This window comes from Brevundimonas sp., from assembly GCF_046295595.1.
In the GTDB taxonomy this organism is placed as follows: domain Bacteria; phylum Pseudomonadota; class Alphaproteobacteria; order Caulobacterales; family Caulobacteraceae; genus Brevundimonas.
In genome coordinates this window covers 1-57671 of record NZ_JBKBMX010000018.1, presented here as the reverse complement: position 1 = coordinate 57671, position 57671 = coordinate 1, and the positions used below count along the sequence as shown (strand labels likewise).

The following is a 57671-nucleotide window of genomic DNA, read 5'->3' as shown; positions in this document are numbered from 1 at the left end:
GCGGGTGTCAGGATCGCGGCTGGTCAGGTCGGCGGCGCCGCGGCGGCGCACCGTTTCCCGCGCCGCCGCCTGTCCCAGCCAGCCGCCGCCGAAGACCAGCAGGGCGGCGGGCGTCGCATCGACCGGCATGGCGAACTCAGGCCGAGCGGGCGTGGGCGGGGCCGACCGGGGCGACGGTGACCGGTTCGGCCTTGACCGCCGCGGCCCGCTTGCTGTTCCACGTCGAGACGCACGGCACCTTGGTCAGGTCGGCGCGATGGGCGTAGCGGCGGGCGATTTCCGTGACGTCCTGCATCAGCCCCTCGGCGAGGGTGATCGGCTTGAGGCCCAGTTCGCGGAACTGATCGTTGGCGACCACCAGTTCGTTCTCGTCGGCTTCCTGACGCGGGTTGGGGACGTTGTGCACCTCCGCGCCGGTCATGCCGGCGATCAGGGCGGCGAGGTCGCGGACCCGGCGGCTCTCGGTCATCTGGTTGAGGATCTTGACCCGTTCGCCCGTCTTCGGCGGGTTTTTCAGCGCCAGTTCGACGCAGCGCACCGTATCCTGAATGTGGATGAAGGCCCGCGTCTGGCCGCCCGTGCCGTGCACGGTCAGCGGATAGCCGACCGCCGCCTGCATCAGGAAGCGGTTCAGCACCGTGCCGTAGTCGCCGTCATAGTCGAAGCGGTTGATCAGACGCTCGTCCTGGCGGGTTTCTTCGGTCTGGGCTCCCCAGACGATGCCCTGGTGCAGGTCGGTGATCCGGACGCCGTCGTTCTTGGCGTAGAACTGGAACAGCAGGGCGTCCTGGGTCTTGGTCATGTGATAGATCGAGCCCGGGTTGGGCGGGAACAGGATCTCCTGCTCGGCCGGGCCGAAGTCGGTGTCGACCGTGACCTTCAGATAGCCCTCGGGAATGCGCAGGCCGGCGGTGGTGTAGCCATAGACGCCCATGGTCCCGAGGTGGGCGAGATGCACATCCAGCCCGCTCTCGACGATCGCGGCGAGCAAGTGATTGGTTGCATTGAGGTTGTTATCGACCGTGTACAGCTTGTGCCGCGCCGACTTCATCGAATAGGGCGCTGCCCGTTGTTCGGCGAAGTGGACAACGCTGTCCGGCTTCCAGTCCTTGAGCAAGGCGACGAGGCGGTCGAATTCCTTGCCGACCGTCATGTTGACGAACTCGATCGTCTTGCCCGAGACCTCGTTCCAGGCGGCGATGCGCTCGCCCATGGTCCTGATCGGGGTGAGGGACTGGACCTCCAGCTCGTTGTCGATATTGCGCCGACTCAGATTGTCGACGACCAGCACGTCCCAGCCTCTCGCCGACAGGTGCAGGGCCGTCGGCCAGCCGCAGAATCCATCGCCGCCAAGAACCAGTACGCGCATCCGTTCATCCCTCGTATGAGTCGCTTCCTGCCTAGCCGATGGCGGCGACGGGTCAAAGCTCAGGCGTCCAACGCGCGAGCGCGTGTTTCGGGCTCAGGTGCGCGGTCGGGCGCGCCACTGGACCCGGCTCTGGCCCCAGCGGTCGACCGGCACGCCGTCGAATGGCGGCGGCAGTTGCGTCGGACCGAGGTTGCGCGAGCCCAAGCGTTCGGCGAGCCGTTGCGACGGCGTATTGTCCGGGTCGATGCAGTGGATGACGTCGGTCCAGCCGAGCGTGTCGAAGGCGTAGTCGATCGTGGCGGTGGCCGCCTCGACGCCATAGCCCTTGCCCTGGGCGTCGGGATGCAGGCCCCAGCCGACCTCGGTCCCCGGCCATCCCAGCGGCGTCCACGGCCCGATCCGGCCCAGCCACAGACCCGTGTCGCGCTCGATCAGGGAGAACATGGCCACGCCGGTCAGGGACCAGGCTCCCGCCATGGTCATGAAGCCGCGCCAGGCGGCCTCGGCCGGCTGCGGCCCGCCGAGGAATTTCGACGCCTCCGGATCGGCCATCATCTCCGCCCAGCGCGGGAAATCCTCCATCGTCTGCGGGCGCAGCGTCAGGCGGGCGGTCTCGATCACCGGTCCGGTCACAGCGGATACTCCTGCTCGAGCTGATAATGGCTGCCGTCCTGGGTCAGGACGCTGGACCACAGGCCGAAGCTGCGGGCGCGGATCGGCGGCGAATGCAGCAGATTGTGCCCGACGATCCAGGCCCCGATCCGGTTCGGATTGGTCTGGGGCTTGAGGTAGGCCAGGGTCACATGCGGGCGGTAGTCGCGCCGCTCCATCACCACCCCCGCCCGCTCGCCGGCGGCGCGGCAGCGGCCGGCCAGCACCGACAGCCGCTCATTGGCCTCGACCCCGGCCCACAGGGTGTGGCTGCGATGGGAATCGCCAAAGGCGCCGACGCCGCGCAGGGTGAAGTCGAACGGCCCGCCGGCGGCGGCGCGGTTGAGTTCGGCGGCCAGGTCGTCGGCCCGGCGCTCCTCGATTTCGCCGTAGAAGGCCAGGGTGAGGTGCAGCTGGTCGCGCGCCCGCCATCTGGCCCCCGGCAGGCCGGATTGACGCCGCTCCAGGGTGTCGGCGACGTCGTCGGGGATCGGCAGGGCGGCGAACAGGCGGATCATGCGACCGTTCGTAGCGGCTGAAACCCGACCGCCCAAGTCCGGTTTTCCTTGCGTCAACGGGACTCGACCCCGATATTTGACCGGACAGCCGGGATCATCCCGGCGAACAAGGAGAACGAACTCGCGATGAGCGACTTCAACAACGGCTATGCCCGGCCGCTTCCCCAGTCAGCCGACATGTCGGTGGACGCGGGTCTGCGCAGCTTCATGCTGGGCGTCTACAACAAGGTGGCGCTGGGTCTGCTGGTGTCGGCGGTCCTCGCCTATGTCACCGGCTCGGTGCCGGCGGTGCGCGATCTGCTGTTCGCGACCCAGGTGTTCCCCGACGGCGTTACCCGCCTGACCGGCTACACAATGCTGGGCATGATCGTGGCCTTCTCGCCGCTGGTCGTGCTGCTGGGGTCCAACTTCGTGATGAAGAACCCGAGCGCGGGCGGCGCGAGCGGCCTGTACTGGTTGATCGTCGCCCTGATCGGCGCCTCGATGGGCACGGTGGTGCTGATTTATACCGGCGCTTCGGTGGTTCAGACCTTCCTGATCACGGCCGCGGCCTTCGGCGGTCTGAGTCTGTTCGGCTACACGACCAAGAAGGACCTGACCGGCATCGGCAGCTTCCTGATCATGGGCGTCATCGGCCTGATCATCGCCTCGGTGGTGAACATGTTCCTGCAGAGCGGCATGATGCAGATGATCATCAGCGTCGCCGGCGTCCTGATCTTCGCCGGGCTGACCGCCTATGACACCCAGCGGCTGAAGATGACCTACTATGCCCTCGGCGGAAACCAGACCGCCATGAGCGTGGCCACCAGCTACGGCGCGCTGAGCCTGTACATCAACTTCATCAACATGTTCCAGTTTCTGCTGATGCTGTTCGGCGGCAGGCGTTAAGCGGGGGCTATCGGGCGGGACGCGGTCCGCCCTGCTTGAGCGCCCCGGCCTCAAGTAGCCCGAAGGGCGACAGGCCAAAAAGAAGGGCCCCGGCGGAGACGCCGGGGCCTTTTTCTATTCGACGATGCTGAACCGGCGGCTGTCGAAGATGCGCAGGACCTGGGGCAGTTCGCGGCCGCGTCGCAGCACCACGCCGCCCTCGCCGATGACCGCCCACTGCCCTTGTTTGAGGCGCAGGGCCGGGCGTTTTTCGATGCGGTAGGCCGGGGCGTCGCCGGATCGGCGGAAGACAGCGAACTCGGCCACTTCGCGATGACCGACCATGGCGTAGTCCCGCCAATCTCCGGCCGCCACCATCCGACCATAGACCCTCAGGATCAGGTCCAGTTCGCGCCGGTCAAAGAAGACCGGACCGGACTGCGGCTGCAAATCGGCGGCGTCGCTCATGCGTCGAAGGTAGGCCGACCGTACGGAAACGCCAGAGTTTTCACCGGCGCGGCACAGCGACCGCCGTGCCCCGAACGCCACTCTTCGAAGAAATCGTCGGGGCCATGAAAACGCCGCCGTTCCGCCCATCGTCCGCCCCCTTGGGGGCCGACACCGGATGGATCGGCCTGTCGGAGTTCGGAGCGGTCCCGGATTCTGAACAGCCCCCCCAGCCCCCCTGGATCATTCCACCAAGGGCTCCGGCGGGTCGATGCTTCCTCCAAGCGAGACGCCCGCTCCGCCACCCTCCCCCCTCCGGCCGAGCGGGCGTTTTGCTGTCCGGCGTCCGGGCGCCGCGATCAGGGCAGGGTGATCTCGACCGGCTCGTCGTCCCGCATCACCGACAGAATGCGCTGACCCGTCCCTTCGAGGGCGGCGGCGAGGGCGTCCAGCCCGGCCACGGGGCTGTCGTCAACCAGACGGATCAGGTCGCCGGCCTGCAGGCCCGCGCCGGCCGCGACCGAGCCGCCCTCGACCGCGAACACCAGCAGGCCGTCGGTCCCGAGCCGGGCGCTCAGGCCGCGCGCGACCACGACCTCGGCGCCCAGCACGACCGCCCTGTCGCCCGGGGCCTCGACGGTCAGGGTCGCCCGGCCTTCGCGACCATCGCGGAGGTAGACGACCTGGACCTCGGCGCCGGGCTGGGCGATGCCGATCGTCGCCGCCACCGTGCCGGCGTTCGACACCGGCCGGTTCTGGATACGGGTGACGATGTCGCCGCGCTTGAGGCCGGCCGCCTCGGCGGACGAGCCGGGGGCGACGCTTTCGACCACCGCGCCGCGCACGATGCCGAGACCGAGGTCGCGCGATCGTTCCGCGTTCAGCGAGCCGAGAATGGCTCCGGTCGAGCCGCGCTTGACCTCGCCCGCGGTGCGCAGCTGATCGACCACATACATCAGGATGCGGCTGGGCACGGCGAAGGCGATGCCGTCGTTGCCGCCGCCGCCGCCGGACAGGATCGAGGTGTTGATCCCGATCAGCCGGCCGCGGCTGTCGAGCAGCGGGCCGCCGGAGTTGCCGGAGTTCACCGCCGCGTCGGTCTGGATATAGTCCTCGATCCGGTCGCCCATCCCGGAGCGACCGAGACCGGAGATCACTCCCATGGTCAGGGTCTGGTCGAGGCCCAGCGGATAGCCGACGGCGAAGGCCAGATCGCCCGTTCGCAGCTGGTCGGAATCGACCACCTCGATCTGGGACAGGCCGCTGGCGTCGAATTTGAGCACGGCCAGGTCGGTGGCCTTGTCGGCGCCCACCAGGACGGCGTCGAAGATGCGGCCGTCGGTCAGGTCGACGGTGAATTTCCGCCCGCCCTCGACCACGTGGTTGTTCGTCACGACGATGCCCTCGCGAGCGTCGATGATGGCGCCGGAGCCGCTGGAGAAGGCGCGGGGCTCGTTCTCGCCCGAGCTGGGGCCTTCCGACTGGCCGAGGGTGGTGACCTGGACTACGGCCGGCAGGGCCGCTTCCAGGCCCTCGGCGAAGCTGAACACGCCCCGGCGGGCGTCGTAGGGAATCGGACCTTGGGGCGTCGACTGGGCCATGGCCCCGGTCGCGCCCAGCAGGGGAGCAGCCATGGCCAGCGCCAGTATCGACAGGCCCTGGGCCCGGTGGGTGGAACGCCGCATAAACAAATCCTCTGTGCTCGTGCGATCCTAGCGCGAGAAGAAGGCCGTGACGACCGCGCCCGGACGACCGTCATCGATGGTCATTGAGGCGCCATGCCGCTTCAGGATCGCCCGCACGAAGGCGAGGCCCATGCCGTGGCTGTCGGGTCCACCACCCAATGCGCCGCCGCGCGGCTGTATCGCGGTGAAGCCGGGACCCTGGTCGGCGACGATCAGGACGGGCCGGCCGTCACGCCGGCCGACCGTCAGGGTCACCACGCCGCCGTCCGGCGAGAATTTGACCGCGTTGTCGACCAGATTGGTCACCGCCCGCTGCAGCAGGGAGTGAACCCCGAGCACCGACACGGCCTCGCCCTCCACCCGGATGGAGACGCCGCGTTCCTCGGCGAGCGGCTGGTAGAGGTCGGCCGCCAGCGCCGCCAGTTCGTCCAGCCGCACACTGTCGAACACCCAGGCCTCGCCGTCGCGCAGGGCCATGGCCTCGTTCATCGAGCGGGTGATCCGCGCCAGATCGGACAGGGCCTCGTCGATCAGGGTGTGCGCCTCGGGCGTGGCCGCCGTCGCGCGAAGCCGCTCGAGGCGGACGGAGGCGCGGGCAAGCGGCGTGCGGAAGTCGTGCGCCAGCTGATCGGCCGAATCCCTGAGCCAGCTGAGAAGCTCGTCGAGCCGGTCGAGGGTGCGGTTCACATGGCCGGTCAGTTCTGTCAGTTCGGGGGCCACCGCGGTCTCGGGCGCGCGCACGGAGAAGTCGCCGACCGCGGCGCGGTCGAGAACCCGGCTGACCCCGGTGACCGCTTCGGTCAGGCGGCGGCGGGACATGGCGGCGGCGGCGAGACCCATGACCAGAAGCAGCAGTCCGGTGGCGACGACGGCGGCGACCGCCCAGCCCCAGGCCTCGCCCGAACGGTCGACGACCCGACCGACGGCGATGTCGAGCGCGCCGAACGGCCGCCGCACCACCACCACCTCGACCGCCCGCGACGGACACAGGACGCCCGGGCCGAGGCGCACGACATGCACGTCCTCGCCCAGCCGCCCGAGGCGTTGCCCCGGCACCGACGCCAGCGCCGCCAGACCGGCCGGCTTGCCGACCGGGGCTCGGATGAAGCGCACCCCGGCCCCGCCGCGGCCGGTGCGGCATGTCTCTTCGAGCGTGCTCGCCTCGCGGGCGGGTCCGCTCTGGAAGGCGCTGAGCCAGGCCGACAGCCAGGCCGCGTCGGCCCCGGTCAGGGCCTCGGCCGATAGACTGGCTTCGGAGCCCAGTTTCGAGACCATGGCGCCGTAGTCGTGCAGCGCCGCCAGCGCCGCCTTTTCGCGCTGGTCCATGCGCACGGCGGCGCCGGTGACCAGCAGGGAGCCGGACAGGGCCAGCGCGGCCAGCACGCCCATGACGGCTGCCAGTTGGCTCGAGCTGCGCCGGGCCAGCCAGCCTCCCGGGCCCGGGCGGGGTCCGGCCATGCGGTTCAGCCCGCCGCCGAAAGGTCGCGGAACACCAGGCTCTGGCTGCGCGCCGGGACGATCAGCGGATGCAGGTCCTCGCCGAGTTCGGGGGTCTGCTCCCTGAGCCGGCGCCGCAGGGCGCTGATCCGCGCGTCGATGACATTGACGAAATTGTCGGGCAGGAATTTCCACTCCACCCAGCAGCGGTCCCACAGCATGGTCTTGGTCACGGGTTGGCCGCGCGCGCCCATCAACTCGGCGACGATGGCGAACTCCAGCGGCGACAGGTCGATCAGTCGGCTTTCGCCCTCGGCCAGGTCCAGTTTCAGGGTGCGGGCGCCGGGCGACAGGCGGAAGGGGCCGTTGACCAGCTCGGCGCCCGCCGGACGGGCCCGGCGCGCGGCGCGGCGCAGCTGGGCGGCGATGCGCGCCAGAAGCTCCTCGTCGCCGACCGGCTTGGCCAGATAGTCGTCGGCGCCGCCCAGCAGGCCCTCGACCTTCTGCCGCTCGCCGCCGAGGGCGGTCAGCATCAGGGCCGGCGCGTCCGAGGATGTCCCTCGTCCGGCGCGCAGCCGCTTCAGCATCTCCAGCCCGTCCATGCCGGCCGTGAGCCGGTCGAGGATCAGGATGTCGTAGGGTGTGTGGCCGGTGGCTTCGAGCGCGGCCTCGCCGGCTTCGAACCGGTCGACGGTTTCGAAGCCCGCGGCGGTCAGCCTTTCCGCTACATGGTCGGCGAGGGCCGGGTCATCCTCGAGCAGCAGGGCTCGCCGGCCGGCGAACACCGGGCCGAGGCGGGCGAAAGGATCGTCGTCCTGGGTCGTCATGTCTACGCCTGCACTCCGCCGTCGCCCCACGTTACGGCGCCGATGCCGGATGACAACGCCGCCGCAGGGCTGCTTTTAGGCTGAAGGAAGAGGGACGGGGGCTGACCGTTCCTGACGGTCAGCCCCGGGTGCTCAGTGGTCGCCGTGGCCGTGCGAGTCGCTGTCGGAGGTCTGGGCCGCCCAGCCTTCGCCACCGGCTCCCGCGAACCAGAACGGCGCCCGCGGTCGCTGGCGCGGCGCGATCTCGTTCATGCCGGAATCGTAAACCCGGCCGTTGAGCACGGTGTAGGCGACCGAGCTGGTGTTGCGGATGTTCTCCAGCGGGTTGGCGTCCAGCACCACCATGTCGGCCAGCTTGCCGACTTCCAGCGAGCCGATGTCGCCATCCATGCCCAGCGCCTTCGCGCCGTTCAGGGTGCCGGCGCGGATCGCCTCCAGCGGCGACATCCCGCCCTGGGCCAGGCTCCACACCTCCCAGTGCGCCGCCAGACCCTCGCGCTGGCCATGGGCGCCGATCTGGACGGTGACGCCCTCGTTCGCCAGACGCGTCGCCTCGCGAGCCACCGAGATGTGGTTCCACTCATTGTCCGGCAGGGTCACGGGCCGGCGGGCGCGGGCGTCGAGGATGCGGCGGGGGACGTACTGGGTCAGGATCGGGTCGTTCCAGACCTCGCTCTCCTGATACCAGTAGTTCTCGCCATAGCTGCCGCCATAGGCCACCGACAGGGTCGGGTTGTAGGCGACGCCGGTCTGGCGCCATAGCTGGTGGACGTCGTCGTACAGCCGGGCCAGCGGGATGGCGTGTTCGATGGTGGTGTGGCCGTCGACGATCATCGACATATTGTGCTGGAACAGCGACCCGCCCTCGGGGACGACCATCATGTTCAGCTGGCGCGCCGCCTCGATGACCTGCTGGCGCTGGTCGCGGCGCGGCTGGTTGTAGCTCTTGACGCTCCAGGCCCCGGCGGCCTGCATCCTACGCAGGGTCGACAGGGCGTCGTCGAGGTCCTCGACCTGGGCCGTGAACGGCGTGGCGGCCCCGTACAGGATGGTGCCGGTCGAGAAGATGCGCGGGGCCACGACGCGGCCGGTCCGGGCCAGTTCGCTGTGGGCGAAGATCTCGCTGGTGTCGGCCGACGGGTTGTGGATCGTCGTCACCCCGAAGGCCAGCGAGGCGTAGTTGACCCAGCTCTGCTGCGGGATGATCTCGTCCGAGCCCATGGCCCCGTGCCAGTGGGTGTCGACGAGACCGGGCATGATGGTCTTGCCGGTCATGTCGAGGGTCGGGATGCCCGCCGGAAGGGTCATGCTGGCGGTCGAGCCGATCGCCTCGATGCGATTGCCGTCGACGACGATGGTCCCGTTCTCGATCACCTCGGCGCCGTTCATGGTGATGAGCCGCGCCCCGACCAGGGCCATGCGGCCCTGCGGACGATCGGCCTCGACGCTGAAGCCGAGATTGATCCCGTGTTCGTCGGGCTTGGGCAGCTCTTCGGGCGCGCCGTCGACGAAGGCGAAGGACTGGTTCAGGTCGCGGGTGAACAACTCCGGGCCCTGCGACCAGTGCAGGCGGCGGGAATCGCCGGACCAGCTGAGCCACTCGCCGGAGTCGCGGGTGACCCGGGCCTGGGGCAGGGATTTGCCGTCGGCAGCGACGGTGATCGGCCGCCCGGCGGCCACGAACGGCGCGACGTAAGCGTTGAACCGCTCGGTCCAGCCGATCCAGTTCCCGTCCGGCGAGACGGCGAATTCGCTGGCCCATTCGGAGGTCAGATGGGTGCGCTCGTCCTCGCCGTTCAGGTCGACCGAGGTCAGGGTGCGTTTGTCGCCGTCGCGGCCGGACAGGAAGATGCGCTGGCCGTCGGGCCCGAACTGGGGCGCCGAGCCCTCGTCGGTGATGAACACCGGCTCTCCGCCGCCGGCGGGGATGCGGTAGATTCCCGGGTCGCGACTCCACAGGGCGGTGGTCAGGAAACCGTCGCTGGCGGTGCGATAGACGATGGTCCCGCCGTCCGGCGAGAAGACGGGCTCCAGATAGTGGCCGGGCTTTTCGGTCACCACGCGGCCGGCGCCGCCCGAGGCCGGGACCACCCGGATCGAGCCCAGGTCCTCGTCGTCCCAGGTCGTGTAGACGATCGAGCGGCCGTCGCGCGACCAGTTGGGATAGAGTTCGAAATGGTCGCCTTGGCGGGTCAGGCGGCGGGCGGTTCCGCTCGGCAGGTCACGGATCCACAGTTGGCCGAGCGCCTCGAACACGACCTTCGACCCGTCCGGCGATGGCCGGGCCCAGCGGACCATCTTCACATCGAATCGATCGGGCGCGACCTCGACGGGGAAGCGGACGGCGTCCTGCACCCGACGGGTGTCGGCGACGTGGAAGGGGATGTCGGTCACGGCCTGCGAGGCCACGTCGACCTTCTGGATGCGGCCGTCGGCCCAGAAGACGATGGAGCGGTTGTCGGGCGTCCAGCTGATCGCCGGATAGACGCCGTGGACGGCCCAGGTCTCCTGCAGGTCGCGGTCGAGGCCCGAGAAGACCGGCGTCTCGCGTCCGGACTCGATGTCCATCACATACAGCACGGACTGGTAGCGGACGCGGCGGATGAAGGCGATCGACCTGCCGTCGGGCGAGGGCGTCGGTCGGATCGAACCGCCCGGGCCGGTGATATAGGGGTCGATCTCGCCGGTCTCGCGATCCAGCCGGCGGATGATGTAGATCTGGCCGTTGACGTCCTTGGAGTATTCGAAGGTGGCGCCCGGCGTGGCGTCATCGCTGAAATACAGATAGCGGCCGTCGGGCGAGAAGGCCGGTTCGCCGGTGTCCTTCTGCTGCGTGCGGCGCTCGGTCATCTGCACGCCGCCGCCGCCCGATCGGTGGTACATCCACAGCTCGCCGGCCCCCAGCGAGCGGGCCGAGGTGAAGTGTTTGCGGGCGACGATGAACTGGCCGTCGGGCGTCCATTCCGGCTGGTTCAAGAGGCGGAAGGTCTCCTTCGACACCTGCACCGGATTGGAGCCATCGGCCTCCATGATCCAGATGTTGTCGCCGCTGGCGCGGTCCGAGGTGAAGGCGATGTGGCGGCCGTCGGGCGACCATTTCGGCTGCATGTCCCAGGCCACGCCGCTGGCGATGGCGCGCGCCTCGCCGCCGGAGACGGGCATGACATAGATGTCGCCCAGCATGTCGAAGGCGAGGGTGCGACCGTCCGGGCTGACGTCGACCGACATCCAGGTGCCGCGGGTCACATCGATCGGTATGTCGCGCGACGGTCCGGGCGGAGCCTGGACATCCCATTTCGGTTCTTCCGCCTCGTCGGCCTCCGGCCCGGGGGCTTCGGCGGAGGCCGCGACGGCGACGGGCGCCGGCTCCGGCGTCTGGGCCCAGGCGGGGGTGGCAAGCGCCAGCAGGGCGGCCGTGGCCAGCAGTTCACGCTTCATGGTTTCATCCCCGAACAGACGGACGTCTTGCGCCGCCCGCCGGCTGTCGCGTCCTCCCGCAAGGACTAGAGGAGGATCGGTCGCGACGGCAAGTCCGGCCGGAAGGCGCGGGTCGATCCGTGGGCGCGGCCGGACCGACATGACGGGCTGACCTCGGGCGTCTCAGCCTCTATCTAGCGTGCCGGGCCGCTCTCTTCCGCGGCCTGCGCCCCTGTCGAGGACCGGCCATGACCGAGACGATCGAACTGTCCCACTGGATCGATGGCGAGAAGGTCGCCAGCGACCGGCCCTCGGAGAGCCTGAACCCGTCCGATACGCGCGATGTGGTGGCGCGCAGCCCCGACGCCGGCGTGGAGGAGGTCAATGCGGCGGTGGCGGCGGCGAAGGCGGCCTTCCCGGCCTGGTCCGAGGCCTCGCCCGAGGTGCGCTCGGATATCCTCGACAGGGCGGGGACCCTGATCATGGAACGGCGCGAACCGCTGGGTCGCCTGCTGTCGCGGGAGGAGGGCAAGACTCTGCCCGAGGGCATCGGCGAGACCGTTCGCGCCGGCCGCATCCTGAAATATTTCGCCGGCGAGGCACTGCGCGTCCATGGCCAGAACCTCGCCTCGGTGCGGCCGGGGGTGGAGATCCAGACCTATCGCCAGGCGGTCGGGGTGTATGGCCTGATCACGCCGTGGAATTTCCCGGTGGCGATCCCGGCGTGGAAGGCGGCCCCGGCCCTGGCCTTCGGCAATACGGTGGTGATGAAGCCGGCCGGCCCGACCCCGGCGACGGCCGAGGCCATGGTCGCAATCCTGCATGAGGCCGGCCTGCCCAAGGGGGTGCTGAATCTGGTCATCGGCCGCGGCGGCGTCGGCCAGGCCATCGTCGACCACAAGGACGTGGACGGCGTCTCCTTCACCGGCTCGCAGGGCGTCGGCGCCGGGGTGGCCGCGGGCGCGGTCAGGCGTCAGGCCCGGGTGCAACTGGAAATGGGCGGCAAGAACCCGCTGATCGTGCTGGACGACGCCGATCTGGACCGCGCCGTGATGATCGCCCTCGACGGCTCCTTCTACGCCACGGGCCAGCGGTGCACCGCCTCCAGCCGGCTGATCGTCCAGGACGGCATCCATGACCGCTTCGTCGCCGCCCTCGCCGAGAAGGTCTCCGCCCTGCGCGTCGGACCGGCGCTGGACCCGAACACCCAGATCGGCCCGGCGGTCAGCGAGGACCAGCGCGAGACCTCCTACCGCTATATCGAGATCGCGCGCGGCGAGGGCGGCCGCATCGTCGCCGGCGGCGACCGGATGCAGCTCGAGACGCCCGGCTGGTATGTGCAGCCGACGCTGATCGTCGACACCGATCCGGATGGCCGGATCAACAACGAAGAGGTCTTCGGCCCGGTCGCCTCGACCATCCGCGTCAAGGACTATGAGGAGGCCCTGGCCATCGCCAATGGCGTCGAGTTCGGCCTGTCGGCGGGCATCGTCACCAGCTCGCTGAAGCACGCCCGGGACTTCCAGCGGCGGGCGAAAGCGGGCATGACGATGGTCAACCTCCCGACGGCGGGGGTCGACTACCACGTGCCGTTCGGGGGTTCGAAATCCTCCAGCTACGGCGCCCGCGAACAGGGCTTCGCGGCGGTCGAATTCTTCACCCAGACCAAGACCTCCTATTCGGCGAGCTGATCGATGAACGGAACCGTGGACCTCATCTGGGACGTGAAGGCCGAGCTGGGCGAGGGCCCGGTCTGGGACGCGGCCCGCGCCTGTCTGTGGTTCGTCGACATCAAGGGCCGCAAGCTGCACCGCTATGAGCCGGCCAGCGACGGCAGGACCTCGTGGGACACGCCGGACCAGACCGGTTTCGCCCTGCCGGCCGAGGACGGCTCGCTGGTCTGCGGCGTGCGCGGCGGCCTGCACCGGTTCGACCCCGAAAGCGGCGCCTTCACCCTGATCCAGCGGGTCGAGGCGGACAGGCCGCAGAACCGGCTGAACGACGGCTTCGTGGCTCCCGACGGAACCCTGTGGTTCGGCTCGATGGACGACAGCGAGGAGACTATATCTGGCGCCCTCTACCGCTGGCGGGGCGGCGAACTGACCCGTCACGACGACGGCTATCGCGTCACCAACGGTCCGGCGCTGAGCCCCGACGGGCGGATCATGTACCACCACGACACCACCGAGCGACGCATCTACGCCTTCGATCACGCCGACGGCTTCCTGACCAACAAGCGGCTGTTCGCCATCACCGAGGACGGTTTCGCCGACGGCCCGAGCGTGGACGTGGACGGGGTGCTGCAGGTCGGGCTGTTCAACGGCTGGGGCGTGGCCCGCTTCTCGCCCTCGGGCCAGCGGATCGGCACCATCCGCCTGCCGGTGCAGACGGTGACCAAGGCGGCCTTCGGCGGCGCCGACCGGCGCGACCTGTATTGCACCACCGCCTGGCTGGGCAATGCCGACAAACGGGCGGAGCAGCCGACCCTCGGCGGGCTGTACCGTGTCCGGGTCGAAACCCCCGGTCTGCCGCAGGCCCTGATCCGCTCGTGATCGTGCTCGAGCAGGGCGGCTGGCGACTGGCCGTCCGGCCGGAGCTGGGCTGTTCGATCGCCAGCCTGACCTGCGGCGGGCGCGATGTTCTGCGGCCGACGCCCGAGGGGGCGATGGACATTCTGCAGACCGCCTTCTTCCCGCTGGTCCCCTATGCCAACCGCATCGCCGGAGGCCGGTTCAGCTTTGGCGGACAGGCCGTCGCCCTGCCGGTGCACGACCGGTTCGCTCCTCACGCCCTGCACGGCGACGGCTGGCTGGCCTCGTGGGCGTTGCTGGAGCGGTCGGCGACCTCGGCCAGCTTCGTCTATCGCCATGACGCCGACGGCTGGCCGTGGCCGTATGAGGCGGTGCAGACCTTCACCCTGAGCGCCTCGGGACTGCGCATCGACCTGTCGGTTCTGAACGTCGCCGGCACGCCGGCCCCGGCCGGGCTGGGGCTGCATCCCTATTTTCCGGTGGGCGATCAGACCCGTCTGCAACTGAGGGCCGAGGCCGTCTGCTCGGTCGATGCCGGTCTGATCCCGACCGCGCCGGTTTCTCCGGCGCACGTCTTCGACTGGTCCGCCGGTCCGCGCGTCGCGGACGCGCCCTTCGTGGATAGTTGCTACATCGGCTGGGGCGGGACGGCGCGGCTGATCGAGCCCGACCGGACGATAACGGTCACCGGATCGCCCAACGCCGGATGGGCCCATATCTATGCGCCGGGGCTGGGCTATTGCTGCGTCGAGCCCGTCACCCACCGGCCCGACGCCGTTCATGCGCCGGAGGGCGAGGCCAGCGGCCTGGTCGTGCTGGAGCCCGGCCGCGCCCTGTCGATGTGGATGGAGATCGCCGTCGCCGACGCCTGAGAGAGGCTAGTGGTTGTCCCGCGCCTCGCCGAACCGGTCGATGATGCGGTGGTATTTGACCGCCGGCTCCAGCACCGCGCCGGTGTCCAGCTGGCTGACCATGCCGCGCTGGATCTCCTGCCACGGCGTCTGCGAGGCGGGATAGGCGTAGCCGCCGGCCGCCTCCAGCGCGGCGCGCCGCTCGGCCAGTTCGGCGTCGGAGATCAGGATGTCGGCCCGGCCGGTGTTGAGGTCGATCCGCACCCGGTCGCCGGTCTTCAGCAGGGCGATATTGCCGCCCGCCGCCGCCTCTGGCGAGGCGTTCAGGATCGAGGCCGAGCCCGAGGTGCCGGACTGCCGCCCGTCGCCGATGCAGGCGAGGGCGTGGACGCCGCGTTTGATCAGATAGTCGGGCGGCCGCATGTTCACGACCTCCGCCGCGCCGGGATAGCCGATCGGCCCGGCCCCGCGCATGAACAGCAGGGTCTGTTCGGTGATCGCCAGGCTCTCGTCGTCGATGCGACGGTGATAGTCCTCGGGCCCGTCGAACACGACGGCGGGGCCTTCGAAGGCGTTGAGGTCGTCGGGGTTGGACAGGTAGCGCTCGCGGAACTCGGGGCTGATCACGCTCAGCTTCATGACCGCGGCGTCGAACAGATTGCCGCTGAATACGACGAAACCGGCGTCTGTCTTCATCGGCGCGTCGAACGGCTTGATGACATCGGGCAGGATGACCTCGCTGCCGCGGCAGTTGTCGCCGATGGTGCGGCCGGTGACGGTCAGGGCGTTCTCGTGGATCAGGCCCTGTTTCATCAGTTCATTGACCACGGCCGGCACGCCGCCGGCATGGAAATAGTCCTCGCCCAGATACTCGCCGGCGGGCTGCAGGTTGACCAGCAGCGGCACATGCAGGCCGTGCGTCTGCCAGTCCTTCAGCGGCACGTCGACATGGGCGTGGCGGGCCAGGGCGGTCAGGTGGATCGGCGCGTTGGTCGAGCCGCCGATGGCCGAGTTGACGACGATGGCGTTGTGGAAGGCCTCGCGCGTCAGGATGTCCGACGGCTTGAGGTCCTCGCGCACCATGTCGACGATGCGCAGGCCGGTCTCATAGGCGACCTGGGCGCGCTCGCGGTAGGGGGCCGGGATGGCGGCCGAGCCGGGCAGGGACATGCCCAGGGCCTCGGCCAGCGAGTTCATCGTCGTCGCCGTGCCCATGGTGTTGCAATAGCCGACCGAGGGCGCCGACGATGCGACCAGCTCGATGAAGCCGTCGTAGTCGATCTCGCCGGCGGCCATCATCTGCCGCGCCTTCCAGATGATGGTGCCCGAGCCGGTGCGTTCGCCCTTGTGCCAGCCGTTCAGCATCGGCCCGACCGACAGGGCGATGGCCGGAATGTCGACCGTCGCCGCCGCCATCAGACAGGCCGGGGTGGTCTTGTCGCAGCCGATCGTCAGCACGACGCCGTCCAGCGGATAGCCGTACAGGCTCTCGACGAGGCCGAGGTAGGCGAGGTTGCGGTCCAGTCCGGCGGTGGGGCGCTTGCCGGTCTCTTGGATCGGATGGACCGGGAATTCCATGGCGATGCCGCCGGCCTCGCGGATGCCCTCGCGGAGCCGTTCGGCCAGCACCAGATGGTGGCGGTTGCAGGGGCTGAGGTCCGAGCCGGTCTGGGCGATGCCGATGATCGGCCGGTCCGACTGCAGCTCCTTCCGCGTCAGGCCATAGTTCAGATACCGCTCCAGATAGAGGGCGGTCATGTCCGGGTTGTCGGGGTTGTTGAACCAGGCGCGCGAACGGAGCGGCTTCTTCGGGCGGTCTGTCATGCGCGTCAGTTCCAGCCGCCGTCGACGATATAGTGCTGATTGGTGATGGCCCCGGCCTCGTCGGAAGCCATGAAGACGATGACCCGGGCGATGTCGTCGGGGACCAGCCGGCGCTTGAGGCACTGCCGCTCGTAGATCTCCTTCTCGCTCTCGGGCGTGACCCACAGTTCGAGCTGGCGTTCGGTCATGATCCAGCCCGGGGCGACCGCGTTGACCCGGATACCGAACTCGCCGAAGTCGCGGGCCAGCGAGCGGGTCAGGCCCAGCACCGCCGACTTGGACGCCGTATAGGCCGCCATGCCGCCCTGGCCGATGACCCAGGACGTCGAGCCCAGATTGACGATGGCGCCCTTGCCCGCGGCCTGCATGTCAGGGAGGACGGCCTGGGCGGCGAAGAACTGGTGTTTCAGATTCACCGCGATGCGGCCGTCCCAATAGGCCTCGGTGACCTCCAGGGTGGCGTGGCGCTCGTCATGGGCGGCGTTGTTGATCAGCACCCCGATCGGACCGAAACGGTCGCGGACCGTCTGCACCGCCGCCTTGAGGGCGGGGATGTCGGTCAGGTCGCAGGGGACGAACAGCAGGCTGTCGCCGAACTCCGTCTCCAGCTTCGCGCCGCGGGCGGCGTCGATGTCGAGAACGCCGACGCGTGCGCCCTGGGCGATGAAGGCGCGGGTGATCGCCTCGCCAATGCCGCCGGCGCCCCCGGTGACGATGACGACAGCCCCTGCGAGGTCGGAATAGATGGCGGCCATACGCTCCCCAACGGTTGTCCGGCGGGTCCTCGCGCCCGCGTCGACCCGAAGGACGACCTTTCATTCATGAAAGCGATATTCGTCGGCGAAAATGCTCGCGCGGCTGGATGAAGTCAACGCGAGCGTGCGCGCGGGCCTGAATTTTCAGCGTGACGGGGCGTCAGGCCTGGGAAACGGCGCTCATCTCTGACGAGAGGGACGCGGCGGCGCGACGCAGATGGCTGACGACGACGTCGATGTCCGACGTCGGCGGGGTGCGTTCGATATAGGGGGTGATCAGGGTGGCGATCACGCCGTCAGCGCCGATGATCGGGGCGACCAGATCGGTGACCCCCTTCACGAAGTCGCTGGGGCGCTCGACGTGGCCCAGCGCGCCCGCCTCCTCGGCCGCCTTGATGAAGCGGTTGGTGCGCGCCGCGCCGAAGCGGGCGACCAGCCGATCGCGCAGCTCGGCCTTTTCGGCGGCCGGAGCGCAGCCGTAGAACATCAGGCCGGAGGTCGCGTCGATGATGTTGCGGCGGTAGCCGACGCGGACCGAGAAGCCGAGATCGCCCGGGCCCTCGATGCGGGCGATGACCACGATCTGCTCGCCGGACAGCACCACCAGATGGCAGGACTGCACCGTCGCCTCGGCCAGTTCGCGCATCACCGGCAGGGCGGTCTCGACCAGCGACCGCACCGGCGCCTGGGCCATGCCGAGGGTGAACAGCCGGTTCGTGAGTCGATATCCCTGGGGCGACTGCTCGATATAGCCCCGGAACTCCAGCACTTGGATCATGCGGAACAGCTCGCTGACCGAGCGGCCGAGGACGGCCGACATCTGCGACGGCGTCATCGGCTCGCCGTGCGACGACAGCAGTTCGAGGACGTCGAGCCCCTTCTCCAGCGCCGGCGCGCGGTATTTGCGGTCGTCCGTCTCGTCCTGAAGCGTCATGGGCGCCGGGGTTCCTTGTGGGCGGCGGAAACTAGCGAGCGGGGCGGCTTTGGCAAATCGCCGGAAGAGCGGTCACCTATGAAGCATCACGTCAGATATGAAAACGGGCTTGCCCGCCGTCGTCGCCTCACCTAGCGTTGCGCAGAGCCCGAACGGGCCGGCCCCGGGGAGGCACTCATGACGCTTTCGACCATCGACCTTGTCATTCTGGCGATCTACGCCGTGGCGATCTTCGGTCTGGCGCAGTGGGTCTCGCGCGACAAGGCCGGGGTGACCAAGACCTCGACCGACTATTTCCTCGCCTCGAAGAACCTGCCCTGGTGGGCCATCGGGGCGTCGCTGATCGCGGCCAATATCTCGGCCGAGCAGATCATCGGCATGAGCGGCTCGGGCTATGTCATCGGCCTCGGCATCGCCTCCTACGAATGGATGGCGGCGCTGACGCTGCTGATCGTCGGCAAGTATTTCCTGCCGATCTTCCTGCGCAACGACATCATGACCATGCCGCAGTTCCTGCAGCAGCGGTACGGTCCGACCATCCGCAACGTCATGGCCGTGTTCTGGCTGCTGCTCTACGTCTTCGTCAATGTGACCTCGATCCTGTGGCTGGGGTCCATCGCCGTCTCGACCGTTACCGGTCTGGACCAGATGTACGCCATCGTCGCCATCGGCGCCTTCGCCCTGCTGTACCAGCTGTGGGGCGGCCTCAAGGCCGTGGCCCTGACCGACATTGTGCAGGTCACCCTGCTGGTCGCCGGCGGCCTGATCATCGGCTTTGTGGCGCTGGACCAGATCGGCGGGGCCGGCGGTCCGGTCGCCGGCTTCCAGACCCTGCTGACCGAATTCCCCGACAAGTTCGACATGATCCTGTCGCCCGACAATCCGAACTTCAAGGAACTGCCGGGCATCGCCGTCCTGCTGGGCGGATTGTGGATCATGAACATCAGCTACTGGGGCTTCAACCAGTACATCATCCAGCGGGCGCTGGCCGCCAAGTCCATCGCCGAGGCCCAGAAGGGCATCGCCTTCGCCGCCTATCTGAAGCTGCTGATGCCGGTGATCGTGGTGCTGCCGGGCATGGCGGCGCTGGTGCTGGCGCCGACGCTGATCGCGCCGGACCAGGCCTATCCGACGATGATGAACCTGCTGCCCGCCGGTCTTAAGGGGCTGGTGTTCGCGGCCCTGATCGCCGCCATCATCGCCTCGCTGGCGTCCAAGGTGAACTCGATCGCGACCATCTTCACCCTCGACCTCTATATGAAGGTCAACAAGACCGCGTCGGAGCGGCATCAGGTCATGGTCGGGCGCATCGCCGCCGTGACCGCCATGGTCATCGGCATCCTGGTGGCGCGTCCGCTTCTCGGTGGCTTCTCGCAGGCCTTCCAGTTCATCCAGGATTTCACCGGCTTCTTCACGCCGTCGATCGTGGTGATCTTCATCCTTGGCCTGTTCTGGAAGCGCGCCTCGGAAGCCGGCGCCCTGACCGCGGCCATCGGCGGCGTCGCCCTGTCCGGCGTCATGTGGTGGCTGGATCGCGAGGGGATCTTCACCCTGCCGTTCATGAACCGCGTCGGCGTGGTCTTCCTCGTGGCCCTGGCGGCGGCGATCATCGTCTCGCTGCTGTCCCCGCCCAAGGAAGGCACGATGCAGATCCGGCTGGACGGCGTCAGCTACAAGACCTCGCTGGGCTTCAATCTCGCCGGGGTGGGGGTGATTCTGTTCCTCATCGCCGTCTACGCCATCTGGTGGTGACCGCCGCGACGGCTCTGATCGGCGTAGACTGGGGCTCCAGCAATCTGCGGGTCCTGCGGATCGCCGCCGGCGGCGCGGTGGTGGAGCGCCGCGCCGATCCGCGTGGTGCGGCGGGACTCGCGTCCGGCGATTTCCCCGGCGTGCTGGAGGCGGTCGCCGGGGACTGGCTGGCCGATGGGGCGCCGGTGCTGGTCTGCGGCATGGCGGGCGCGCGGCAGGGCTGGGTCGAGGTTCCCTATTGTCCGTGTCCCGCGGGGGTCGCCGACATCGCCGCCGGGCTGGTTCGCCCCGATCCGGCGCGTCCCCTGGCCATCGTACCCGGCGTCGCCTTCAACCCCGGCGGCGTCCTGACCGACGTCATGCGGGGCGAGGAGACCCAGGCGCTCGGTCTCGCCGTGGACGGTCTGGTCGTGGCCCCCGGCACCCACAGCAAATGGATCGCCCTCGACGCCGGCCGCATCGTCGCGGTCCAGACCTGCATGACCGGCGAATTGTTCTCGGCCCTGCGCAAGGCGACCATGCTGGGCGTCGGCATGGGGGATCCGGGGGGCGACACGGACGCCTTCCGCCGGGGGGTCGGGCGCGGTCTGGAGGACCGCAATCTGGGCGCCGCCCTGTTCTCGGTGCGGGTCGAGGGTCTCGCCGGCCGGCTGGGACCGACGGGGGCGGCCGACTATCTGTCCGGCCTGCTGATCGGCGCCGAGATCGCCGGGCAGGACCCGGACCGGCTCTCCGGCCCCCTGACCCTGATCGGAGACGCGGCCCTGTCGGCGCGATACAGGGAAGCGCTGGAGATGGCCGGCGGGCGCGACGTGCGCGTCGCCGATGTCGAGCAGGCCACGGCGGCCGGTCTGTGGCGCATATGGGAGGCGGGTCAATGACGGCGGACATCATCGCGAGGCTGGACGCCCTGCCCCTGGTCGCCATCCTGCGCGGCCTCAAGCCGGACGAGGCGGTCGAGGTCGGGGAGGCGCTCCTGGCGGCCGGCCTGACCTGTCTCGAGGTGCCGCTGAACTCGCCGCAGCCGCTGGAGAGCATCCGCCGCCTGCGTACTGCGCTGGGCGACCGCGCCGTCGTCGGCGCCGGCACGGTGCTAACGCCGGCGGCGGTGCATGAGGTCGCCGCGGCGGGCGGCCAGATCGTCATCGCGCCCAACACCGACCCGGCGGTGATCCAGGCCACCCGGGCGGCCGGCCTGCTGTCCATGCCCGGCTTCTTCACCCCGTCGGAGGCCTTCTCCGCGATCGGCGCCGGGGCCCAGGTGCTGAAGCTGTTTCCCGCCGAGGTCGCCGGCGCAGCCGGTCTCAAGGCGGTGCGCGCCGTGCTTCCCGCGGACCAGCGGGTCTATGCCGTCGGCGGGGTCGAGCCGGACAGCGTCGCGGCCTGGCGCTCGGCGGGCGCTTCGGGCTTCGGCATCGGCTCCGCCATCTATCGCGCGGGCCGATCCGCCCGTGAGACCGGCGACCGCGCGGCGGCCTTTGTCGCGGCCTGGAAGGCGTCCGACGCCGGCTCCTAGATAGGGGCGGCCCGCCCCCACGCGCGCAGCGGTGGCGGACGACATGGATGCTGCAGGCGCGAACGGCAGGGCGCCACAATCAGACACGTTTGGCGGATAATATGCCCTTTGTCACATGATTGTTGCGCATCTGCGACCCTTCCTTGCCCAGTCTGGAAGAATCTTCCACCAAACACTGTCCGCCCACTTGCCTATTTCGCAAATGCGGTAAACATTTCGCAAATGCGTAATGCTGTTCAGGGGGATCAGAACCATGCGACTTTGTATTGGAATTGCGGGGACTCTCATCCTCGCTTCGATCGGACTGGCGACGACCGCTTCCGCGGCCGTGGCGCCCGAGGCGCCGGCCTTCGTGGGTCTGGCGCACCAGACGACCCTCGCGCTTGATGGCGCGGCCTCGAGCTGGATCCTGACCTCGACGGCGCTGGTCCTGCTCATGACCCTCCCGGGCCTGGCCCTGTTCTACGGCGGCATGGTCCGACGCAAGAACGTCATCGCCACCATAACCCAGTCACTCGGCGTGGCGGCGGTCGTCACCCTGGCCTGGTTCATCGCCGGCTACTCCCTGTCCTTTGGCGTCGGCCAGCCGATGGCCGGCTACTCCGGCGAGACCGTCAACGCCTACATCGGCAGTCTCGAGGCCCTGTTCCTGAACGGGGTGACGCCAACCACGGCCCACAGCCTGACGCCCGGCCTGCCGGAATATCTGTGGATCGCCTATCAGCTGACCTTCGCCATCATCACCCCGGCCCTGATCGCCGGCGCCTTCGCTGAGCGGATCAAATACTCGGGCCTGCTGCTGTTCACCGGCCTCTGGACCCTGCTCGTCTATGCCCCGATCTGCCACTGGGTCTGGGGCGGCGGCTTCCTCGGAGCGGCGGGCGTGCTCGACTTCGCGGGCGGAGCGGTGGTGCACGTCAACGCCGGCGTGGCCGGCCTCGTCTGCGCCGTCTTCCTCGGGGCCCGGAAGGGCTACGGCCAGACGCCCATCGTCGCGCACAATCCGGTGCTGACCATGATCGGCGCCTGTCTGCTGCTGGTCGGCTGGATCGGCTTCAACGCCGGCTCGGCCTGGACGCCGGACTCGATCGCCTCCGTGGCCCTGCTGAACACCCTGCTCGCCGCCATGGCCGGGTCGCTGACCTGGAAGATCGTCGAGGTCATGGAGAAGCGGAAGCCCTCCCTGATCGGCGCGCTGTCCGGCCTGATCGCCGGCCTCGTCGCCATCACCCCGGCGGCCGGTCTGGTCGATCCCAAGGGGGCGGCGATCATCGGCCTCGCCTCCGGCCCGGTCTGCTATGCGGCCTCGGTCTGGATCAAGAAGCTGCTGCGTTACGACGACAGCCTCGACGCCTTCGGCATCCATGGAGCCGGCGGCATCCTCGGCGCCCTGCTGACCGGGGTGTTCGCCTCGGCCGCCGTCAACAGCGTGGGGGAGGGCGCCACCCTCGTCAAACAGGCCTGGGGCCTGGGCGTGACCATCGGCTGGAGCGCCCTGGCCACCTTCGTCATCCTGATCGTGTGCAAATTCACCACCGGCCTGCGCGTCAGCGCGGAGCAGGAATCGGAGGGCCTCGACGGCCATCTTCACGGCGAGGTGCTGGAGCCCGCCTGAGGGCCGGATCGGCACAAGAGCGGCGCGGAGCCTCCCCTCCGCGCCGCTGTCAGTAAGCGTGATTGCGTCTCGACTGCCATTGAAAAACAAGGGGATACAATGATGAGAACCGCTCTCGCCTGCGCCGCAACGGCGGCCGCCCTGCTGGCCGCGTCCAGCGCCTCCGCCCAGGACGGGCCCCAGATCGCCTGGAACGTCGGCCTGTTCAGCGACTATGTGTTCCGCGGTTTCAGCCAGACCGACGAAGAAGCCGCCATCCAGGGCGGGGTGGATCTGACGGCGGGGTCGTTCTACGCCGGCGCCTGGGCCTCCAATGTCGATTTCGGCGACGACACCGAGGCCGAGGTGGACCTGTACGGCGGCTTCCGCACGGAAACGGGCGGCTTCGCCGTCGACGTGGGGGTCGTCGCCTATCTGTATGTCGAAGCCCCCGACGGCGCCGACTATGACTACGTTGAGTTCAAGGCCGCGGCCTCGCGGGCCATCGGCCCGGTGACCGCGGGCGCCGTGGTCTTCTACTCGCCCGACTTTTTCGGTCTGGACGAGGAGGCGACCTATGTCGAAGGCAATCTGGCCTTCACCCCGGCCGACAAATGGACCGTGTCGGGGGCGGTCGGTTACCAGGCGCTCGACGTGAACGACGACTACACGACCTGGAACGCCGGCGTGGCCTACGCCCTGACCGAAAATGTCGCCATCGACGTGCGGTACCACGACACGGACGTCGACGGCCCCCTGTCCGAGGACCGGTTCGTCGGGGCGCTGAAGTTCTTCTTCTAGCGCTGCGCTGCCCAATCGGACCGGCAAGACCTTGCGCATTCAAGGTCTTTGCCGGTCCATTTTCGTTCCGTGCACCGCCCTTCCCGCATAAGCCGCACGGAAGTTGCGCAAATGGCCTTGGCCTCCTAGACCTGTGTGCAGGTGCGAAGGAGTAGCCGTGGCGTCCGCCAACCAGACATTCGTTGTGACTCCCAGGGTCGGGCCCGCGAAAACCCCGGCGGGCGAACGCGTGCGCGATTTCGACGAAATCCTCGCCCGCTTCACCCCGCCGGCCGGCGCGGTCCAGTCCAGCCGCTGCGCCCAGTGCGGCGTGCCGTTCTGCCAGAGCGGCTGCCCGCTGGAGAACAACATTCCCGACTGGCTGCGACTGGCCGCCGAGGGCCGGTTCGAGGAGGCGTGGCGCCAGTCCGAGGCGACCTCGACCCTGCCCGAGATCTGCGGCCGCATCTGTCCGCAGGACCGGCTGTGCGAGGGCGCCTGCACCCTCGAACAGTCGGGCTGGGAGACGGTCACGATCGGCTCGGTCGAACGCTTTCTCGGCGACATGGCGTTCGAGAACGGATGGGTCGCGCCGGTCGCCCCGCTGACCGAGCGGGGTCGCTCGGTGGGGATCGTCGGCGCCGGGCCGGCGGGCCTTGCGGCCGCCGACCGGCTGCGCAGCGCCGGCTATGCCGTGACGATCTACGACCGGCACGACCGCGCCGGCGGCCTGCTGACCTATGGCATCCCCGGCTTCAAGCTGGAGAAGCCGGTGGTCCAGCGCCGGCTTGACCGCCTCGTCGACGGCGGCGTGACCTTCCGCCTCGGCGTCGATGTCGGCGACGATCTGCCCTTCGCCGAAGTCCGGGCCGCGCATGACGCCGTGCTGATCGCCACCGGCGTCTACCAGGCGCGGCGGCTGACCGCCCCCGGGTGCGGCTCGGACGGCGTGGTTGCGGCGCTGGACTATCTGATCGCCTCCAACCGCAAGAGCTTCGGCGACGCCGTGCCCGCCTACGACAGCGGCGCCCTGAACGCCGAGGGCAAGCGCGTCGTCGTCATCGGCGGCGGCGACACGGCCATGGACTGCGTCCGCACCGCGGTGCGACAGGGCGCCAGTTCCGTGACCTGCCTCTACCGCCGCGACCGCGACAACATGCCGGGCAGCGCCCGCGAAGTCGCCAACGCCGAGGAAGAAGGCGTGGTGTTCGAATGGCTGGCCGCCCCGCGCGCCGTGCTCGGCGAGGCCGGCCGCGCCAGCGGCGTGAGGGCCCAGCGCATGGCCCTGTCGGCGCGGTCGGCGGAGGGCCGCTGGAGCGTCGAGCCCGTGCCCGGCGGCGAGTTCGACCTGCCCGCCGATCTGGTCATCGAGGCGCTCGGCTTCGAGCCCGAGGACATGCCGGGGCTGTTCGCCGAGCCGGACCTGGCCCTGACCGACTGGCGCACCATCCGCACGGCCGGCCACACCAAGGCGACGACGCTGGAGGGGGTGTTCGCGGCCGGCGACATCGTCCGCGGCGCCTCCCTCGTCGTCTGGGCCGTGCGGGACGGCCAGGACGCGGCGGCCGAGATCGACGCCTGGCTGACCGCGCGCGAACAGGTGGCGGCATGAATTTCGATCCCCTCCAGTATGAATCCGACCGCCAGGCGCTGGTCGACGGCCACGCCTACGACCCCGCCTCGGAGCGGGACGCCTGCGGCGTCGGCCTGATCGCCGCCATCGACGGCCGACCCCGGCGAGAGGTGGTCGACCTGGCGCTGAAATCGCTGAAGGCCATCTGGCACCGCGGCGCCGTCGACGCCGACGGCAAGTCGGGCGACGGCGCGGGCCTGCTGATCGGTCTGCCGCGCGCCTTCTTCGAGGCCCAGGTTCGTGACGCGGGGCATGAGCCCGGCGCCGGGCCGCTCGCCGTCGGCATGATCTTCCTGCCGCGCGCCGACCTCGGAGCCCAGGAACGGGCCCGCACCATCGTCGAACGCGAGGTGCTGGCCGCCGGCTTCTGGCTGTACGGCTGGCGTCAGGTGCCGACCCGGGTCGAGGTTCTGGGGCAGCGCGCCGCCGCCACCCGGCCCGAGATCGAGCAGATCATGCTCAGCGTGCCCGAGGGCCTGACGGGCGAGGAACTGGAACGCGCCCTCTATCTGCTGCGCCGGCGCATCGAGGCGCGGGCCACGGCGGCGGGGCTGCAGCATTTCTACATCTGCTCCCTGTCGGCCCGGTCGGTGATCTACAAGGGGATGATGCTGGCCGAGGCCCTGGCCGACTTCTATCCGGACCTCAACGACCCGCGGGTCGAAGCCAATGTCGCCCTGTTCCACCAGCGCTATTCGACCAACACCTTCCCCGAGTGGCGGCTCGCCCAGCCGTTCCGGATGCTGGCCCACAACGGCGAGATCAACACCCTGCGCGGCAACGCCAACTGGATGCGCAGCCACGAGATCCGCATGACCGCCGAGGCCTTCGGCACCGACGACGCCACGGTCAAGCCGGTGATCCAGCCCGGCGCGTCGGATTCGGCGGCGCTGGACAATGTCTTCGAGGTGCTGGTTCACGCCGGCCGGCCGGCGCCCATGGTCAAGGCGCTGCTGATGCCCGAAGCCCCGATCGAGGGGCTGATCTCCGACGATCACCGGGCGCTCTATGCCTACTGCAACGCGGTGATGGAGCCGTGGGACGGCCCCGCCGCCGTCTGCGCCACCGACGGCCGCTGGGTCGTGGCCGGCAAGGATCGCAACGGCCTGCGGCCGCTGCGCGCCGCCGAGACCACCGACGGCCTGCTGATCTGCGGCTCCGAGGCGGGTATGACGGGCGTGCCGGACGAGCGGATCGCGCGGCGGCTGCATATCGGCGGCGGGCGGATGATCTCGGTCGATCTGGAGGCGGGGCAGCTCTACGACGAGGCCGAGACCATCGACCGGCTGGCGGCGAAACACCCGTACCGCGACTGGCTGTCGAACATGATCCAGCTGGATCCGAAGATCGGCCCCGGGCCCGAGCCCCGCCGCCTTTCGGGCGAGGCCCTGACCCGGCATCAGGCCGCCATCGGCTGGACCCAGGAGGATATCGAGGCCCTGCTCGACCCCATGGCCGGCGAGGGCAAGGAGGCGGTCGCCAGCATGGGCGACGACGCCCCGCCGGCGGTGCTGTCGGAGCAGACCCGGCCCTTCGCCCACTATTTCCGTCAGGCCTTCGCACAGGTCACCAACCCGCCGATCGATTCCCTGCGCGAAGCCGGGGCGATGAGCCTGCGCACCCGGTTCAAGAACCTCGGCAACATCCTGGCGCAGGACGAGACCCAGACCCAAGTCTTCGTGCTGGACAGCCCGGTGCTGACCACCGGCATGTACGAGCGGATGCTGGACGTGGTGGGGGCCGGGGCGACAACGGTCATCGACTGCACCTTCCCCGCGCCGGCGCCGGACGCCCGGCCGGGGCAGGCCCTCAAGGCGGCGCTCGATCGCATCCGCGACGAGGCCGTCGCCGCCGCGCGCGGCGGCGCCGCCCTGATCGTGCTGACCGACGAACAGGCGGCCGCGGACCGGCCGCTGATCCCGATGATCCTGGCCACCGCCGCCGTGCACGGCCGGCTGGTCGACGAGGGTCTGCGCACCTTCTGTTCGCTGGTGGTGCGCTCGGCCGAGGCCATCGACGCCCACGCCTTCGCCGTGCTGGTCGGCTGCGGCGCCACGGCGGTCAACGCCTGGCTGGCGCAGGAGAGCTTCCTCGAACGCCTCGACAACGGCCGCTATCCGGGCCTGAGCCTGCGCGACGCCTGCCTGAACCACAAGGCGGCGGTCGAGGCGGGCCTCATGAAGATCCTCGCCAAGAAGGGCATCTCGGTTATCTCGGCCTATCGCGGCGCCTGTGAATTCGAGGCCCTCGGTCTCAGCCGCGCCCTGACGGCGGAGTTCTTCCCCGGCATGACTTCGCGCATCTCGGGCATCGGCCTGGCCGGCCTCGAGGCCGGGGCGGTGGCCCGCGTGGCCCGCGGTTTCGCCGCGCCCCGGCCGGGCCTGCGCATCGGCGGCGCCCACCGCATCCGCGCCGGCGAGGAGACCCACGCCTGGGACGCCGAGATGATCCATCGGCTGCAGGACGCCACCACGCGCGGCGATTACAAACGCTTCAAGGCCTACAGCCGCCGCGCCCGCGAACTGCCGGCCGTGGCTCTGCGCGACCTGCTCGATTTCCGCGAGGCGATCCCGATCCCGGTCGAGGAGGTCGAGAGCGTCAACGAGATCCGCAAGCGGTTCGTCACCCCCGGCATGTCGCTGGGGGCCCTGTCGCCCGAGGCGCACGAGACGCTGAACATCGCCATGAACCGCATCGGCGCCCGCTCCGTGTCGGGCGAAGGCGGCGAGGATCCCGAGCGCTACCAGCCGCGCGCCAACGGCGACAATCCGAACAGCGCGGTCAAGCAGATCGCCTCCGGCCGGTTCGGCGTGACGGCCGAATACCTGAACCAGTGCCGCGAGATCGAGATCAAGGTGGCCCAGGGCGCCAAGCCCGGCGAGGGCGGCCAGCTGCCCGGCTTCAAGGTCACCGAATTCATCGCCCGCATGCGGCATTCGACGCCGGGCGTCGGCCTGATCTCGCCGCCGCCGCACCACGACATCTATTCGATCGAGGATCTGGCCCAGCTGATCTACGATCTGAAGCAGATCAATCCGGACGCCCGGGTGACGGTCAAGCTGGTGGCCCAGTCGGGCATCGGCGCGGTCGCCGCCGGCGTCGCCAAGGCCCGGGCCGACATCATCCTGATCGCCGGCCACAACGGCGGCACCGGGGCCTCCGCCCTCGGCTCGATCAAACACGCCGGCCTGCCGTGGGAACTGGGCCTGTCCGAGGCGCATCAGGTGCTGAGCCTCAACAACCTGCGCGGTCACGTCCGCCTGCGCACCGACGGCGGCCTGCGCACCGGGCGCGACATCGTCGTCGCCGCCATGCTGGGGGCCGAGGAGTTCGGCATCGGCACCGCCTCCCTGATCGCCGTCGGCTGTCTGATGGTGCGTCAGTGCCATTCGAACACCTGCCCGGTCGGGGTCTGCGTCCAGGACGAGCGGCTGCGCGCCATGTTCACCGGCACGGCCGACAAGGTGGTCAACCTGTTCAGCTTCATCGCCGAGGAGACGCGCGAGGTTCTGGCCTCGATGGGCCTGCGCTCGCTGGACGAGGCCGTGGGCCGCACCGACCTGCTGCGTCAGGTCTCGCGCGGCTCGCCCCTGCTGGACGACCTCGACCTCAATCCGCTGCTGGTCCGGGTCGGGGAGGGCGACGGGCGCCGCCCGGCCGACGCGCCCCGCAACGCCGTCCCGGACGCCCTCGACGCGCAGATCGAACGCGACGCCACGCCCTTCCTTGACCGTCGCGAGAAGATGCAGCTGACCTATGCGGTGGCCAACACCCAGAGGGCCATCGGCACGCGGATGTCCTCTCACATCGTGCGGCGGTTCGGCGGCGACCTGCCGGACGGCCACCTGACCCTCAATCTGCGCGGCGCCGCCGGCCAGTCGCTGGCGGCCTGGGGCATGAAGGGGCTGCGCATCGTGCTGGACGGCGAGGCCAACGACTATGTCGGCAAGGGCCTGTCGGGGGCCGAAATCGTCGTCCGTCCCCCGGCATGGGCGGCCGGAGCGGCCCTGATCGGCAACACCTGCCTCTACGGCGCCACCTCGGGCGCCCTGTTCGCGGCGGGCGCAGCGGGCGAGCGGTTCGCCGTCCGGAACTCCGGGGCGATCGCCGTGGTCGAGGGCTGCGGCGCCCATGGCTGCGAATATATGACCGGCGGCGTGGTGGTGATCCTCGGCCCGACCGGCTGGAATTTCGGCGCCGGCATGTCCGGGGGCGAAGCCTTCATCCACGACCCCGAAGGCGCCGCGCACGATCGCCTCAACACCGCCTCCGTGGTGGCGGGCAAGGTGATGGGCGAGGCCGCCCTTCGTCTGCAGGCCCTGGTCGAGCGCCACGCGGCCGAGACCGGCTCACCCGTCGCCCAGCGCCTGCTGGAGAGATGGCCGGTGGCGCTCGGTCAGTTCAGCCATGTGCTGCCGGTGGCCGAGGGTGGATCGTCAGTGAACGCCCGGCGCGCCTGACGGGGCGATCGTCGGGCGGGACTGGCCGTGCCGGCCCGGCATGCCGGATATCAGGTCGCCCGGGAGGGGAGGGGCCCCGACCGCGCCGTCCGGCGCGGCCTTCAGGCCGGTGCGGATCAGTTCCGACAGGGTTTCCGCCTCCATCTTCTCCATCACCCTGGCGCGGAAAATCTCCACCGTCCGGGGGCTGATCTGCAGCTCATTGGCGATGTGCTTGTTCGTCCGCCCCTGAACCAGGGCGTGAAACACCTCCCGTTCCCGGGGCGTCAGGCGGGCCATTCGCCGGATCGCCCTGTCGGTCTCGGCCCTCTGCAGCAGCAGATTGTCCATATGGGCGAAACTGCCCCGCACCACCTCGACCAGCCGGTTCGGCTCGAACGGCTTCTCGATATAGTCGACCACCCCGGCCTTCATCAGCTGCACGGCCAACGGCACCTCGGCGTGGCCGGTGATGACGACGATGGGCCAGGCGTCGCCCTTCAGAGCCCGCAGTCGCCGGACCACCTCGGCCCCGTCCATGCCCGGCATGCGGACATCGGTAATAACGCAGGCCGAAGGCGCCTCGGGCAAATTCTCGAAGAACTGGACGCCGCTCACGAAGCCCCGCGCCCTCACCCCTTGCGCGCGCAGGAGGCAGAGGATCGAATCCCTGACGTCATCGTCGTCATCAATCACGAAGACGGAATGGTCGCTCATGCTTCCTCAAGCTCCTGTTCCCGCAGCAGGGTGAACGAAAAGGCGGCCCCGCCAAGATCACTCTCCTCGACCTTGAGGAAGCCGCCGTGGCTCTCGACAATGGTCCGGGTGACGGAGAGCCCGAGTCCCATTCCGCCGGTCTTGGTGGTCATCAGCGGGCGGAAGATGGTCTCGAGTTCGTGGGCCGGAATGCCGGGGCCGTTGTCCTCGACCCGAACCTCATAGAGCGCGTCGGATACCGCGCGCCCCATGATCGCGACGCGGGCGTCCGGCCGGTCCGAGGCGGCCTCGGCCGCGTTGCGCACCAGATTGACCATCGCCTGCTGAAACTGGATCCGCTCCGCCCTGACCTCGTCGGTCGTGTCGTCCAGATTGATCTCGACGCGCACCGCGCCGTTGCGTTCGATCATGCCGAACACGCCCTTGAGGCCTTCGACCATCGAGGATACCCGCTCGACGCCGAGGCTCCGGCTCTCGTGGGCCAGAAGCTCGCGCATGCGCCGAATGATACTCCCGGCGCGGAGCAGTTGGGCCTTGGCGAGGTCGATCGTCCGCGCGGCGCTCTTGCCCATCAAGCCGGCCTTCTCGACATCGACCTTGCTGGCCTCGAGATAGGTGGCGGCGGCCGAGAGCGGCTGGTTGAGCTCATGGGCGAGGGAGGCGGCCATTTCGCCGAGGGAGTTCAGACGCCACACCCGGTTGAGCTGGGTGTGGAGGTCGCGCGCCCGCTCGTCGGCCAGATGGGCCTGGGTCAGGTCCGCCAGGCACAGCACGGCGTGGCTGTTCGGATAGTCTCCCGGCAGGAAGCCGGCCTGGATGCTGAGCGGAACGGTCCCGCCGGCGCGGCGGCAGGTCCAGGCGCGGTCGCTATCACCGGCGAGGGCTTCCCGCCCGCTCTGGAAGTCGGCGAGATCAAAATCGTCGACGATCGAACCGAAGGGCCGTCCGATCCCGTCCTGTTCCGCGATCCCCAGCAGGTCGCAGGCGAACGGGGTCAGGAAGCGAATCTTGCCGCCGCGATCCAGCACGACCACGGGCATGGAGGCGAGGATGGTCTCCAGCATCTCCTCGCGGTGGGCCAGGCGATGCGACAGCTCTCCGGCCCGTTGCCGATAGGCGCGCAGACTCCAGCACAGTTCGGCGATCAACCACGTCACCAGGGTGAACAGGGCGGCGTTGACGGCGGCGTCCAGCGCGCTCACCCGATCGACGTGAACGACGTTGGCGGTGATCGAAAGGACGATGGCCAGAGCCGTCGCCCAGCGGCCGGCGACCGCCGCCGTCGCCACGACCGCCGGCACCATCGGCAGATAGTAGAACTCGCCGACCAGCTCGAGCGTCGTGCGCAGCAGGATGGCGGCCGCGACCGCTGCCACCGCGACGACCAGACCCGCCCCGCGCCATCGCAAGGTGGTCAGAAGGGGCGGCCACAACGTCGGGACTGCGGGATACAAGGACGTCAACGGGTAAGCCTGCAAGCGCGCTCGCGCGGTTCCGCCATAGAATCCGAGTCTGGTTAACCAATCATGGTTACCGGGCGACGGCGGTCCGCCGCCATAGGTATTGCTACGTATTCTCCGGTTCAGGAATTATATTCAGCGTTCGATCAATACCCTGCGGATGAACTTCGCAGAGAGATCGATGCCCTCCATGTCCGCCCGCCTCCGTGACCAAATCCGCCGCCGCCTGACGCTCTTCGGCGGACTGGTCGCAGTCTGCCTCACCCCGACCCTCGCCCACGCCCAGTCGTTCAGCGGCCAGGTCGGTGTGGCCAGCGAATATGTCGGCAAGGGCGCTGGCAAGAGCGACGGAAATCCGAGCCTGTTCGGCTCGGTCGAGATCGAAAGCGGCGCCTTCTACGCCAGCGCCTTCGCCTCCAGTGCGGATCTGAGCTCGGGGGCCCACGCCGAGATCGTCACCGCCATCGGCTACAGGCCCGAGGTCGCCGGCTTCGAGTTCGACGTCTCGGTGGTCAACCGCGACCTGCCCGGCAGCAATCCTGGCTACGACGGAAATTATTGGGAATACCAGGCCGACGCGTCGCGCAAGCTGGGCCCGGTCAGCACCCGTCTGCGGGTGAACTACACCCCGGACGGCGCGGGCGGCACCCAGGAGGCCTGGTGGGTCGAGCTGCAGGGCGGCGTCGCCATCGACGGCAAGACGAAGTTCACCGCCGCCGTGGCCGACCGCTCGGCGGACGGTGGCGCTGAATACGTCGCCTGGAACGCCGGTGTGAAACGCAAGCTCACCGACAATCTCGCCCTCGACGTCCGCTGGTACGACACCGACGGACACAGCCTTGGCGAGCCCTATGAGGGCCGCCTGGTCGGCTCCATCGCCCTCTCGTTCTGATCATACTTCCGCTGCGCTCGCCCTCAGGCCTTCGAAGGAAACCTCCCGTGTTCACCAACCTCTCCGTCAGCCGCAAGCTCACCGTCGCCTTCGCGGCGGTGCTGCTCGCCATCGTCGCCATGGGCGGCGTCATCTTCTACAACCTTCAGGCGCTGGAGCGCGCCGGCGTCTTCCGCGCCGACGTCAACCAGGCGGTGCGGGACACCGCCCTGGCCGAGCTGAAGGTGGTGCGGCAGGAGAACAGCATGCGTGGCTATCTCCTCTCCGGCGACAGCTACTATCTCGAACGTCTCGACGTTCACCGGGCCGATTTCAAGAAGGCGCTGGCCGACCTGAAGAATGTCCCCGGCATGGACGCCGAGGCCGAGGTCGCGGTGGTCGAAGCCGCCGCGGACGAATGGTTCGAGAAGGTTGTCGTCGCCGGCAACGCCCTCGCCGCCAATCCGGAGACCCGGGCCCAGGCCGTGGCGATGGTCGGTCGCGACGGCTCGGCGGATGCCTATATCGGCAAGGTCGAGGAGTCGCTGGAAGCGATCAAGACCATCAACGCCCAACACATTGAGAAGGCGGTGCAGGCCCAGACCGGGGCCGCCCGCACGGCCCTGATCGCCCTGCTCATCGGCCTGATCGCCGCGACCATGATCGCGGTCAGCTCGGGCTGGATGCTGACCCGGGCCCTCGTTCGGCCGATCCAGAATTTGATCGGTGACATGAAGAAGCTGATGCAGGGCGACACCGCCATCGAAGTGCCCAGCGCCCAGCGCAAGGACGAGTTCGGCCAGTTCGGCGTCGCCGTCATCGCCTTCCGCGACGCCGCCGTGGACAAGCTGCGCGTGGAAGCCGAGGCCGTGGCCAGCCGCGAGGCGGCCGAGGCCGAGCGGGCCCGCAACCAGCGTCAGGCCGACGCCGCCGCCGAGGAGCAGGCGATCGTCGTCGAGGCGCTCGGCGAGGGTCTCGACCACCTGATGCGCGGCGACCTGACCTACACCCTGACCCAGTCCTTCCCCGCCGACTACGCCAAGCTGCAGGCCGACTTCAACGCCGCCATCGGCCAGCTGAAAGAGGCCATGTCGGTGGTCGCCGGCAACGTCTCGGCCATCCGCTCGGGCGCCGGCGAGATCGCTCAGGCCTCCGACGACCTGTCGCGCCGCACCGAACAGCAGGCGGCCAGCCTCGAGGAGACCGCCGCCGCGCTGGACGAGATCACCGCCACGGTGAACCGCACCGCCTCGGGCGCGCGTCAGGCCTCGGAGACGGTCCAGGCCGCCAAGGGCGACGCCGAGACCAGCGGCAATGTCGTGCGCGACGCCGTCGGGGCCATGGGCGCGATCGAGAAATCGGCCCAGGAGATCAGCCAGATCATCGGCGTGATCGACGAGATCGCCTTCCAGACCAATCTGCTGGCGCTCAACGCCGGGGTCGAGGCGGCCCGGGCCGGCGACGCCGGCCGCGGCTTCGCCGTGGTCGCCTCCGAGGTGCGGGCCCTGGCCCAGCGCTCGGCCGAGGCGGCCAAGGAGATCAAGGTGCTGATCTCGGCCTCGACCAGCCAGGTCAACGCCGGCGTCAGCCTGGTGGGTCAGACCGGCGAGGCGCTGCAACGCATCGTCAGCCGCGTCGCCGAGATCGACGGCCTGGTGTCGGAGATCGCCGCCTCGGCCCAGGAACAGGCCACCGGGCTCCAACAGGTCAACACCGCGGTCAACCAGATGGACCAGGTGACGCAGCAGAACGCGGCGATGGTCGAGCAATCGACCGCCGCCAGCCACTCGCTGTCGCAGGAGGCCGAGACCCTGGCCGGCTCGGTGTCGCGCTTCCAGATCGGGGTCGACGCCGGCGCCGCCCCGGTCCGCGCCGCCCCGCGCCCGGTCCACCGCACGGTCACCGCCATGAAGACGGTCGGCCGCGGCGGCGCCGCCCGCAAACCCGCCCCGGTCGCCGCCGAAGACGGCTGGGAAGAGTTCTGATGACCGCGGCGCTCACCCTGCCGGCCGTCCTGGACATCCAGTCGGCCGAGGCCCTGCGGGCCGAGCTGCTGGAGCACCGCGGCCAGCCCCTGGCGGTGGACGCGGCCGGGGTCGAGCGCCTCGGCGGTCTCTGCCTCCAGGTCCTGATGTCCGCCATGCGGACGTGGGCTGCGGACGGCCACGCCTTCGTGGTCAGTCCGGCGTCCGGGGCCTTCGTCGATCAATGGAACGCGTTCGGGGCGCCCGCGATGGCCGCCGGACCGTCGGGAGACTTCGCGTGATCAAGACAGTCCTGACCATCGACGACTCACGCACCATGCGGGACATGCTCCTGCTGGCGTTGGTCGAGGCGGGCTACCGGGTGATCCAGGCCGTCGACGGTGTCGATGGTCTCGAGACCCTGGCGGCAGAGGGCGCCGATGTCGTCATCACCGACATCAACATGCCGCGCCTCGACGGCTTCGGCTTCATCGAGGGCATGCGCGCCGATCCCAACCACCGCGCCACCCCTGTGCTGGTGCTGACGACCGAGAGCGACGCGGCCAAGAAGCAGCGCGCACGCGACGCCGGCGCCACCGGCTGGATCGTCAAGCCGTTCGATCCGGCCAAGCTCATCGAAGCCGTGCGGCGAGTGGCGGCCTGACCATGACAGACGATCCGTTCGAAGCGATCAAGGTCACCTTCTTCCAGGAGTGCGACGAACTGCTGGGCGATCTCGAGGCCGGTCTGCTGGCCATCGAGAGCGGCGAGGGCGATGACGAGACCGTCAACGCCGTGTTCCGCGCCGTTCATTCGGTGAAGGGCGGGGCCGGGGCCTTTGGCCTGGAAGACCTGGTCCGCTTCGCCCACGTCTTCGAAACCCTGATGGACGAGATCCGCTCGGGCCGGAAGCCGTGCGACGATCCCACGGTCAAGACCCTGCTGCGCGCGGCCGACCTGCTGGCCGACCATATCGCCGCCGCCCGCGGCCACGCGCCCCCCGTTGACGAGCCCCGCTCCGCCGCCCTGGTCGCCGAGCTCGAAATGCTGACTCACGGCGAGGCGAGCGCGCCCGCCGCCCCGGCCCCGGTCGCTGCGCCCGTCGTCGCGGCCGCCGCTACGGACGACGAAGACGACTTCGGCTTCCGTCCGATCGCCTTCGACATGTCCAGCCTCGAGGCGCCGTCGGCGCCGGTGGAGGCGGCGGGCGAGACCTGGCGGGTGGTCTTCCGTCCGCATGCCCGGATGTACGCCAACGCCAACGAGACCGGACTGCTGTTGCGCGAACTGTCGCGATTGGGTCCGATCACCGTCGCCCTCGACGATTCGGCCCTGCCCGGCCTCGACGATCTGGTCGCCGAGGAAAGCTATCTGACCTGGACCGTCGACATCGAGACCCCGGCGGGAGAGGCCGGCATTCGCGAAGTGTTCGACTTCGTCGAGTCCGATTGCGAACTGACCGTCTCGCCCGCCGCCGATGCGGACGACGCCGCCGCGCCGGAAGCCACGGACGATTTCGACATCGCCGCCCTGTTGGCCAAAGCCATGGTCGATCCGGCGGCCGCCGCCCCGGAACCCACCCCCGTGACGCCCGAGCCCGCCAGGATGGCGCCGGCCGCTCCCGCGGCGCCCGTCGCCGCAGCCCCCGCGCCCATCACTGCGCCGGCCACCCCGGCCTCCTCGGCGATCACCATCCGCGTCGACCTGGACCGTGTCGACCGGTTGATCAACGTCGTCGGCGAACTGGTCATCCAGCAGGCCATGCTGGCCCAGCGCGTGGTCGAAAGCGGGCTGGCCCGCTCCTCCGGCATCTCCGTCGGCCTCGAGGACCTCGAGCTGCTGACGCGCGAGATCCAGGACAGCGTCATGGCCATCCGGGCGCAGCCGGTGAAGTCGGTGTTCCAGCGCATGCCGCGTCTGGTCCGCGAAGTCGCCGAGATGACCGGCAAGCGCGTTCGCCTCGTCACCGAGGGCGAAGCGACCGAGGTCGACAAGACCGTCGTCGAACGCCTCGCCGAGCCGATCACCCACATGCTGCGCAATGCGATCGACCACGGCCTCGAAAGCCCCGACGATCGCGTCGCCGCCGGCAAGCCGGCGGAGGGCACGGTCCGGATGGTCGCGCTGCACCGTTCCGGCCGCATCGTCATCGAGATCAGCGACGACGGCCGCGGCATCAACCGCGACCGGGTGCGGGGCATCGCCGTCGACAAGGGCCTGATCGAGGCCGACGCCGTCCTGACCGACGAGGAGATCGACAACCTGATCTTCCTGCCCGGCTTCTCGACCGCCGAGACCATTTCCGACGTCTCGGGCCGCGGCGTGGGCATGGATGTGGTGCGCCGGTCGATCCAGGCCCTCGGCGGCCGGATCAGCATCGCCTCAACGCCCGGCAAGGGCTCGACCTTCACCCTCAGCCTGCCCCTGACCCTGGCCGTGCTGGACGGCATGGTGGTCAGCGCCGCCGACCAGACCCTGGTGGCGCCACTGACGGCGATCGTCGAAAGCCTGACGCCGCGGCCGCAGGACATTCACCATGTGGGCGGGCATGACGCCGTGATCCGCTTCCGCGAGGAGTTCGTCCCGCTGATCGACGTGGCCATGGTGATGGGCTTCCGCGCTGAACCCGCGGTCCCCGCCTCGGGCGTGGCCGTGGTCATCGAGACCGAGGCCGGCTTCCGCGCCGCCCTGCTGGTCGACGCCATCCAGGGCCAGCGCCAGGTCGTCATCAAGAGCCTCGAGACCAACTACCAGCAGGTCGAGGGCGTCGCCGCCGCCACCATCCTGGGTGACGGGCGGGTGGCCCTGATCCTCGACGTCGACGCCATCGTGGCCAACGCCCGCCGCCGCTCGGCGCGTCCTGAACTCAAACTCGCGAGCTGATCATGACCGACACCCTTTCCGCCGCCGCCGCGACCTCGCGCGAACTGATCGCCTTCCGCATCGGCGAGCAGGAGTTCTGCGTCGACATCATGTCGGTGCGCGAGATCCGCGGCTGGACCCCGGCCACCCCCCTGCCGCGCGCCCCGGGCTTCATGAAGGGGGTGATCAACCTGCGCGGCGCCGTGCTGCCGATCATCGACCTGGGCGCCCGCTTCGGCCTGCGCACCTCCGAGCCGACGGCGCGCCACGTCATCATGGTGGCGCGGATCGGCGACCGGACCGTCGGCCTGCTGGTCGACGCCGTGTCGGACATCATCCAGCTGACCGACGAACAGGTGCAGCCGACGCCCGACGTCGCCAGCGATCATGTGAAGACCTTCGTCAAGGGCATCTTCGCCCTCGACGGCCGCATGATCAGCCTGATCGAGCTGGACCGGATCGTCCCCGAGACCGAAGCCGAGGCCGCATGAGCTCCGCCGCCGGCCGCTCCTCCCTCGTCGAGGGCGAGTTCGTCTTCACCGCCGAGGACTTTCGCCACATCGCCGAAATCCTGCACAGCTACGCGGGCATTTCCCTGAACGAGGGCAAGGCCGCCCTGGTCTATTCGCGGCTGGCCAAGCGGCTGCGCGTGCTCGGACTGCGCAGCTTCCGGGACTATTGCGCTCTGGTCCAGGGCGTCGACGGCGTCGACGAGCGGCAGGTCATGACCGCCGCCCTGACCACCAATGTCACCCGGTTCTACCGCGAGCCGCACCATTTCGATCATCTGCGCGACGAGGTCATGCCGGCCCTGATCGAGCGGGCCCGGGCCGGCGGGCGGGTGCGCCTGTGGTCGGCCGCCTGTTCGAACGGGCAGGAGCCCTATTCGATGGCCATGACGGTGCTGTCGGTCCTGCCCGAGGCGGCCGATCTGGATGTGCGCATCCTCGCCACCGACATCGATCCCAACATGGTCGCCGAGGGCGCCGCCGGCGTCTATACGGCCGAGGCGCTCGAGGCCGCGCCGGCCCTGCTGCGCCATCGCTTCTTCGACAAGGCCCCGGGCCACGGCGCCGACCGGCTCAGCGCCGGCCCGCTGCTGCGGCGGCTGGTGTCGTTCAAGGAGCTGAATCTGATCGGCGACTGGCCGATGCGCGGCAAGTTCGACGTCATCTTCTGCCGCAACGTCGTGATCTATTTCGACGACGCCACCCAGGAGCGGGTGTGGAGCCGCTTCACGCCGCTGATGACGCCCGGCGCCACCCTCTACATCGGCCATTCGGAACGGGTCACCGGCCCGGCTGTCAAACAACTGCAGACCAGCGGCCTGACCACCTACAGGCTGGCGTCATGACGGTCCGCGTTCTCGTCGTCGACGACTCCCCCACGATGCGCGGCCTGATCACCGCCGCCCTGCGCCGCGATCCGGAGATCGAGGTCATCGGCTCGGCCGCCGACCCGCTGGAAGCGCGCGAGGCGATCAAGCGGCTGAACCCGGACGTCATCACGCTCGACATCGAGATGCCCAATATGAACGGGCTGGAGTTCCTCGAGAAGATCATGCGCCTGCGGCCGATGCCGGTGGTGATGGTCTCGACCCTGACCCAGGCGGGCGCCGGCATCACCCTCGCCGCGTTGGAGCTCGGCGCCGTGGACGCCGTCGGCAAGCCCTCGGCCGGGGTCACCGCCATGGAGGCTTTCGCCGATCTCGCCGCCAAGGTGAAGGTCGCCGCCCGCTCGCGCGTCCGCGCCGGCGGCGCCGCGCCGACCGCGCGGCCCGACGCCGACTATCGCGCCAACAAGGATCTGGTGCTGGCCATCGGCGCCTCGACCGGCGGCGTCGAGGCCCTGCTGACGATCCTGTCGTCCTTCCCGGCCGACTGCCCGGCGACGGTCGTGACCCAGCACATGCCCGCCACCTTCACCAGCAGCTTCGCCGCGCGACTGAACAAGTCCTCGGCGGCGACGGTCGAGGAGGCCTCGGACGGCGCGCCATTGACCCCCGGCCATATCTACATCGCGCCGGGGGGCGAGGCGCATCTGGAAGTCTCGGGGACCACGCCGCGGTGCCGGCTGGTCAAGTCCGACACCGTCAGCGGCCACCGCCCGTCCGTCGACGTCCTGTTCCGCTCGGTGGCCCGCCTGCGCCGGCCGACAGCGGGCCTGATCCTCACCGGCATGGGCCGTGACGGGGCCCAGGGCCTGCTGGAAATCCGCCAGGCCGGCGGGCGCACCCTCGGCCAGGACGAGTCCAGCTGCGTCGTCTACGGCATGCCCAAGGCCGCCTTCGAGATCGGCGCCGTCGAGCGCCAGCTGCCCCTGAACCGTCTGTCCGCCGCCATTCTCGACGTCTGCGCCGACCACCCGCGCGACGCCGTCCCTGTATCAGTCTGAGGATTACGCATGCCCGCCGCCTCCGCCATCCACACCCTCATCGTTGATGACCAGGCCTCCATGCGCTCGCTCGTTCGCACCAGCCTGCAACAGCTGGGCTTCCGCGAATTCCGCGAGGCGGCGGACGGCGAGGCGGGTCTGCGCCAGCTGATCGCCCAGCCCGCCCACCTGATCATCTCCGACTTCAACATGCCGAATCTCGACGGTCTGGGTCTGCTGCGCGCGGTTCGCGCCCACCCGCCGATCGCCGGCGCCGCCTTCATCATGCTGACCGGCCGCGCCGACCGCGAGCTGGTGGCGCGCGCGGTCCAGTTCGGGGTCAACAACTATCTGGTCAAGCCGTTCACCGTCGCCCAGCTGAAAGAGAAGGTCGAAACGGTCTTCGGCGTCCTGACATGACGGCGGCCGTGCGGGAATCGCCCGTCACCCATCGTGTCCATGTCGGTCAGGGCGAGCACTATGTGACCCGCGACCCGGGGATCATGCTGACCACCATTCTGGGCAGCTGCGTCGCCATGTGCCTGCGCGACCCGGTCGCGGGGGTCGGCGGCATGAATCACTTCCTGCTTCCGGAAGGTTCCGGGCCCGGTCCGGACGCGGGGCGCCGCTACGGCGCCTACGCCATGGAGGTGCTGATCAACGACTGCCTCAAACAGGGCGCGCGCCGCGACCGGATGGAGGCCAAGCTGTTCGGCGGCGGCCGGATGTTCAACTCGCTGCAGGACGTCGGTCTGGCCAATGCCGACTTCGCCGAACGCTTCCTGCGCGACGAGGGGATCGCCCTGGTGGGCGGCAGCCTGCGGGGATCCGGGGGACGCCGCGTGCAGTACTGGCCGGTCACCGGCCGGGCGCTGCAGCGTCCGGTCACCGATCACAGCCCGACGCCCCCGCTCGTCCCCCCGGTCATCGCGCCCGACGCCGGCGCCGTGGAGCTGTTCTGATGAGCCCGTCGCAAACCCGCGCCCTGTTCTCGGGTCTTTCGACCGAACTGGCGGCCATGATGGAGACGGTGGACGGCCTGACCGACCTCGTCACCGAGCACGCCCGCCTGACCCCGCCGGATCTTCGCTCGGGCGTGCTGGTCAAGGCCCAGGCGATCGACGACCTGCACCAGACGCTGGACGCGCTGCGGGCCCTGTCCGGAGCCCTGTCGAGCGGGGCGCCGGTCGAGGACGCGCTCGCCGACCTCCCCCTCGCGGCCCTCGCCGGGCGGCTGCAGTCGGCGGTCACCCCGACGCTCACACGTCTGACGCCGGCCACGCAGTCCGGCGACTTCGTGCTGTTCGAGTGAGCCGATGGCCCGCGCTTCCCGCCAGTCCGATCGGGTCAATCTGGAGCAGGTCTCGGTCCTTCTGATCGACGACAACCCCCAGGCGCTCGATATCCTGAGCTCGGTCTGCCAGGGCTTCGGCGTGAAAGAACAGATTCGTTGCAACTCCGCGCTCGAGGCCACCGAGATCATCAAGCGGAGGCCGGTCGACCTGATCCTGGTCGACTGCGCCATGCCCGAGATGGACGGCTATGATTTCATTCACTGGCTGCGCCGGGAATCGCCGGCGGCGACGCGGCGGATTCCCGTCGTCATGTTGACCAGCCACGCCGCCGCCTCGCGGATAAACAAGAGCCGGGATTGCGGCGCCAGTTTCGTCGTCACCAAGCCGCTGACCCCCACCGTCCTGCTGCAGCGAATCGTCTGGCTGTCGACCGACGAGCGCGAGTTCATCGAATCGGAGTCCTATGTCGGGCCGGATCGCCGGGTTCGGAACATGGGGCCGCCGCTCAATGTCCCCGGCCGCCGCAGCGGCGATCTTTCAACGCACGTCGGCGCCGCCGTGGAGGCCAATATGGATCAGTCGGATATCGACAGCATGTTCAAGCCGCGGCGGGTGGCCCTGTGATCGTCGTTCGAAAGACGGGCGCACGCAGCACCCTGGCCAGCAAGATGGCCCGGCCGGGCGGGCGCACCGTCGCGGAGGCGGTCCAGGCGGCCGAGGCGGGTCTGGACAGCCACCGCGAAGAAGGCATGCGGTCCCTTGCGGTGATCCTCGGCCAGCTGGAAGCGGTCTGCGCGGCCCGTGAAGAGGGCGCCGGGCCGCGGGTCTATGAACTGGCCTCGGCCTTCGCCGACATGGCCGGCTTCTTCGACACCGGCCCGCTCTACGCGGCCGCCTTCAGCCTGTGCGAAACCAGCGACCGGATGATCACCGGCGCCTGCTGGCGGTGGCCCGCGGTCGAGGTCCATGTCCATGCCTTGCGGCTGATCCTCGCCGCCGGCTGCCAGCCCACCGAAGAGTCGCGCCTCCTGCTGGGAGGCCTTGCCTCGGTCGTCGCCCGACTGCCGAAACAGACCGGCTAGCGCCGCGTCCGGCCTTACCCCGCCGCCCGCCGGCTGCGCGGCGTGATCTTCAACACCAGGGTGCGGCCGCCGTCGACGATGCGCGCCCGGGCCGGGGAGCGCTGCCGGCTCTCCGCCATGTCCGGCAGACGGGCCCCGCTCCCGTTGACGTGATAGATCAGGCGGTAGCGCTCGCTGTCGTCGGCCAGGCGCACCGGTCTGGCGGTCTTGTTGTCGAGGATCCAGGTGTCGCCGCCGGCGCGGACCAGCAGCACCGCGTGCTCCTCGAGGTCCCGCCGATCCCATACTATGGCGATCCGCATGGCGTCGTCGCGAACGCCGAGCTCGCGCAGGGCGAAATATTTTGTCAGGGCGAAGCCTTCGCAGTCGCCGCCGCGCGTAAACATCTCCTCGGGCGTCTCCCAGTAGTCCGCCACGCCCCAGTTGCGGCTGTCAGCGACGTACGGCAGAGCGTTCACCGCCCGGTCCACCGCCATCATCCGGTCGATGGTGGAGCCCCCCCGGGCGACGTCCACCGCTTTTTGAAAGTCGCGGCGGGTGCAGGCTGCGCGCACCTTGGCCGGCCGAATATCCTTGCCGGACTTTGGCGGCGGCGCGTTCTTGCAGGCTTTCGTCAGCTTGGCGGGGGCCGGGACGGCGCGCTGGCTGGCGCGGGCCTGAACGTCGGTCCAGCGCGGCGTCTGCTCCCGGCTCAGGTGACCCCCGGCCGCGTGGGCGAAGGCCTGCTCCAGATCGTCCGCGGTCGCGGCCCCGGCGATTCCAAGCGCCAGGGTCGCAGCCGCGACGGCGGCATAGCGGGTCCACATCTGCTGAGCCTCTCAAGTCGATTGCTTGAGAAGGCTACGCCCCGAGCCCTGAAAACTCGGAAAATGACAGTGGTTAAATATCCATCAATGCAGTATTGAGTAGAGCATATTATGTAAACCTTAATAACCAGATGTGGGTATTTTGGTCTGAGCTTGAAGAAGGGTGTCGTATGTCTCGAGATGTTCAATGATGACATTGGTTTCTGATACATTTACAGGTCATCGGTTGCTTGATGTGGGCCCACTCGCCTAAACAGATGTGTATTAACGGCGTTCGGCGATTCTCGATTTTCGACTCGCGTTATTTCGATTTACCTGATTATGGTGCGCCGCAATTTGGCGTTCCGCGAGACGGAGCGTGGCTTTCGTCGTTCGGGGGAATCGATGGGCGTGTGGAAGACACTGGGTGTGGCGGCGGTGGTCGTCGCGACGGCGGCCATCTCGACGGCGGCGCAGGCGCAGCAAACGCCGGTTGATCCGGGGCGCGTCGATGAGCGCCTGCGCGCCCGGCCGGAGGCGCCCAGCGTCCTTCCGGTCGATGTTCCGAACCTGCCCCAGCAGCAGCCGGCGCCCCAGAGCGACCTGCGCGTAACCCTCACGGATGTAGTCTTCGAGGGCGCTTCGGCCGTTCCGATGGCGGATCTGGAAGCCTTGGCCGCACCCTACATCGGTCGCGACATGGCGCTGGCCGAGGTCTTCCGCCTCGCCGAAGAGGTCACAGCCGAATACCGGCGCCGGGGTTACGTCCTGTCGCGCGCCGTGGTCGGCCCGCAGCGCATCGAAACTGGCGTCGTCACCATCCAGATCCTGGAAGGCTACGTCGCCGAGGTGAACATCCAGGGGGAGGCTGGCGGCTACCGGCCGTTCCTCGACAGCTATATGGCGCCGGTTCTGGCCGGTCGCCCCACGTCCGGTGACGCCCTGTCCCGCGCCCTGTTGCTGGCCCGGGACCTGCGCGGCGTCGATGTGCGCGCCGTCGTCGCGCCTTCACCGACCATGCCCGCCGCCGCCGACATCAGCCTGGTTGTCCAGCGCAATCCGGTCGAGGCCTTTCTGGCGCTGGACAACCGCGGCTCGCGCTGGCTCGGTCCGTGGCAGGCCTACGCCGGCTTTACGTTCAACGACGCGCTGGGGCTGGGCGAGCGCCTTTCGCTGACAGCGGTCGTGGCCCCGGAAGACGGCGAACTGGGCTTCCTGTCCCTGAACTATGAGCAGCCGGTCGGCGCTTCCGGCCTCCGCGTCAACGCCTTCGCCAGCTATGCGGCGACCGAGCCCGGCGACGAACTGGCGATCCTCGGGGTGCACGGTGAAAGCACCACCCTTGGCTTTGGCCTGACCTATCCGCTGATCCGCAGCCGGGCGTCGAATCTGCTGTTCCGCGCCAACTTCACCGCGCGAGACTCCGAATCCAGCAACGCCTTCATCGACCCGCTCTTCGACGACAGCATTCGCAGCCTGTCCGCCGAGCTGTTCGGCAACCATGCCGACACCTGGGGCGGCGTCACCACCTGGCAGTTGGGCGTGACCCAGGGGCTCGGCGGTTTCGGGGCCACCGAAGACGGCGACCCTGACAAGTCGCGCTTCACCGGCACGGCCGAGGCGAAACGGCTCAACATCGAATTCAGCCGGCTCCAGCCGCTGGCCGCGGGGCTCTATCTTCAGGTCGCCGCCGCCGCCCAGTTCAGCCCCGACAGCCTTCTCGCCTCCGAGGAGTTCGGCCTCGGCGGCGCGGCCTTCGCCCGCGCCTTCGACCCGTCCGAAGTCACCGGGGACGAGGGCGTCGCCGGCAAGGTGGAGCTGTTCTACACCCTGACGCCGCAGGCCTTCGGTTCGATCGAGCCCTATGCCTTCTATGAGGCGGGCGAGGTGCGCCAGAACGCGCCCCTTCCCGGCGAGGACGTGAGCGAGAGCCTCGAGTCCGCCGGTTTCGGCGTCCGCCTCGGCCTCGGCCAGCGCTACGCCGCCGCCCTCGAATACGCCAAGCCGCTGAACCGTGACGTCGCCGCCGAGGGGGACCGCGAAGCGCGAGTCTTCTTCACCCTGACCGCCGCCTTCTGAGACTGATGACCGAAAAGCGCGGGGCCCCCGGCCTCGTGGCTGGAGATGAGTGATGACCAAGCGCAAAATGACCGTCACCAAAGTCGCCCGGGCCCGCACGTCCGGGGTCCGAAACGCCCTGATGCTGTCCGCCGGGGCGCTCGCCCTGGTCGCGGCGGCGCCCGCGCTGGCGCAGGTGCCGGGCGTCGACGCCCTGCCGGGCGGCGGACAGATCGTCGGCGGAACCGGGACCATCCATGACCCGGCCGGCAATCACCTCCAGATCGATCAGGCCAGCGACCGTCTGCTCATCAACTGGGACAGTTTCGATATCGGCCAGAACGCCTCGGTCGACTTCGCCCAGCAGAACGGTCCCCAGTCGATCGCCGTCAACCGGGTGACCGGCTCGGGCGCGGCGCCCTCGCTGATCTTCGGCCAACTGAGCGCCGACGGCACGGTGGTCGTCATCAACGGCAATGGCGTCGTCTTCGGCGGCACGGCCAATGTCGACGTCGGCCGCCTCGTCGCCACCACCTCCGACGTGAGCGACGCGGAGTTTATGAGCGGCGGCGACCTGCGCTTCTCGGGCCTGTCGTCCGACACCGGCGCCGTCTCCATCCTCTCGGGCGCCAACATCACCGTGGCCGATGCTGGCCTGGCCGCCTTCGTGGCCCCCCGGGTGTCGAATGCGGGCGTCATCACGGCGCGGGGCGGGCGGGTCGTCCTCGCCAGCGGCGTCGACTACACCCTCGACCTCGCCGGCGACGGCCTGATCGAATTCTCCCTCGGCGCGGACTCGCCGCTGGTCACCCAGGCCGGCGAGATTCTCGCCCGCGGCGGCCTGGTCCAGATCTCCGCGGCCGCGGCGGCGGGCCTGATCAGCGACGTGATCAACGTCTCGGGCGAGATCACCGTGACCTCCATCGACCTCGACCACGGCGTGATCGTCCTGTCGGCCGGCGAGGGCGACGGCGGCGGAATCAACGTCTCGTCGGAACTGGCCATTTCCGGCGACATCGAGGTCGAGGGTCGCCGCATCCATGGCGCCGGCGACATCGAGGTCAACGACGGCGCCCTGGTCCAGAGCGTCAACGCCGGCGGCGCCGACACCACGGGCGAAACTCTGATCGCCGACGCGCTCGGCGTCATCGGCGACGTCGACGGCGGCACGACGGTCAATCTCGGGCACGGATTATACGCCGCCGGCGCCAGTGTCGCCGCCTCGAACGTCACGATTGACGGTGGCGGAGTGGCGACCATCGGGGTCGACGGCACGCCGCTGGCGGGTCTGACCATCGGCGGCGACAACGTGACGGTACGCAACCTGGCGATCGACGGCCCCGTGTCGGGCGATCATCGTGAGATCGATTGGGCCGCGGAACTCAGCACTGTCGGCATTGTGGTCAGCAACGGCGCCGAGAACGCCACGATCACGGACAATGAAATCACCAACATCCGCACCGGAATCCGCCTGCATGGCGGCGGAAACGCGGGCGCGGAAGTGGCCGGGAACTACATCGAGAACACCAAGGGCGCCATCTTGGTCCAGTACACGGACGGAGCGGGGCTCGACATTCTCGGCAACACCCAGGGTCCGCTGGGCAACGAGTGGGGCATCGTCCTCAACCTGAACACAGGCGCCCCGCTCGCCCAGCACGCCTCAGCCGGGGCCCAGTCCAACATCATGGCGTTGAGCGACGGCAACAACGGCATGGCGGTGCTGGATCGCGCCTATGCCTGGTCCAATCGCAGCCATGTCTCCGTCGACGACGACAGCAGCGTCACGCCGGCGGATGACTTCAACTACGGCAACGGCCTCGGCAACGAACGTCAGGCGTTGCACACGGTGCAGGCCGGCGTCATCGCCGTGGCCGCCGGCGGGCATGTCAACATCCGGGCCGGCGACTACGCCGGTCTGGTCTCCATCGACAAGAGCGTGACGCTGAGCGGCGCGGGCGTCGACGGGACCCACCTGACCGGCGGGATCAGCCTCAGCAACACGGCCTTCTCCGACCTGACGCTCAAGGACTTCACCCTGAGCGGCGACGGCGGCGGCAACGCCCTGGTCCGCAATGGCCGGGTCACCAACCTCACCGTCGACGGCGTGCGCTTCGACGGCGGGAACGTCGCCGGTCGCCACGGCTTCGCCGGCGGCCAGTTCGGCGGGGCCATCTCGATCACCAACTCCGAATTCCTCGACATCCGCGGCTGGTCGGCGTTCGACACCAGCACGGGCGGAACCGCCACGGCGATCACCAGCGTGGTCTTCTCCGGCAACGTGCTGGACGGCACGGTCGGACACGTCACCTTCCGCCAGGCGACGCCGACGGCCCATGTCCTGATCAGCGACAACATCGTCGGCAACGTCGGCGACACGACCGACCTGTCCAGCGGCATCTTCAAGGTGTTCGGCGCGGCGACGGTCGACTTCATCGGCAACCAGATCACCGGCATCGGCGCCAGCCCGACCAAGTTGACCGCCGGGGTCAACGACGGCGCGGCCCTGCTGGTGCGCGGCGTCGGCACGCTGAACATCACCGACAACCGCTTCACCGACAACCAGCAGGCCCTCCTGGTGGGAGCGGGCAACGCCCTGCCGACCGTCACCAACATCACCGGCAACACCTTCACCAACAACGCCCGGGACCTCTTCCTCCCGGCCAGCGCGGGCGGGACGATCAATTTCGGCGCGGGCAATGATTTCATCAGCGGCGCCGATACAGTGGCGCACCTGACCTGGGTCGGCGCGACCGCGCTGGACATGACCGGCGTCATGTTCAACGGCGAGCTCGGTTCGGCCATGAGCGACGCCGAGCTGTTCGCCCTCGAAGCCCGCATCCATCACGGCGTCGACCAGACCGGCGTCGGCCGGGTCAGCGTCGTCGACGGCCACCTGTTCGTCACCCAAGGTTCGGGCGTCGACGCCGCCCTTCGCGCCCTGGCGCTGGCGGACTCGGGCGACACCCTCAACCTGTCGGCCGGCACGCACACCCTGACCAACACCCTGTTCATCCAGGATGACAGCATCACCGTGGCGGGACAGGGGCAGGGTCAGACCATCCTCGACGCCTCGGGCCACGGCGCCTATGGCGTCCGGGTGCACGGCGACGACGTGTCCCTGAGCGGCTTCACGCTGAACGGGTCCGCCGCCGCGACCAACGCCAGCTACGGCGTCAAGGTCGAGGCCGCCTCCGGCACGGGCGCGTCGGGCCGCAACACCGGCTTCAGCATCGCCGACGTGACGATCAACGGTTCGCGCAAGACCGGCCTCGATCTGAACAGCGTGCTGGACGTGCTGATCGACGGCGTCACCGTCAGCGGCGTGATCGCCGGCAACGGCATCGCCATCACCGACAGCGCCGGCGTCACGATCCGCGACACCAGTACCTCGGGCAACGCCTGGGGCGGTCTGGCCCTGTATCAGCGCAACAATTTCAGCGACCAGCAGCTGACCGACATCACGGTCGAGGCCAGCAACAGCTTCGGCGAGGTCAACGGCGTCTATCTGCAGCAATACGCCTCGGCGCTTCACCAGGCCGACGACCTGACCATCGAAGGCTTCGACTTCGTGGTTCAGAACGGCCAGCAGGACGGCGGCGCGACGTCCTACGCCTGGTTCCAGAAGACGCAGCAGGGCGCCATCGACTTCGCCGTCAATGTCGCCAACACCAACGCCAGCATCGTCAACGGCTGGAGCGGCAGCGACGCCACCGGAACCTTCACCGTCGGCATCGGAAACCTGAACGGCGGCGGCACGCGCGCCATGTCCATCGCCGGGGCGGTGAACGCGGCGGGTGACGGCGACACCGTGCGGGTGCTCGGCGGGACCTATGCGCTCAGCTCCACCCTGAACATCGACCAGTCGCTGTCCCTGATCGGCGCCGGCCAGGGCCAGACCCTGATCGACGGCTCGGCCGTCAATAGCTACGGCATGCTGGTCAACGCCGATGACGTGTCCCTGTCCGGCTTCACCTTCCAGGGCAACAACTCCACCAGCAGCGGCCACTATGGCGTCAAGGTCCAGCCCGACACGGGCGCGGCCGGCGACCGGGTGCTCGACTTCGCCCTCTCGGACGTGACCATCCGGGGCTGGGGCGGCAGCGAGCTGGATCTGAACGGCGTCATCCGCGCGACCATCACCAATGTGACGGTCGACGGCCAGGGCACCAAGGGCGTCGGCGTCGGCATCACCGACAGCGCCGATGTGACGCTCAGCGGCGTCACCACCATCAACAACCTGTGGGGCGCGGTGGCGCTGTACCAAACGAACCGCTTCTACGATCAGCAGCTGACCGACATCCATATCGACGCCGGCGACAACAGCTTCGGCGAACTGCTGGGCGTCTTCGCCCAGAGCTATTCGGGCATCGGCCTCGAGATCGGCGACCTGTACCTGACCGGCTTCGACTTCACCGTCGTCAATCCCGATCACCGCGCCGACGGCGACGACTACACCTTCTTCCGCACCAGCCTCGACGACGCGATCGACTTCGCCGTCAACCTCAATCCGACCGAGTCCGACGCCAGCCTTGTCCAGGGCTTCGACGGCTCGGACGGCACCGGCCACTACTATGTCGGTGTCGGCGAGCTGATCGGCGGCGGGACCCAGGCCCTGTCGATCCAGACGGCCTTCGACGGCTCAACCACCGACGACACGGTTCACATCGCCGCCGGCGACTACGCCGAGACCCTGACCCTGAACGGCCGTCGCGCGGTGCAGTTCGACGCGGTCGGCGTCGACGGCCTGACGATCGCGGCCGGCGCCGGCGGCTCCTCGCTGGCCGGCGACCTGACGGCCGGCGCGGGCGGACTGGCCTTCGCCGCCGCCGTCGTTCTGGCCGGCGACCTGGGCCTGACCACCACCGACGGCGGGGTTATTGATCTGGCCCTCGTCGACGGCGCGACCGTCGGCGGCCAGTCGCTGACCCTCGTCGGCTCGGGCGACGTCACCCTGCAGGCGATCGGATCCGTCACGGGTCTGGCCTCGCTCGACGTGACGGGCGTCTCGATCACTTCGGCCGCTGCCGCCACCACGGGCGCCCAGCGGTTCAGCGCGGACGACATCCGCCTGGCCGGCGACTACCAGGCCGGCGACGCCTTCACGGCCAATGGCGCGGTCGAACTGACCGGGGACGTCTCGATCTCCGGCGCCGCTCTCGAGGTCGCCCTTGGAACCGTGGATGGCGCCCAGGACCTGTCGATCAATGCCGACAGCGTCAGTCTGGCGCGGGTTGGTGGAACCACGGCGCTGGGCGACCTGAGCATCGTCTCTGCCGCTATCCTGACGGCCGGAGCGACCACCACGGGCGACCAGACCTACAGCGGTCCCGTCACCCTGAACGGCGCTTTTCAGGCCGCCGGCTTCTCGGCCGACGCGGCGCGGCTAGGCGGCGACGTCTCGATCGCCGCGACCGATGCGAACCTCGGCGGCGTGGACGGCGCCCACGCCCTCGATATCGACGCCGACACCGTCAGCCTCGGCGCCACGGGCGCTGCCACGGCCCTGGCGTCATTGACGCTCGCGGCGTCCTCCATCGACATGGTCGAGGGCGCCGTCGTCTCCGGCGCGGCCTCCCTGACCGGCGCGGCCAACCTTGGCGGCGCGTTCGAGGCCGGCTCGCTGAACGCCGGCGCGGTCCGGTTGGCGGATGACCTCTCCATCGACGCCGACGGCGCGGTGACCCTCGGCGCGATCGACGGTGGACACGGTCTGGTCGTCAACGGCGGCGCGGTGATCCTCGGCGCGGTCGGTTCGACCGACGCCCTGACCTCGCTGGACGTCACGGGAACGACGATCCGTACCGTCGGTGCGACGACGACCGGGGGGCAGAGCTATCTCGGCGCCCTGACGCTGGCCGGGGCCTATGCCGCCTCCAACGTCGTGACGAGCGGCGCCACAACCCTGACCGGCGACACCGCGATCGGCGCCACCGGGGGAGTCGCCCTCGGCGCCGTCGATGGCGCCCATGACCTGTCGATCGACGCCGCCAACGTCAGCCTGGCGCGGGTTGGTGGAACCACGGCGCTGGGCGACCTGAGCATCGTCTCCGCCGCCATCCTGACGGCCGGAGCGACCACCACGGGCGACCAGACCTACGGCGGTCCCATCACCCTGAACGGCGCCTATCAGGCCGCCGGCTTCTCGGCCGACGCGGCGCGGCTCGGCGGCGACGTTTCGATCGCCGCGACCGGTGCGAACCTCGGCGGCGTCGACGGCGCCCACGCCCTCGACATCGACGCCGACACCGTCAGCCTCGGCGCCACGGGCGCCACGACGGCCCTGGCGTCACTGACGGTCGAGGCGTCCGCCATCGACATGGTCGACGGCGTCGTCGTCTCCGGCGCGATGTCCCTGACGGGCGCGGCGAACCTCGGCGGCGTGTTCGAGGTCGACTCGATGAACGCCGGCGCGGTCCGGCTGGCCGATGACCTGTCCATCGACGCCGACGGCGCGGTGACCCTCGGCGCGATCGACGGCGGACACGGTCTGGTCGTCAACGGCGGCGCGGTGATCCTCGGCGCGGTCGGTTCGACCGACGCCCTGACCCGCCTCGAGGGGACGGGAACCACGATCGTCACCGCCGGCGCGGCGACGACCGGAGTGCAGAGCTATCTCGGCGCCCTGACGCTGGCCGGGGCCTATGCGGCCTCCGACTTCTGGGCGACCGGGCCCGCGACCCTGGCCGGCGACGCGGCGATCGGGACCAGCGGCGACACGACCCTGGCGTCGGTCAATGGCGGTCATGACCTCTCGATCGACGCCGGCGGTCTCGCCACCCTCGGAGCGGTGGGCGCGACGGCCGCGCTCGACAGCCTGTCGGTCACCGGAGCCAGCATCCGCACCAACGGAGCCGTCACCACCGGCGGTCAGACCTACAGCGGCGCCGTCAACTTCGCGGGCGACTATCGCCTGACCGGCGCGGGTGACTTCAACGCCGCCGGAGTCGCGACCCTGACCGGGGACACCCTGATCGACACAGCGGACGGCGACATCCTGCTGGGTTCGGTCAATGGCGCCACGGCCGGGGGGCAATCCCTGACCCTCGATGCCGGCGGTGGCGACGCGACCGTGGGTGACTTCGGCGCCCAGGTCCGCCTGGGGGCCGTGTCGGTCCACGCCGCCCGGACCGTGCTGCAGGGTAGTGTCTATGCCGGCGACAGCCTCCGCTTCACCGGAGACCAAGGAGCCACCGTCCGTCTGACGCGGGCCTCCACCACCTTCGACACCACCCGGTCACCCAATGCGGCCGGCGACATCACCATCCAGCCGCATCTGATCGGCACGACATCGGGCGGGCAGGGCGTCTTCTTCATCGCCGGCAATGGACTGTCGTCCGGGGCGAGCGGCGACATCACCCTTGGCGATGCCGGGACCGACGCCGTGCGTCTGGGCGTCATGACGGTGACCGGCGACAATTTCTCGGCCGCGACCGTCAAGGTGGCCGACGACTACACCGCGCTGCTCGCCGGGGATCAGGTCTTCACCGACCAGACGCTCGACACCCGGGGCGACGTGGTGATGACCATCGGCGGCGACGAATCCGGTTCGATCGTTGCCCTCGGCTCGGTCTTCATCGATGCGGGCGGGTCGTCCACCGGCAGTCTGACCGCCGGCGGTCCGGTCAACGCCAGCTATGGCGCGGGATCGGATCGCGTCATCATCGGCGGCGGCCCGGTCAACCTGTCTTCGACCGGCGGCGTGATCGGCGGCTCCATCACCAGTGGCGGCGCGGTCAACGTCAGCGGCGGCAGTACGGTGTCGACCATCATCGTGGCCCAGGGCAATGTGGACATCACGACGAATGGCTCGATCACCTCGAACGTCACCACGCCGGATACCGTCACGCTTGACGCCGGTCAGTTGGTCCAGGTGACGGTCGACGCCGGTTCCGTCGTGGTCAACGCGCCGGGCGGAACGGTCGAGGGGGTCTTCACCGACATCAGCACGCCGGGCAACGGCACCTTCCTCGTCAACGGAGAGGCGGTCGTCGGCGACGGCGCCGCCACGGCCCGCCAGATCCTGACGGACAGCTTCCTCGCCCCGATCGGCGGCGTCGTGGGTCCGAACGGCCAGATCGAACTGCCGGTGGGCCTGGCGATCGCGCTGATCGCCCCGGCCGGCGAGGGGGCCGGGCAACGTCGCCCGATCATCGTCAACGACATCGAGCGTCTCGGCGAGCTGCTCCGCCTCGGCTACACCGCCATCGTGGTGCAGATCGAGGAGGGCGACGAGCCGGCGTTCGAACAGGAGCTGGACCTGGCCCAGGGCGAAGACGCGAGCGCCGCGGGCTAAGCCCATGGCCGGAGGCCGGTCGGCGAATATCGTCGACCGGCGCCGCCCTCTCCATCGCCGTTGCGCTGGCGAGGTCCGGCGACCTTGAGCTTGGGACACGCGACGTCCCGGGGCGGTCTCGAATCTGACCTAGACCGCTTCAGCCAGGGCTCCGGACAAGCTCGCGCGGGCGCGCCGCGTCTCCCTGAACGGCGGGGCGCCGAACATCCGGGCGTACTCGCGACTGAACTGGGACACGCTCTCGTAGCCCACCGAGAAGGCGGCCGAGCCGGCCCGTTCCCCTTCGGTCAGCATGCGCCGCCGGGCTTCCAGAAGTCGAAGGTGCTTCTGGTACTGCAGGGGCGACATCGAGGTCAGGGCCTTGAAATGCTGGTGAAAGGCCGACGGGCTCATGCCCGCGAGACCCGCCAGGGCGGCGACGCTGAGCGGCTCGTCGAAGTTTTCGCGCAGGTGGTGGATGGCCACGGCGATGCGCCGGGGCGGTCCCTCGGGCAGGACCATCCGCGCGACATTGGCGGCTGCCCGGCCGGTCATCAGCCAGTAGGTGATCTCGCGCATTACCCCCGGATAGAGGATCTCGACAGCCTCGGGTTGCTCGACCAGTTCGATCAGACGGATCATGGCCGCGCCGATCCGTTCGTCCACCGCCTCGACCACCAGGCCGAGGCCGGCGGGGCCGTTGGGACGGGTGGTCTTGTCCATGCGGGTGACCACGTCGAGAATGATGTCGGGATCGAGCGCGAGGGTCGCGCCGATGAAGGGCTTTTCCGGCGTCGCGTCGATGATCTCGCTGAGCACAGGCACCTCCACCGTGATGACCAGCGACTGCATGTGGCCATAGGTCAGGGTGCTGTCGCCGACCATCACCCGCTTGGCCGCCTGGGCGATCAGGCACAGCGACGGGCGATAGGTCATGTGCCGGGGCGGCACGCAGCCATGGGTGCGGATCAGCCGCAGCCCCGGCACCGGGGTCTCGATGCCGCCGTTCTCCACGCCTTGCCGGTCGAGGATTCCGGCGATGGCGTCGGTCAGTCGGCTGGTCATCGAAACCTCCATTGCATGACCCAAAGGGCTACGCCCTTGCGGCCAGCCCGACAAGACGAGCTGGAGTTTTAGGCAAGAAACGCGGGGCATCGGACATTCGCTTTCCCGACGCATCGCCCAAGCTGAGGGTCTCGACCGACCGCCCTGAAACCGGAACCCCCGCCATGACCCGTTGGACCGCCGCAGACATTCCCCCGCAGAAGGGCAAGACCGCCGTCGTGACCGGCTCGGCCGGTCTCGGCTTCGAGACCGCCCGCGAGCTGGCTCGCGCCGGGGCCCAGGTGATCGTCGCCAGCCGCAATCCCGCGACGGGCGCCGAGGCCATCGCCCGCATCAAGGCGGAAATTCCAGAGGCCGTCATCCGCTTCGAGACGGTCGATCTCGGCAGTCTCGCGTCGGTCTCGGCCCTGGCCGCCCGACTGCGCGGTCAGACCGACGCGCTGGACCTGCTGGTCAACAATGCGGGTGTCATGACGCCGCCTCACCGGATGGAGACGGCGGATGGCTTCGAACTTCAGTTCGGCACCAACCATCTGGCCCACTTTGCCCTGACGGGGCTCCTGTTGCCGCTGCTGGTGAACGCGGGACAGGCGCGGGTCGTGACCCTGTCGAGCATCGCGGCGCGCGGCGGCAGGATCGACTTTGCGGACCTGCAGGCACAGAAGACCTATCGCCCGATGCCCGCCTACGCCCAGTCCAAATTGGCGTGCCTGATGTTCGGGCTTGAGCTTCACCGACGCAGCCTCGCCAGCGGCTGGGGCCTGACCAGCATCCCCGTCCATCCCGGCATCTCGCGCACGGGACTGCTGTACAATACCCCAGGCGGCCCCAGCCGCGTGCGTCGCGCGATGCGCGCGATGCTGTGGTTCCTGTTCCAGCCCGTCCCCCAGGGCGCCCTGCCCAGCCTGTTCGCCGCCACGGCGCCCGAGGCCGAGGGTGGCGACTACTACGGCCCGGATGGCAGGGCCGAGTTGAGCGGATATCCCGCCGGGGCTCGCATACCGTCGCCGGCGACGGACGAGGCCGCCTGCCGGCGCCTGTGGGAGGTGTCGGAGGCTCTGACCGGGGTTCGTTTCGAGGCCGGCCGATGACCGCCGTCGATACCGCCCCGGCCGCCTATGCGACCGGCTGGAGGCTCTGGGCCCTGCTGGCGGCCTTGCTTCTGGTCAGCGCCATCAGCCAGATCGATCGCATCCTGCCCTTCATCCTGGCCGAGGCGATCAAGACCGACCTGGGGCTGAGCGACACGCAGATCGGCCTGCTGACGGGCGCCGCCTTCGCGGTCTGCTACACCCTCCTGTCCCTGCCCCTGGCGCGTCTGTCCGATCGGGGATCGCCCCGGCTTGTGCTGCTGGGGTGCCTGCTCGTCTGGAGCACCATGACGGCGTTGGGCGGACTGGCGGCCAGTTTCGTCGTCCTGGCCCTGACACGCTTCGGCGTGGCCTTCGGCGAGGCCGGCGGCATGCCGGCGGGTCACGCCCTGATCGCCCGCCAGGTGCGGCCCGAACGGCGCGGCCTGGCGCTCGGCCTCTTCTCCATGGGCATTCCGCTGGGCACGATGGTGGGTTTCGCCGCCGGCGGGGCGATGGCCGACACGGTGGGCTGGCGCACGGCCCTGGTCGGAGCGGGCGCGCTCGGCGGCCTGGCCTTCCTGCTGGCTGCGCTCGTCATCCGGCCGACGCCGCCCCGGCCACGGACCGGGGCCGATCGCACGCCCTTCGTCCGCGAGGCCCTGCGCCTGCTGTCGGCGCCGGGTTTCCGCTGGCTGTTCGTCGCTGCGCTGGCGATCGGCTTCGCCTCGGCCCCCTTCTACGCCTTCTCCGCCCCTTTTCTGATCCGCACCCATGGCTTCACGGCAGGCGAGGTCGGCCTGTCCTTCGGCCTGATGCAGGGCGGGCTGGGGGTGATCGGCGCCCTTCTGGGCGGTCGTGGCTTCGACCGGGCCGTTCGCTCGGGTCGGGGCCGTATCATCGGCCTGCCGGGCTGGTTGTTCCTGATCTCGGCCGTCACGACCGCTGCGGCCCTGTTCGCGCCGACCGGATGGATGTCGATCGTCCTGTTCGTGCCGACGATGTTCTCCTTTGCCCTCCTCCTGCCCTGGGCCTTCGGCGCGGCGCACCTGGTGGCGGGTCCCGGCAAACAGGCCATGGCCACCAGCCTGATGATGATCGGCTCGGGCCTCGTCGGTCCGGCGCTAGGCCCCGTCATCGTCGGCGCCGTCAGCGATGCGGCGGCCGTCAACGGTCTCGGCAACACCCTCGGCCTCGGCCTGCTGATCGTACCGGTCGCCAGCGCCCTGGCCGGCATCGCCACCCTGATCGCCAACAACCGCATCGCCGCTGTCCTGCGGACCCGCTGACCGCTTCCGACCCGGGGAACAAGGGGGAGGGCGGTTCATCCGCCTTCGCGAACGGCGGCGTCTTGTGACCGTTTGGCGGGGCAAACCTGGCCGTCACCACCACGACCTGAGGTCGACCAGGTCGAAGATTTGTAGCCCGGTGAAATATCGTTTCGAGTCGGGATATTACGAAGTTTCGACTGTAGAACCGATGCGCAGACCGCGTCTGTGGCTCCTCGGGTTACAGGTCGCACAAAGGACCTGACGCCATGTCTGACCGGCGCCATTGGCGGACACTGGCCGCAACCATGGAACCAGACGTTCCAGCTCACGGGTCAGCGCTCGCGCACCCCCCTCGACTGGGCGGGCCTCCGGCGGCGTGCCGGAGGCCCGTGGGCTTTCCTGTCCTAGAACCTCCAGTTCAGCGTCGCGGCCAGGGTGTTGGCGTTGAGGTCCGGGGCGAGCTGGGCTGACCAGTCGACGATGAGGCTGAGACGGTCCTTGAGGTCCAGATCGAGGCCCAGCCCGGCCACCACGGCGTCCCCGGTCACGGGCAGGCCATGGACGGTGAAGGCGGGGGTGGGGCTGGCGGCGAAGGCGTGTCGGCCGTCGCCGGCCCTGTCGTCCCAGGCGTGACGCCAGCCCAGCCGGCCCGACAGGACGGCGGTGCGGCCTGCTCCCTGATCGAAGGCCCGGCCCATG

45 protein-coding genes (1 of these 45 running past the window's edge) are annotated in these 57671 nt (G+C 69.5%); 28 read left to right on the top strand and 17 right to left on the bottom strand.

All coding sequences use genetic code 11. The annotated features are described in order from the left end of the window. The 4 genes from ACK4JY_RS12045 to thpR form a co-directional block, all read right to left on the bottom strand. Window positions 1–129: the beginning of an SDR family NAD(P)-dependent oxidoreductase gene (locus tag ACK4JY_RS12045; RefSeq protein WP_409606010.1), read on the bottom strand. Its footprint begins 756 nt before the window's first position; only the first 129 of its 885 coding nucleotides appear in the window; it begins with the start codon at window positions 127–129; its stop codon lies beyond the left edge, outside the window. Window positions 130–136: 7 nt separating this feature from the next. Continuing rightward, window positions 137–1369 (bottom strand): NAD-dependent epimerase/dehydratase family protein, encoded by a 1233-nt coding sequence (locus ACK4JY_RS12040; protein WP_409606008.1) that lies wholly within the window; start codon window positions 1367–1369, stop codon window positions 137–139. 93 nt (window positions 1370–1462) lie between these two features. Next, the gene (locus ACK4JY_RS12035; RefSeq protein ID WP_409606006.1) at window positions 1463–2002 is read right to left on the bottom strand and encodes a GNAT family N-acetyltransferase; all 540 of its coding nucleotides are present in this window, start codon (window positions 2000–2002) and stop codon (window positions 1463–1465) included. Beyond that, the gene (thpR, locus tag ACK4JY_RS12030; protein WP_409606004.1) at window positions 1999–2538 is read right to left on the bottom strand and encodes an RNA 2',3'-cyclic phosphodiesterase; all 540 of its coding nucleotides are present in this window, start codon (window positions 2536–2538) and stop codon (window positions 1999–2001) included. The genes ACK4JY_RS12035 and thpR overlap by 4 nt, the downstream gene beginning before the upstream one ends. A gap of 126 nt (window positions 2539–2664) precedes the next feature. Here thpR and ACK4JY_RS12025 point away from each other — a divergent pair, with 126 nt between their 5' ends. Continuing rightward, window positions 2665–3426 carry a Bax inhibitor-1/YccA family protein gene (locus tag ACK4JY_RS12025; RefSeq protein ID WP_409606002.1) on the top strand — a complete coding sequence of 254 codons (762 nt, stop codon included), beginning with the start codon at window positions 2665–2667 and terminating at the stop codon, window positions 3424–3426. A gap of 114 nt (window positions 3427–3540) precedes the next feature. Here ACK4JY_RS12025 and ACK4JY_RS12020 read toward each other — a convergent pair whose 3' ends face one another. The 5 genes from ACK4JY_RS12020 to ACK4JY_RS12000 form a co-directional block, all read right to left on the bottom strand. Then, the gene (locus ACK4JY_RS12020) at window positions 3541–3873 is read right to left on the bottom strand and encodes a DUF2794 domain-containing protein (RefSeq protein WP_409606000.1); all 333 of its coding nucleotides are present in this window, start codon (window positions 3871–3873) and stop codon (window positions 3541–3543) included. 338 nt (window positions 3874–4211) lie between these two features. Beyond that, window positions 4212–5537, bottom strand: a complete 1326-nt coding sequence (locus tag ACK4JY_RS12015; RefSeq protein ID WP_409605998.1) for a trypsin-like peptidase domain-containing protein — start codon at window positions 5535–5537, stop codon at window positions 4212–4214. A gap of 27 nt (window positions 5538–5564) precedes the next feature. Further along, complete coding sequence (locus ACK4JY_RS12010; protein ID WP_409605996.1) at window positions 5565–6995, bottom strand: sensor histidine kinase; 1431 nt, start codon at window positions 6993–6995, stop codon at window positions 5565–5567. Window positions 6996–7000: 5 nt separating this feature from the next. Next, the gene (locus tag ACK4JY_RS12005; protein WP_409605994.1) at window positions 7001–7801 is read right to left on the bottom strand and encodes a response regulator transcription factor; all 801 of its coding nucleotides are present in this window, start codon (window positions 7799–7801) and stop codon (window positions 7001–7003) included. 132 nt (window positions 7802–7933) lie between these two features. After that, window positions 7934–11239 (bottom strand): amidohydrolase family protein, encoded by a 3306-nt coding sequence (locus ACK4JY_RS12000; protein ID WP_409605992.1) that lies wholly within the window; start codon window positions 11237–11239, stop codon window positions 7934–7936. 227 nt (window positions 11240–11466) lie between these two features. Here ACK4JY_RS12000 and ACK4JY_RS11995 point away from each other — a divergent pair, with 227 nt between their 5' ends. From ACK4JY_RS11995 to ACK4JY_RS11985, 3 genes are read left to right on the top strand one after another with little or no spacing between them, the layout of a single operon-like run. After that, window positions 11467–12909 carry an aldehyde dehydrogenase family protein gene (locus ACK4JY_RS11995; protein WP_409605990.1) on the top strand — a complete coding sequence of 481 codons (1443 nt, stop codon included), beginning with the start codon at window positions 11467–11469 and terminating at the stop codon, window positions 12907–12909. Between the two features lie 3 nt (window positions 12910–12912). Continuing rightward, window positions 12913–13770, top strand: a complete 858-nt coding sequence (locus tag ACK4JY_RS11990; RefSeq protein WP_409605988.1) for an SMP-30/gluconolactonase/LRE family protein — start codon at window positions 12913–12915, stop codon at window positions 13768–13770. Next, window positions 13767–14621, top strand: a complete 855-nt coding sequence (locus ACK4JY_RS11985; protein WP_409605986.1) for an aldose 1-epimerase — start codon at window positions 13767–13769, stop codon at window positions 14619–14621. The genes ACK4JY_RS11990 and ACK4JY_RS11985 overlap by 4 nt, the downstream gene beginning before the upstream one ends. Window positions 14622–14627: 6 nt before the next feature. On the opposite strand, the gene ACK4JY_RS11980 is transcribed toward ACK4JY_RS11985, so the two are convergent. From ACK4JY_RS11980 to ACK4JY_RS11970, 3 genes are all read right to left on the bottom strand, one after another. After that, the gene (locus tag ACK4JY_RS11980; protein ID WP_409605984.1) at window positions 14628–16424 is read right to left on the bottom strand and encodes an IlvD/Edd family dehydratase; all 1797 of its coding nucleotides are present in this window, start codon (window positions 16422–16424) and stop codon (window positions 14628–14630) included. Between the two features lie 5 nt (window positions 16425–16429). Further along, a complete protein-coding gene (locus ACK4JY_RS11975; protein ID WP_409605982.1) occupies window positions 16430–17179 on the bottom strand; it encodes an SDR family NAD(P)-dependent oxidoreductase in 750 nt (249 codons plus the stop codon). 160 nt (window positions 17180–17339) lie between these two features. Beyond that, the gene (locus ACK4JY_RS11970) at window positions 17340–18113 is read right to left on the bottom strand and encodes an IclR family transcriptional regulator (protein WP_409605980.1); all 774 of its coding nucleotides are present in this window, start codon (window positions 18111–18113) and stop codon (window positions 17340–17342) included. A gap of 177 nt (window positions 18114–18290) precedes the next feature. Between ACK4JY_RS11970 and ACK4JY_RS11965 the strand changes: the two genes are divergently transcribed. The 7 genes from ACK4JY_RS11965 (at window position 18291) to gltB (ending at window position 29848) form a co-directional block, all read left to right on the top strand. Then, window positions 18291–19865 carry a sodium/sugar symporter gene (locus ACK4JY_RS11965; protein WP_409605978.1) on the top strand — a complete coding sequence of 525 codons (1575 nt, stop codon included), beginning with the start codon at window positions 18291–18293 and terminating at the stop codon, window positions 19863–19865. After that, the gene (locus ACK4JY_RS11960; protein ID WP_409605976.1) at window positions 19862–20746 is read left to right on the top strand and encodes a 2-dehydro-3-deoxygalactonokinase; all 885 of its coding nucleotides are present in this window, start codon (window positions 19862–19864) and stop codon (window positions 20744–20746) included. Before ACK4JY_RS11965 ends, ACK4JY_RS11960 begins: the two co-directional genes overlap by 4 nt. Continuing rightward, window positions 20743–21381, top strand: coding sequence for a 2-dehydro-3-deoxy-6-phosphogalactonate aldolase (locus tag ACK4JY_RS11955; protein WP_409605974.1), 639 nt, complete (start codon window positions 20743–20745; stop codon window positions 21379–21381). The genes ACK4JY_RS11960 and ACK4JY_RS11955 overlap by 4 nt, the downstream gene beginning before the upstream one ends. A gap of 253 nt (window positions 21382–21634) precedes the next feature. Next, window positions 21635–22996, top strand: coding sequence for an ammonium transporter (locus tag ACK4JY_RS11950; protein WP_409605972.1), 1362 nt, complete (start codon window positions 21635–21637; stop codon window positions 22994–22996). Window positions 22997–23095: 99 nt separating this feature from the next. After that, window positions 23096–23776, top strand: coding sequence for a TorF family putative porin (locus tag ACK4JY_RS11945; RefSeq protein ID WP_409605970.1), 681 nt, complete (start codon window positions 23096–23098; stop codon window positions 23774–23776). A 157-nt stretch (window positions 23777–23933) separates the two neighbouring features. Then, a complete protein-coding gene (locus ACK4JY_RS11940) occupies window positions 23934–25367 on the top strand; it encodes an NAD(P)-dependent oxidoreductase (protein WP_409605969.1) in 1434 nt (477 codons plus the stop codon). Then, a complete protein-coding gene (gene gltB, locus ACK4JY_RS11935) occupies window positions 25364–29848 on the top strand; it encodes a glutamate synthase large subunit (RefSeq protein WP_409605967.1) in 4485 nt (1494 codons plus the stop codon). The genes ACK4JY_RS11940 and gltB overlap by 4 nt, the downstream gene beginning before the upstream one ends. On the opposite strand, the gene ACK4JY_RS11930 is transcribed toward gltB, so the two are convergent. After that, the gene (locus ACK4JY_RS11930) at window positions 29825–30544 is read right to left on the bottom strand and encodes a response regulator transcription factor (protein WP_409605965.1); all 720 of its coding nucleotides are present in this window, start codon (window positions 30542–30544) and stop codon (window positions 29825–29827) included. The two genes, gltB and ACK4JY_RS11930, sit on opposite strands and share 24 nt — an antisense overlap. Continuing rightward, complete coding sequence (locus tag ACK4JY_RS11925; protein WP_409605963.1) at window positions 30541–31977, bottom strand: two-component system sensor histidine kinase NtrB; 1437 nt, start codon at window positions 31975–31977, stop codon at window positions 30541–30543. Before ACK4JY_RS11925 ends, ACK4JY_RS11930 begins: the two co-directional genes overlap by 4 nt. 217 nt (window positions 31978–32194) lie before the next feature. On the opposite strand from ACK4JY_RS11925, the gene ACK4JY_RS11920 reads away from it, so the two are divergent. The 13 genes from ACK4JY_RS11920 to ACK4JY_RS11860 are packed head-to-tail and all read left to right on the top strand — an operon-like array spanning window position 32195 to window position 42451. Further along, entirely contained in the window at window positions 32195–32896 is a 702-nt protein-coding gene (locus tag ACK4JY_RS11920) for a TorF family putative porin (RefSeq protein ID WP_409605961.1), read from the top strand. A 47-nt stretch (window positions 32897–32943) separates the two neighbouring features. Then, the gene (locus ACK4JY_RS11915) at window positions 32944–34860 is read left to right on the top strand and encodes a methyl-accepting chemotaxis protein (RefSeq protein ID WP_409605959.1); all 1917 of its coding nucleotides are present in this window, start codon (window positions 32944–32946) and stop codon (window positions 34858–34860) included. Then, window positions 34860–35141 carry an STAS domain-containing protein gene (locus tag ACK4JY_RS11910; RefSeq protein ID WP_409605957.1) on the top strand — a complete coding sequence of 94 codons (282 nt, stop codon included), beginning with the start codon at window positions 34860–34862 and terminating at the stop codon, window positions 35139–35141. The genes ACK4JY_RS11915 and ACK4JY_RS11910 overlap by 1 nt, the downstream gene beginning before the upstream one ends. After that, window positions 35138–35503: a response regulator gene (locus ACK4JY_RS11905; protein ID WP_409605955.1), complete on the top strand. Its 366-nt coding sequence runs from the start codon at window positions 35138–35140 to the stop codon at window positions 35501–35503. The genes ACK4JY_RS11910 and ACK4JY_RS11905 overlap by 4 nt, the downstream gene beginning before the upstream one ends. A gap of 2 nt (window positions 35504–35505) precedes the next feature. Then, window positions 35506–37722 carry a chemotaxis protein CheA gene (locus ACK4JY_RS11900; RefSeq protein ID WP_409605953.1) on the top strand — a complete coding sequence of 739 codons (2217 nt, stop codon included), beginning with the start codon at window positions 35506–35508 and terminating at the stop codon, window positions 37720–37722. 2 nt (window positions 37723–37724) lie between these two features. Then, a complete protein-coding gene (locus ACK4JY_RS11895; RefSeq protein ID WP_409605951.1) occupies window positions 37725–38192 on the top strand; it encodes a chemotaxis protein CheW in 468 nt (155 codons plus the stop codon). After that, window positions 38189–39055 (top strand): CheR family methyltransferase, encoded by an 867-nt coding sequence (locus ACK4JY_RS11890; RefSeq protein WP_409605949.1) that lies wholly within the window; start codon window positions 38189–38191, stop codon window positions 39053–39055. Before ACK4JY_RS11895 ends, ACK4JY_RS11890 begins: the two co-directional genes overlap by 4 nt. Next, window positions 39052–40095 (top strand): chemotaxis response regulator protein-glutamate methylesterase, encoded by a 1044-nt coding sequence (locus tag ACK4JY_RS11885; protein WP_409605947.1) that lies wholly within the window; start codon window positions 39052–39054, stop codon window positions 40093–40095. Before ACK4JY_RS11890 ends, ACK4JY_RS11885 begins: the two co-directional genes overlap by 4 nt. Window positions 40096–40104: 9 nt before the next feature. After that, window positions 40105–40494, top strand: coding sequence for a response regulator (locus ACK4JY_RS11880; protein WP_409605945.1), 390 nt, complete (start codon window positions 40105–40107; stop codon window positions 40492–40494). Then, window positions 40491–41036, top strand: coding sequence for a chemotaxis protein CheD (locus ACK4JY_RS11875; RefSeq protein ID WP_409605943.1), 546 nt, complete (start codon window positions 40491–40493; stop codon window positions 41034–41036). Before ACK4JY_RS11880 ends, ACK4JY_RS11875 begins: the two co-directional genes overlap by 4 nt. Next, window positions 41036–41386, top strand: a complete 351-nt coding sequence (locus ACK4JY_RS11870) for a hypothetical protein (RefSeq protein WP_409605941.1) — start codon at window positions 41036–41038, stop codon at window positions 41384–41386. Before ACK4JY_RS11875 ends, ACK4JY_RS11870 begins: the two co-directional genes overlap by 1 nt. Before the next feature lie 4 nt (window positions 41387–41390). Next, entirely contained in the window at window positions 41391–41993 is a 603-nt protein-coding gene (locus ACK4JY_RS11865; protein ID WP_409605939.1) for a response regulator, read from the top strand. Next, window positions 41990–42451, top strand: coding sequence for a chemotaxis protein CheE (locus tag ACK4JY_RS11860; RefSeq protein ID WP_409605937.1), 462 nt, complete (start codon window positions 41990–41992; stop codon window positions 42449–42451). Before ACK4JY_RS11865 ends, ACK4JY_RS11860 begins: the two co-directional genes overlap by 4 nt. Before the next feature lie 14 nt (window positions 42452–42465). Here the strand turns inward: ACK4JY_RS11860 and ACK4JY_RS11855 are convergent, their stop codons facing one another. Further along, window positions 42466–43257 (bottom strand): transglutaminase-like cysteine peptidase, encoded by a 792-nt coding sequence (locus ACK4JY_RS11855; protein WP_409605935.1) that lies wholly within the window; start codon window positions 43255–43257, stop codon window positions 42466–42468. A gap of 390 nt (window positions 43258–43647) precedes the next feature. On the opposite strand from ACK4JY_RS11855, the gene ACK4JY_RS11850 reads away from it, so the two are divergent. Together ACK4JY_RS11850 and ACK4JY_RS11845 are read left to right on the top strand one after the other, a co-directional pair. Beyond that, on the top strand, window positions 43648–45315 hold the full coding sequence (locus ACK4JY_RS11850; protein WP_409605933.1) for a ShlB/FhaC/HecB family hemolysin secretion/activation protein: 1668 nt from the start codon (window positions 43648–43650) through the stop codon (window positions 45313–45315). Window positions 45316–45367: 52 nt separating this feature from the next. Then, entirely contained in the window at window positions 45368–53587 is an 8220-nt protein-coding gene (locus ACK4JY_RS11845; protein ID WP_409605931.1) for a beta strand repeat-containing protein, read from the top strand. Window positions 53588–53716: 129 nt separating this feature from the next. Here ACK4JY_RS11845 and ACK4JY_RS11840 read toward each other — a convergent pair whose 3' ends face one another. Further along, window positions 53717–54631, bottom strand: coding sequence for an AraC family transcriptional regulator N-terminal domain-containing protein (locus ACK4JY_RS11840; protein ID WP_409605930.1), 915 nt, complete (start codon window positions 54629–54631; stop codon window positions 53717–53719). Between the two features lie 164 nt (window positions 54632–54795). On the opposite strand from ACK4JY_RS11840, the gene ACK4JY_RS11835 reads away from it, so the two are divergent. Both ACK4JY_RS11835 and ACK4JY_RS11830 read left to right on the top strand, forming a co-directional pair. Further along, on the top strand, window positions 54796–55722 hold the full coding sequence (locus tag ACK4JY_RS11835; RefSeq protein WP_409605928.1) for an SDR family oxidoreductase: 927 nt from the start codon (window positions 54796–54798) through the stop codon (window positions 55720–55722). Next, window positions 55719–56990: an MFS transporter gene (locus ACK4JY_RS11830; RefSeq protein WP_409605926.1), complete on the top strand. Its 1272-nt coding sequence runs from the start codon at window positions 55719–55721 to the stop codon at window positions 56988–56990. Before ACK4JY_RS11835 ends, ACK4JY_RS11830 begins: the two co-directional genes overlap by 4 nt. Before the next feature lie 386 nt (window positions 56991–57376). On the opposite strand, the gene ACK4JY_RS11825 is transcribed toward ACK4JY_RS11830, so the two are convergent. Continuing rightward, on the bottom strand, window positions 57377–57671 hold a 295-nt coding region (locus ACK4JY_RS11825; RefSeq protein WP_409605924.1), incomplete at its 5' end, for an autotransporter domain-containing protein.

Excerpts from the sequence above, each read along its gene's own strand:
- ACK4JY_RS11930 (WP_409605965.1), bottom strand. The coding sequence starts at position 30,544 with ATGAGCGACCATTCCGTCTTCGTGATTGATGACGACGATGACGTCAGG.
- ACK4JY_RS11955 (WP_409605974.1), top strand. The coding sequence starts at position 20,743 with ATGACGGCGGACATCATCGCGAGGCTGGACGCCCTGCCCCTGGTCGCC.
- ACK4JY_RS11920 (WP_409605961.1), top strand. The coding sequence starts at position 32,195 with ATGTCCGCCCGCCTCCGTGACCAAATCCGCCGCCGCCTGACGCTCTTC.
- ACK4JY_RS11895 (WP_409605951.1), top strand. The coding sequence starts at position 37,725 with ATGACCGACACCCTTTCCGCCGCCGCCGCGACCTCGCGCGAACTGATC.
- ACK4JY_RS12010 (WP_409605996.1), bottom strand. The coding sequence starts at position 6,995 with ATGGCCGGACCCCGCCCGGGCCCGGGAGGCTGGCTGGCCCGGCGCAGC.
- ACK4JY_RS12000 (WP_409605992.1), bottom strand. The coding sequence starts at position 11,239 with ATGAAGCGTGAACTGCTGGCCACGGCCGCCCTGCTGGCGCTTGCCACC.
- ACK4JY_RS11975 (WP_409605982.1), bottom strand. The coding sequence starts at position 17,179 with ATGGCCGCCATCTATTCCGACCTCGCAGGGGCTGTCGTCATCGTCACC.
- ACK4JY_RS11990 (WP_409605988.1), top strand. The coding sequence starts at position 12,913 with ATGAACGGAACCGTGGACCTCATCTGGGACGTGAAGGCCGAGCTGGGC.
- ACK4JY_RS11970 (WP_409605980.1), bottom strand. The coding sequence starts at position 18,113 with ATGACGCTTCAGGACGAGACGGACGACCGCAAATACCGCGCGCCGGCG.
- ACK4JY_RS11965 (WP_409605978.1), top strand. The coding sequence starts at position 18,291 with ATGACGCTTTCGACCATCGACCTTGTCATTCTGGCGATCTACGCCGTG.
- ACK4JY_RS11865 (WP_409605939.1), top strand. The coding sequence starts at position 41,391 with ATGGCCCGCGCTTCCCGCCAGTCCGATCGGGTCAATCTGGAGCAGGTC.
- thpR (WP_409606004.1), bottom strand. The coding sequence starts at position 2,538 with ATGATCCGCCTGTTCGCCGCCCTGCCGATCCCCGACGACGTCGCCGAC.
- ACK4JY_RS12020 (WP_409606000.1), bottom strand. The coding sequence starts at position 3,873 with ATGAGCGACGCCGCCGATTTGCAGCCGCAGTCCGGTCCGGTCTTCTTT.
- ACK4JY_RS11885 (WP_409605947.1), top strand. The coding sequence starts at position 39,052 with ATGACGGTCCGCGTTCTCGTCGTCGACGACTCCCCCACGATGCGCGGC.
- ACK4JY_RS12015 (WP_409605998.1), bottom strand. The coding sequence starts at position 5,537 with ATGCGGCGTTCCACCCACCGGGCCCAGGGCCTGTCGATACTGGCGCTG.
- gltB (WP_409605967.1), top strand. The coding sequence starts at position 25,364 with ATGAATTTCGATCCCCTCCAGTATGAATCCGACCGCCAGGCGCTGGTC.
- ACK4JY_RS11875 (WP_409605943.1), top strand. The coding sequence starts at position 40,491 with ATGACGGCGGCCGTGCGGGAATCGCCCGTCACCCATCGTGTCCATGTC.
- ACK4JY_RS11880 (WP_409605945.1), top strand. The coding sequence starts at position 40,105 with ATGCCCGCCGCCTCCGCCATCCACACCCTCATCGTTGATGACCAGGCC.
- ACK4JY_RS11950 (WP_409605972.1), top strand. The coding sequence starts at position 21,635 with ATGCGACTTTGTATTGGAATTGCGGGGACTCTCATCCTCGCTTCGATC.
- ACK4JY_RS11835 (WP_409605928.1), top strand. The coding sequence starts at position 54,796 with ATGACCCGTTGGACCGCCGCAGACATTCCCCCGCAGAAGGGCAAGACC.
- ACK4JY_RS11945 (WP_409605970.1), top strand. The coding sequence starts at position 23,096 with ATGATGAGAACCGCTCTCGCCTGCGCCGCAACGGCGGCCGCCCTGCTG.
- ACK4JY_RS11980 (WP_409605984.1), bottom strand. The coding sequence starts at position 16,424 with ATGACAGACCGCCCGAAGAAGCCGCTCCGTTCGCGCGCCTGGTTCAAC.
- ACK4JY_RS11845 (WP_409605931.1), top strand. The coding sequence starts at position 45,368 with ATGACCAAGCGCAAAATGACCGTCACCAAAGTCGCCCGGGCCCGCACG.
- ACK4JY_RS11830 (WP_409605926.1), top strand. The coding sequence starts at position 55,719 with ATGACCGCCGTCGATACCGCCCCGGCCGCCTATGCGACCGGCTGGAGG.
- ACK4JY_RS11870 (WP_409605941.1), top strand. The coding sequence starts at position 41,036 with ATGAGCCCGTCGCAAACCCGCGCCCTGTTCTCGGGTCTTTCGACCGAA.
- ACK4JY_RS11890 (WP_409605949.1), top strand. The coding sequence starts at position 38,189 with ATGAGCTCCGCCGCCGGCCGCTCCTCCCTCGTCGAGGGCGAGTTCGTC.
- ACK4JY_RS12005 (WP_409605994.1), bottom strand. The coding sequence starts at position 7,801 with ATGACGACCCAGGACGACGATCCTTTCGCCCGCCTCGGCCCGGTGTTC.
- ACK4JY_RS11900 (WP_409605953.1), top strand. The coding sequence starts at position 35,506 with ATGACAGACGATCCGTTCGAAGCGATCAAGGTCACCTTCTTCCAGGAG.
- ACK4JY_RS11995 (WP_409605990.1), top strand. The coding sequence starts at position 11,467 with ATGACCGAGACGATCGAACTGTCCCACTGGATCGATGGCGAGAAGGTC.
- ACK4JY_RS11840 (WP_409605930.1), bottom strand. The coding sequence starts at position 54,631 with ATGACCAGCCGACTGACCGACGCCATCGCCGGAATCCTCGACCGGCAA.
- ACK4JY_RS11855 (WP_409605935.1), bottom strand. The coding sequence starts at position 43,257 with ATGTGGACCCGCTATGCCGCCGTCGCGGCTGCGACCCTGGCGCTTGGA.
- ACK4JY_RS12040 (WP_409606008.1), bottom strand. The coding sequence starts at position 1,369 with ATGCGCGTACTGGTTCTTGGCGGCGATGGATTCTGCGGCTGGCCGACG.
- ACK4JY_RS12025 (WP_409606002.1), top strand. The coding sequence starts at position 2,665 with ATGAGCGACTTCAACAACGGCTATGCCCGGCCGCTTCCCCAGTCAGCC.
- ACK4JY_RS11910 (WP_409605957.1), top strand. The coding sequence starts at position 34,860 with ATGACCGCGGCGCTCACCCTGCCGGCCGTCCTGGACATCCAGTCGGCC.